We start from the raw sequence: 55,814 nt of genomic DNA, 5'->3' as shown, positions 1-55,814 counted from the left end.
CGTCGGCGAGGGCGGTCGAGCCGCCGCCCATGCCGAACACGTAGATCATCGATGCCGCGGCGAGCGCGTCCGCGGCTTCGGCGATCGGCGCGGCGGCGAGCGCGCCCTGATTCTGCGCGAGCGTCGCCTGCACTTCCTCGAAAATGCGCGCGGCGAGCGAATCGGGCACCGCATCAGGCTCGCGCTTCAGAAAGCGCTGACCCACGGCCGCCGCCTGCGCGAGCCGAAGCTTCAATTCGCGCACGTCCACGCAGCCGACCGCCTTCGCGAAACGCGTCACGGTCGCGATGCTCACGTCCGCCTTGTCGGCGAGCGCACCGATGCTCGCGCGCGATGCGCCCGTCAGGTCGTCGAGAATCAGCGCGGCGACCTTGCGCTCGGCGCTGCGCAACTCGGGCGCGCGCTCCGCGATGCGTGCGACGATGTCGAAACTGAGCATGTCGGCGTGGCCGTTCATATCGGGTTGCGGGTTTACGTGAAGCTCGTGTTACTAAATAACATTTCCATCGCGGATGCTACTTTGGTTAACATAGCACCGTCAACTCTGATGCGCATCGAGTCGTGCGCAAGGTTTATTTAAACGGACGATGGAGTAGCAGCACATGAAAGTTACAAACTATCAGAACGCGACGATCGACCCGTTCGGCAAGGGTCTCGGCATGGTGCCGGGCACGGGCATCCAGTTGAACGACGCGTCGCGCCTGCAATGGAATCTGCTCGAAGAGGACGTGAGCCTGCCCGCCGCCGTGCTCTATTCCGATCGCATCGAGCACAACCTGAAGTGGATGCAGGCGTTCGTCGGCGAATACGGCGTGAAGCTCGCGCCGCACGGCAAGACGACGATGGCGCCGCAACTCTTTCGCCGTCAGCTCGACGCCGGCGCGTGGGGCATCACGCTCGCGACCGCGCATCAGGTGCGCGCGGCGTATCGCGGCGGCGTGCATCGCATCCTGATGGCCAATCAGCTCGTCGGCAAACGCAACATGGGCATGATCGCCGAGTTGCTCACCGATCCGAATTTCGAGTTCTTCTGTCTGGTCGATTCAGCCGACGGCGTCGATCAGCTCGGAGAATTCTTCAGTTCCGTCCGCAAAAAGCTGAACGTCCTGATCGAGCTCGGCGTGCCGGGCGGACGCACCGGCGTGCGCGACGACGCGCAGCGCGATGCGGTGCTCGCTGCGATCGCGCGCTGGCAAGGCACGATCGAACTTGCGGGCATCGAGTTGTATGAGGGCGTGCTGCAGGACGAAACGAAAGTTCGCGCGTTCCTGCAAAGCGCGGTGGACGTCACGCGCAAGCTGATCGCGGACGGCAAGATCGCGCGCAAGCCCGCGATTCTCTCGGGCGCGGGATCGGCATGGTATGACGTCGTCGCTGACGAATTCGCGAAGGCCAACAGCGACGCGATCGAAGTCGTGCTGCGCCCGGGCTGCTATCTGACGCACGATGTCGGCATCTACAAGAAAGCGCAGAACGAGATCTTCGCGCGCAATCCGATCGCGAAGAAGATGGGGCAAGGTTTGAAGCCGGCGCTGCAGTTGTGGGCGTATGTGCAGTCGATTCCCGAACCGGATCGCGCGATCATCGGGCTCGGCAAGCGCGATTCCGCATTCGATGCGGGTATGCCCGAGCCGGCGAAGCATTATCGTCCGGGCAATGAAGCGCCGCGCGATGTTTCGCGCGACGAAGGCTGGGAGATTTTCGGCCTGATGGACCAGCACGCGTACTTGCGCATCAAGCCGGGCGACGACGTGAAAGTCGGCGACATGATCGCGTTCGACATCTCGCACCCGTGCCTGACCTTCGACAAGTGGCGTCAGATTCTCGTCCTGGATCCGAAATACCGCGTCACCGAGGTGATCGAAACGTTCTTTTAAGCTTTCACTTCGACGGCGGCCGCTTGCGACGCGTTCGCGGCCGCCACTTCCTGAATGCGTCCCTCGAACATGTGAAGCGCGCTCGACAACGCTTCGATCGCTTCATCGGGCAACGAAGCCATCGTGTCGTGCAGAAACGCGTTGCGACGCGGCAGGCTTTCTTCGGCCATCGCGCGCCCTTGCGCCGTCAGCGCGACATTCGACACGCGATTGTCGCGTGCATCGACGCTGCGCACGATCCAGCCGAGCCCTTCCAGCGTCTTCAACTGCCGCGTCAGCGCGCCCGGGTCCACCTTCAAACGTTCGACGAGCCTCTTCTGCGACAGCACGCCCGCGTGTTCATGCAACGCGAGCAGGATGCGCCAGCGCGGCATCGGCTGGCCGACGGCCGCCTCGAACGCCGACATGAACGCGCGATACGTGCGCCCGAACTGCTGCACCACGGCGATACGGTCCTGTTCATTCATGCTTTCGATTTCCGTAGTCATTCGGCGAGGATGACCGGTTCCTGCGGCCCTTTCAGGCGCACCGGCGGCACACGGCGCGACTGCCACAGCGACACCACCGCGACCACCGCCGCCACTGCGAGGCCGATGTGAATCGCGGCGACGAGCGCCTCGCGCGCGGCTTCGAGCAGCATCGCCCCGCTATGGCCAGCCGCCGTCAGTTGCGAGAGCAACGCCTGCTGTCCTTCGCGGTTGATGAGAATCTGCGGATCGGAGAGATCGCCGACCCAGCGCATCGCGTGATCCTTTTCGAGCGCGAGACTCACGCCGCTCGCGTACAGATGGCTCACGAGCGTACCGGTGAGCGCGGTGCCAATCATCCCGCCGATCATGCGCAGCGATTGCAACAGCGCCGTCGCGATACCCAGATGCGCGCGCCCTGCGGTCTGCTGCGCGAACACGGTGAGATTCGGCATCACGAAGCCGAGACCGAGGCCACCGAGCAGCATGATCACGAGCAGCAGCGAGCGCGGCATGTTGTGCGTGGCGACGACGATGCCCAGACACGAGACGGCGAGCAACGCGAAGCCGACATACAGCATCAGATTGGCGTTCTTCAGGCGCGTGACGATGCGCCCGTTTACGATACTGCCGATCGTGATGAACACGACGAGCGGCGTGATCATCATGCCTGCGTCTTTCGGCGACATGCCGAAGCCGCCCTGAAACAGCAACGGCGCGTAAAACAGCAACGAAAACATGGTGAAGCCGCCGAGAATGGCGAGCGTGAAGAGCGCGGCGAGCGCCTTGTTGCGGAACATGTCGACGGGCAGAATCGCGTAGTCGCAGCGCATTTCCCATTTCCACAGCGCGACGCCGGCGGCGACGCTCAGCGCGAGCAACGCGGCGGTCTCGGCGCCGAGACCATGCTTCGGCAGCATTTCGACGAACAATTGCAATGCGCCGAGCGCCACCGCGATGAGCGCGGCGCCGGGCCAGTCGAGGCGCATTTTGCCTTCATGCGCGACGTGGCGCAGATGCGGCAGAAAACGCCATACGAAATAAAGCGAGACGATGCCCACCGGCAGGTTCACATAGAACACCGAGCGCCAGCCGTAATATTGCGTGAGAAAACCGCCGAGCGACGGCCCGACCGCGTTCGCGATGCCGAACGCCGAGCTCATCAGCACTTGCCAGCGCAGGCGCACGACGTTGTCCGGAAAGAGATCGGCGATGCACGCGAACGCAGTGCCGACGAGCATACCGCCGCCGATGCCTTGCAACCCGCGCGCCAGCACGAGGAACATCATGCTGTTGGCGAGTCCGCAGAGCACCGAGGCGACGGTAAACACGACGATTGACGCGATCACGAACGGCTTGCGTCCGTAGTAGTCGCCGAGCCGGCCGAAAATCGGCACGGTGATGACGGAAGTCAGAAGATACGACGTGGCGACCCACGCGTAGAGATCGAAGCCTTTAAGCTCGGCGACGATCGTCGGCAGCGCGGTGCCCACCACCGTTTGGTCGAGCGCGACGAGCATCGTGACGAACGAGACGCCCAGCATCGCCATGAGGGATTCGCGGAAAGGCAGGACCTGTCCGCTGGAATGGTGCGCGGCTGTGTGAACGGCCATTTTTTGTAGACGCAATGATTGACTAGTCAATTGAAATGGAATCATAGCACGGCGCCGCGCTCTAATTTGCGTGGCAACTCACCATTTACCGGACAGAAGACATCGCATGGAACCGACGCCGATCATCACCTCGCCGCTCACAACCGAAGATTTTGCGGCGCTCACACGCGCGAAGGAAGCGCTGGAAAGCCCGTCGCTGACGATGAAGCTGGCGAGCGTCGTCGGGGCGCCCATCGAAAAACTGATGGGCCGCTTGCCTGCCGCCGCGCAAGAGAAGGTCGACGACGCGACGCAACTGGCGCTGAGAAAGTGCCTCCAGCTCGCATTGCGCACGCTCGGCAAGAGCGCGCCGTCCAGTTCGCTGCTCGCGCCGCCTCCCGACAAACCGCACAATCTGATGCACAAGCTGGCCGTCGCGACGACCGGCGCGGCAGGCGGCGCTTTCGGACTGTTCGCATTGCCTGTCGAATTGCCGGTGACAACCACGCTGATGTTCCGCTCGATTTGCGATATCGCGCGTAGCGAGGGCGAGGACGTGCATCGCGTCGAAACCCAGCTGCAATGCATGATGGTGCTCGGCATGGGCGGCACGAAAGCCAGCGACGACAACGCCGATCTCGGCTATTTCATTGTGCGCGGCGCGCTCGCGCAGTCCGTGTCGCGCGCGACGAACGAGATCGCGGCGAAGGGACTCGGCAGTCATGGATCGACGGCGTTGCTCAAGTTTTTGCAGACGATCGCATCGAGGTTTTCGGTGCAGGTCAGCGAGCAAGTGGCCGCGAAGTCCATTCCGGCGATCGGCGCAGTGCTCGGCGCGATGGTCAACACGGTGTTCATCGACCACTTCCAGCAGATGGCGCATGGCCACTTCACCGTGCGCAGGCTCGAGCGGCGCTATGGCGCGCCGGCCGTCGAACGTGCCTATCAGACGATCGAGGTCATGGGCGGCAGATGAGTCCGGGGCGCGGAGGTCGCGGCGTCGATAAACGCGGCGGCGCGCGCGAGCGCGTCGCTTGCTTCGGGCATGAACGGCGCCCAGATCTGGAAGATGTGCGGAACGTTGCGCCAGATCTCCAGTTCGACGCGCACGCCGGCCGCGCGCGCTTTGGTCGCGACGCGAGTCGAATCGTCGAGCAACAGTTCGGTGTCGCCGACCTGAATCAGCAGCGGCGGCATGCTTTCGAACTGGCCGAATACCGGCGAGGCGTAAGGATGTCGCGCGTCGGCTGCGCCGAGATACTGCGCGGCCACGCGAGGAAAGATGGCCGCGTGATACATCGGATCGCGGCCGTCGTTGGTTCGCATCGACGAGCCGCTGCAGGTCAGATCCGTCCACGGCGAAAACAGCACCGCAGCCGCGGGAAGCGGATCTCCCGCGTCGCGCAGCGCGAGGAGCGTCGCGAGCGCGAGGCCGCCGCCGGCCGAGTCCCCTGCAATCGCGATCCATTGTGCCGGAATGCCGTCTCCGAGCAAGCGACGGTATGCGGCAACGCTATCGTCGAGCGCTGCGGGAAAGCGATGTTCCGGCGCAAGGCGGTAATCGAGCGAGAAGACGCGCGCATTTGCCTGCGTGGCCAACCCGAACGTAATCGCCCGATGACTGCGCGGCGAGCAGAAGTAATAGCCTCCACCGTGCAGATAGAGAATGGTTGCACGTGGATTGGTCGGCGGTGTGAGCCATTCGCCGCTCGGGTCGCGCGTATCGAGCCGCCAGCCTTTCGGCACGCGCGGCGACCAGATTCGACGCGAGGCGTAGCTTCGCGCCAACTCGACGTCGAGTTCGGGCTTCGCGCTGTGCGGGCGCATGCGCGTGCGTACGGCCCAGCAAGCCAGGGTGCTCTGCCAGCTCATCGTTGATTGATCCGGCCGGTGCGTTTCAATTCGCCGGCATCACCTGACCGCGGATCTCGCCAGTCGGATTTTCCTGCGTGTGGATGTTGAAGTACCACTGCCCGGTCATCAGGTCGTTTACTTGTTGTTCCGATAGCGTCGCCTGTCCTTTCATGGGACTCGCGAGGGCTTTCTTGTCGATGGGCACTTGCACTTTCGCGTTCTGACCGACCGGCGCGGGGCCGTGGAAATGAGCCATCGTCACGGGGCCCGATAACTCCGCGTAGGTTGCGGTCCAGGTGAATACTTTGGTGTCGGTATCGAACGTCGCGTCCACTGTGCCGTGACCTTTGCTCACGCGCGGCGGGACTTCACTCGAGGGCTGGAGATTGGCTTTCAGGGCGACGGTGTCCGCACGAGCCGCGCCTGACGCGAGAATGGCGAACATCAGAACGGTCGTCCAGCGTACATGTGGTCTGCATGTCGAGGTCATGGCTCTTCTCCTGTTTGGCGGACAGCGCGTTTTCGATGCGATGACCACATCGCCATGGTAGAGCATCCGAATGCGGGATGCGCTTCGCCTCAGTGGCAACAGGCAAACATGCGAAAAGGGCGCCTTGCGGCGCCCTTTTCTAACTAGCTAAAGCTCGGTATTGCTCCGATGGCTTTAGAAGCGGTGACGGATACCCGTCGAGAGAACGACTTGACGGCTGCTCGTCGAAGTCGGAACGCCATTGATGCCGGCAGCCGGATACACGCCTTCGTCACCGCCGCTGGCGATCTGCACTACGCCTTCAGCATAGATGTCAGTGCGCTTGGACAACGCGTAGTCCGTCTGCAGGCCGAACTGGTGCGCATGGACCGCGGCGTCGCTCAAGAAGCTGTCGCGGTAGCGGCTGTACGTGTACGCAGCGCCCAGCGACAATGCCGGGGTGAGCGCGTAACGACCGTTGACTTCGTAGTTGTTGGTGATAACCGAACCGTCGGACGAGTTACGATCCAGACGGGTCTGCGTCCACAACGCGCCGAACGTCGCAGCGCCAATCGAATAGCTCGCGCCCGCGCCGAACGTGCGCTGACGAACGTCGGTGGCGACTTGGTTGTCGTCGTTGTTCAGGAACACGAAGTCCGTAATCGCACCCCGAGCATTGCCGCCGACACCGTTCCCTTGCATGTATGCGAGGCCGAGCTTCAGACCAGCGTTCGCGTAGCCCGCGCCGATGCTGTATGCACGGTTCGCTGCGAAGTTACCCACGTTCGAAAAGCCATACAGGCCGCTGAACGAGAAGCCGGCGTAGTTCGCGCTTTGGAACTTGATCGAGTTGTTCTCGCGGAAGTCGTCGCCGTTCAGGTTATCCAGATTGCCCGGGTGCGCGAAGTACGTACCGCCCCACGTGCCAGTCGCGCTAAGCGGGCCGAGGTAGTCGGTCACGGAGTCGGTCTGGCGACCCAGCGTTACCGTACCTGCATTGGTCGACAGGCCGACGAAAGCCTGACGGCCGAAGCCGCTGCCGCCAATCGAGGTGCCGTTGGTCACGTCGAAGCCGTTCTCCAACGTGAAGATCGCCTTCATGCCGCCGCCCAGATCTTCGGTGCCGCGCAGGCCCCAACGGCTCATCTGCACGTTGCCGCCCTTCATTTGGAACGAGCTGCCCTTGATGCTATCGGAGCCATCCGTAGCCGGCACGTTATTCACGTACGTGAAGCCTGCGTCGATCAAACCATACAGCGTGACGCTGCTTTGCGCGTTCGCAGCGCCTGCGAACGATGCGGCCAGAGCTGCGATGGCCGTGACGATCAAATTCTTTTTCATGCGAGTTCCTTTGCTGAGTCGTGAGACTCGATGGGTTGCTTCAGGCCGAACGCCTGTCGAGCTTGGATTGCCTCTTTGCTCGTTTAGCTCAGCACCGATATTCGGCACGACAAAGTTTATTGCCCGGTCTTTTTGAGAAACGGCCAAACGAAACACAAAAGCCTTTTCGAATAATTCGAAAAATGTAATTTCGATATGGATAAATACTTACGGCGCCTGAACTTACAGATCGCATCACACGGTCGTCGCCGGTGCGTTGTGAGGGTTTAGTTGCACACATACGACAGTGGTTACATTGAGACACCTGATCGAGATCAGAAGCCTCCGATTTCCGAACATCCCTTTGCGCTATAACATCGCGCACGCGAGGCTGCGCTCCAACCGCTTGCCTCCTTCGCATACTCGAAGCGTCTAAAAGCGTTTCTCAAATCGCTCGCCCAATGAATCAACTTCAAGCGATGCGCGTCTTTCTTAAGGTGTCGGAAACAGAGTCATTCGGCCGCGCCGCTGCCGCGCTCGATCTCTCCAACGCCGTGATAACGCGCTACGTCTCACTGCTCGAAGCGCATCTCAACACGCGCTTGCTGAACCGAACCACGCGCAGCGTCTCTCTCACGGAGGCTGGGCGCGCTTATGCCGAAGGCTGCCGTGTGGTGATCGATCAGATCGAGACGATCGAGGCATCGGTGGGAACCAGCTCCGTCGATCCCTCGGGCACGCTCAAGCTGGTGGCATCGGCATCTTTTTCATTGCTCGGGCTCACGCCGATGCTGCGCGGATTCATGGAGCGATATTCGAATGTGAAGCTCCGTGTGACGCTGTTGCATCGTCCGGTCGATCTCGTCGCGGAAGGCTTCGACGTCGGCATCGTCGTGCCGCATCTCGTCAACAGCGGCATGCTGATCAACCGCCCGCTGGTGAAAGTGGCGGCCGTGCTCGTCGCATCGCCGGCCTATCTTTCGCGGCGCCGTGCGCCCGACCGTCCGGCGTTGCTGGCGGCACACGCGTTTCTCGCGCCAACCGCGGATATTCATGGATCGACGTGGTCCTTTGTCGGACCTTCGGGCGTGGAGGAAAGCGTCGCCCTCGATCCGGCATACACCGTGAACAGCTCGCACATGTTGCGGCAAGCGGCGCTTTCAGGAATGGGAATCGCGGTGCTGCCGGAGAGCTATGTGGCGCAGGACATCGAAACGGGTTCGCTCGTGCGCCTGCTGCCGGGCTATTCGCTCAAGGATGCGGACAAGGAAGTGTCGATTGTCTACCCGGGACGCCGACACGTGCCGGCCAAGACGCGCACATTCGTGGACTTCGCGCTGGCCCACTTCCGCGACCGCGAACCGGTCGATGCGAGTCCCGAGACATTTCTGGATTAAGAAGTAGGCGGACGCGGCGCCGTTGCGCCACGTCGCCCCATCAGGCAAGTGCGGCACCTTTCGCCTGGATGCGCTCGACGAGTTGTTCGCATCGCGCGATCAAGGCAAAGCCTTCGCGCCGGCGTGCGTCGCGGGTCTTCACATGCAGATCCCGACGAAAATCCTTCAGCGCACCAAGCAGCGGCCGATACTGCAAAACGCTGGCCGCCCCGACGACACGATGATGCCAATCCCGTAGATCGTCCACCGTGCCGCGATCGAGCAACTGCCGAAGCGTCACGAGATCCTCGCGGAACGACGATACGAACGCGTCCAGCAATGCCTTCACGGTCGTTTCACTCCCCCATAGCTGAGCCATCGCGCTCAGGTCGAGATCATCGTCGTCGCGCGCCGGCACGTCGGTAGCTTGCGGTGAATGCGCGCCGGTCTCGGGCGCGGCAGCCTCGGTCACCCACCAGCGGTTCAGATGTTCGCGCAACGTCGCGAGCCGGGTCGGCTTGACGAGCCGGTCATCCATGCCCGCGTCGCGGCACCGCTGCAGTTCGTCGGGCGCGGTGCTCGCCGTTATGCCGAGAATCGGCAGGCGACGCGTCGTGCCGGCTTCATCGGCCCGGATCCGACGCGCCAGTTCGTACCCCGTCATGTTCGGCATGTGGCAGTCCGTGATCAGAAAGCCATAGCGCGTATCCGCCAGCGCGGCGTACGCCTCGGCACCATCGTGCACGACATCGCAGGCGAAACCGAGCAGCGAGAGCTGATGACGGATCAGTTCCTGGTTCACCGGATGATCCTCGGCCACGAGCACGAGTTTGCCGCTGCGCAGTGCGTCTTCCCGGTCCGGCGCCGCCATCTTTGCTTCGTGGCGGAGCGTGAGTCCCGATGCGATCTGCGTCATGCCTGTCAATGCTGCGACGCAAGCCGCGCCAAGCCCGTGCCATGAAATCGGATTGACGCTCACGCGGATGTCATCTTCGAGAATCCGGTATCCGGTGGGCTTTGGCTTTTCGGTCATGTGAATCACGCGCGAACCGAGCGGAAGCGCGAGCGTGTGCGTATCGCTCAGAAAGACGATCTCGATGTCGTCGAGCGACCCCGGCTGCGACCGCGCGAGTTCGTTGGGCGTGTAGCGCTGCAACGCGAGACCGAGCGCCTCGCCATAGTGCATGAGCGCTGCCGCTACTCGGTCGTCGTCGATCGCGACGATGCCCCGCTTTCCGCGCAACCCGTCGATCTGATATCGCAACGTTTCGATGGGCATTGCGAGACGAACGGTCATCGCCGTTCCGACGCCGATCGCGCTTTCGAGACTCATCGCGCCGCCCATCAATTCGACGAGACGATTGCAGATCGTCAGCCCGAGCCCGGTGCCGCCGAAGCGGCGCGTCGTGGAAGTCTCCGCTTGCACGAACGGCTCGAACAGGCTTTGCTGAGCCTCCGCGGCAATCCCGATGCCGGTGTCCTTCACACATAGTTCGATCACCTGTTCCGATGCGCCCTGCTCGATCGCGCGTACGTGGAGCGCGACATCGCCCTTGATCGTGAACTTGATCGCGTTACTCATCAGGTTGAAGAGAACCTGCCTCAGGCGCACGCTTCGCCCCTTACCGTCGCAGCCACTTCCGGCGCCACGTCGACACGCACGCGAAGACCCTTTTCGTGCGCCCTTCCGGCGAGCAGGCCGACCGCACTATCGACGAGTTCGCGCAAATCGATCGGAGTCGACTCGATCGTCAACCGGTTGGCCTCGATCTTCGAATAGTCGAGGAGATCGTCCAGGATCTGCAGGAGCGCACTCGCGGAATCCTGAATCATGCCGAGCATCTGCGACTGATCGGAATTCATCGGCGTGTTCTGGAGCACTTCGACGAGCCCCAAAACGCCGTTCATCGGCGTGCGGATCTCGTGACTCATCATCGCCAGGAAGTCGTCCTTCGCGCGCGACGCGGCTTCGGCGATATCCCGTGCTCGGGCGAGTTCGTCCGCGCGGGCGCGCTCCACGCTGGCATCGGCCCAATAGCCGCTCCAGACCACGGCCCCGTCGTCCTCACGCTGCGCGACGAGGTCGGCGCGAATCCAGCGGGTAACGCCTTCCACCGTTGAGCGAAACTCGGTATGCAGCGGCTCGAGTGTGCGCGCCGACGCTTCGATTTCTTCGAGCAGACGCGCGCTGTCGTCGGCGTGAATGCGCGTCAACGCGTGAATCGGATCGTCAGCCAGTGCGACGACGTCCAGTGCGAGCAACTGCCGGGTATCGCCGTCGATATAGGGAAGGCTGTATGTGCCGTCGCTTGCGCGCCGCAACTGGAACACGACTGCCGGCAGCGATCGCGTCACGTCGCGAAGCCGCCGCTCGGTTTGCCGCGCGCGGGTTTCGGCGTCGCGGATATCGGTGATGTCGATCATCGTGCCGACGACGCCCGCTCGCTCCCCGTTCAATGCCGTGAATGCGCCGGTCCAGAAAAGGCCGCACCGCGGGTGATTCTGATTGTCGAGGAACTCAGCTTCGACTTCCTGTCGCTGACCGGTGGCCAGCGTCGTACCTGTCAGTTCATTCAGCACGCGGCTATGCGCTTCACCCCACGCCGTCACCTCGAGGCTCGTGCGCCCGATAATGTCTTCGCGCTGCACCCCGAGCACTTCCTCGAAGGCGCGATTCACCATGATGTAGCGGTTCTGCATGTCCTTCGCGACGAGCGGGTACGGAACCACCTCCATCATGGTTTGCTGAAAACTGAGTTGCGTCCCGAGACGCTGCTCCGTTTCGATGCGCCGGTTCATTTCCTGTTGCAGTCGAATGAAGGCGCGCAGCGTGACTAACAGCACAGCGGCAATGCCGATGAGCGCCGGCAGCAGACGCAACGCCGTGACGTTCCAGCCGGCGGATGCAGCCGTCTGCGGGCCTCCGGATTGCGACGCCCCCGATTGCGCGAATGCGCGCCCGATGAGCAGATCGAGCGGATGCAACTCGGAGTGCATGGCGTAGTTAAGCCTTTCCGGCGGGCTCGGCGCGACGATCATGTCGATCTCGCCCCGCTGAAAGGCCGACGCGGCCCTTGCCCAATCGCTGAAGTGCTTCGGTTGGAACGTGACGCCGAGCGATTTCTCGATGTCTTCCAGTGCGACTTCTGGCCGCTGGAGCGACTCATCGGCAGAGTCGCCCGTTGCCTCGATCAATCCGACGGCGACGGGCTTCAACGTGCGCAGATAACTGCGCTCGGGTTCGTCGAGATTCAGCGTGGCTGCTGCGCTCTTCGGTTCGGCCCGGACGCCAACTGTTGGCTGTGAGGCCCTCGTGTGAACATGCGCCTCGGCTGCCTGGCTGGATAGCGGGACAGTCACGCTGATCAGGGCGAGTAGAAGCAGACAACGTGCGAACAGGAATCTCAATTCGAACCCCTCGGATACGAGGCCGACGCGTGCAACGAAAGCTGCGTGGCCGGCCGGGCAAGCCCACGATGTCAGTCCGCCGCTTTTGACGGACGAATGCCAACGCGCTTCATGCTTGCCTGTCGAAGCAAATGAGTTGAGTCTGATCCGCAATGCATCGGAATCGAATAAGAACCGTCCCAATTTGCTTTAGAATCGGGCGTTGCTGACGGCCACGCCGACTCAGATCAATCCGACCTGCTGCAGATATGCAACCATTTCCTCTTCGCTTTCGAGGCCCAGCTTGCGCATGCCGCTTCGCTTCTGCGTCGCGATTGTCTTGCGGCTTCGCCCGAAGTGATCCGCGATTTCGTGAATGAGAAGGCCGCGTGCATAGAGCTGAAATACTTCCCACTCTCGCCGGCTCAATACGCCTGCGCGCGCCGGCGATGTCGCCGGCAGATGACTCACCGCCGCCTCCACGCGCGGCGAAAGGAAGCAGCCGCCCGCCTCAGCCACCGATATCGCGTCGCGCAAGTATTCGAGTCCGTCGCGCTTGTCGATCAGGCCATCCACGCCGAGTTGAACCAGGCCCGCCAGCATTCGCGTCTGTGAAATCATCGTCAGGACGATGACCTTCGGGCGTCGTTCCTGCCACGCCAAACGCCGAAGAAAAGCGATCGAACTGCTTTCGCCGTCGATACCGCGCATGCCGATATCCGAGAAAACGAAGTCGCACGGCGTCGTATCGACCGCCTCCGCAAGCTCCAGCGTGTCCCGCGCGGTGGCGACCACTCGTATCGCGCCGTCTTGCTCCAGGAAGCTTTGGATTCCTTTGATGACAACCGGATGGTCGTCCGCAACAATCGCTCGTTTCAGCGTTTTTGTTGTCATTGTTTGTGCGTTCTGTTGAAGTTGTCCGGCGCGCCACAGTCGTCGACCGACTGAGCGCTGTCTCCTTGCCGGCCTTTACTGCTAACCGCCCCCGCGCTGCCCAGTCCGCCTTAGATCAAGCCGCTATCTGCGATGAATCGATACAAATCAGCGTCGGTCGACAGATCGAGCTTTCGCATGGCCGCACACTTCTGCGCGCTGATTGTCTTCACACTACGGTCGAGTTCCTTCGCGATCTCGGTGACGTTCGCGCCGCGGGCATAGCGCTCGATCACATCCAGCTCACGACTCGTGAGTCTCTGACGAATGAAGCGTGCATGACTTTCAGAGTCCGCGAGTGCCAGCATTCGGCGAATGCCTGGTCCGAGGTAGGTCTCATTGGCGATGGCCGAAACAATGGCCACGTAGATCAGGTCGAGCCGGTCCTCCTTGCTCAGGAACGCATGCGCCCCTGCCTCCAGTGCTTGTTTCACGATCGAGGCGTCGTCGTTGCGTGACAGGACGACGATGCGAACTTCGGGATACCGGTTCGCTATATGCTGAATCAGCTCGATGCCGTCACCGTAGCGCCCGCCCGGCATGAAGAAGTCGATGATCGCTACGTCGCATTCGCCGCGAGCCAGCGACTCTTCGAGCTGTGTCGAATTCGTGCTACGACTCACCACTTCCACACTGGGAAAATTCCCGGCAAAACGCTCGACTGCAAGGATGACGAGAGGATGGTCATCCGCTATCGCCAGTCTTATCCGTTTAGCGTGCGAGAACACTTGGCTCCCGTTCCCGAACTCCATTGACTCCAACCCCTTATCGAACTGCGGACCCGATTCTGAATCCGGAAATGAAACATAAGCATCGGATACCGAATTATTTAGATACATAAGACGCATCTGAAATGAAAAACGCACAACAAAATTCATCCGAGTCCGCGCGCGCGAACGAATGCGAACAATCCGGGATCGTTTCGTACGCCGAGCTTATTCATCGCGTCGCGCTTCTGGCGACTGATGGTGCGGACGTCGCGCTCGAGCTCTCTCGCGATCTCTGTAATTGAATGACCTTTGGCAAACAGGCGGACGACTTCGATCTCTCTCGGCGAAAGGCGCGGCTCCTCGGCCGAAAAGTCCGTCTCCGTGCCCGCCTCCGCGAGCGCGGCGAGAAACGACGCGCTCACGAAGCGACGTCCGACGCTCGCATGCCGCACGGCCGTCCCAACGAGTTCGATCGGCTCGGCCTTGCTGACGAGGCTCATCGCGCCGGCGTTCAAGATGGAGCGCAGAATCGCGACATTGCTGACGCTAGTGAGCACGACGATGCTGACGTTTTCGAAATCCTGACGCACTTTGCGGATGAGACGAAGGCCGTCATTCGCATCTCCACCCGGCTCGGGCATGGCGAAGTCCGTGACCAAAACGTCGCATGACTTGACGGCAAGCTCGGCCAGCAAAGTGCTCGCGTTATTTGCCTCGCCGACGACCTCAATTCCACGGTCTGCGGCAAAGAGCGCTTTCATCCCAAGGAGTACGAAAGGATGATCGTCAGCCAATATTATTCGAAGCTTCAAGAGGCCCCCATTGAAGTTGCTGGTCTTGGTGAGTTTGCTTGGGTCGACCTGCTCAGCGGATTAATCCGAGACGGTAATCGATAGGCGCGCTTTTACCCGAATCTGTGCTCGACAAAATCGATGATCAAATACGGTGAAAATGCCTAAATCAATGACATCAAGCAAAATTATGTTCTTTATTCTCTTGAACAATTACTTCAAAAATAGGACGCGAATAAATCACAGGCCATAGGAGAAGTCCGATTAGACATCGCCGCTCGCCCCACGCATATCGAGAGATTAATATGTCCGGCGAGAAAAGGGGGAGCGCACGCGATAATTCGGAAAGCGCCTTGCCGGAGCGAAAAAATGGGCCTCGGGCTAATTCAGCCGGAGGCCCATCCTTTCGATGCGCAAATCGTTTCCTGTTCGTCAGAACGGGATATCGTCGTCCATGTCGTCGAAGCCGCCGCCCGCCGGCGCGCTCGGGCGGCTCGAACCGGCGCCTGCGCCTCCCGCTCCGCCACCGCTCGGGCGTCCGCTCGCAGGCGCGCGCCCGCCGCCGGAACGCTCCATCGGCGCGCTTCGGCTGTAGCTGCCTTCATCGCCGCCGCCAACCGCGCCGCCGCGGCCGCCGAGCATCTGCATCTGGTCCGCGACGATTTCCGTCGAATAGCGCTCCTGGCCCGATTGGTCGGTCCATTTGCGCGTGCGGATACGGCCTTCGATATACACCGACGAGCCCTTCTTCAGATATTCGTTCACGATCTCCGCGAGCCGGCCGAAGAACGCCACGCGATGCCACTCCGTGAGTTCCTTGAATTCGCCGGAGCTCTTGTCCTTGTAGCGGTCCGTCGTCGCGAGACGGATGTTGGCCACGGCGTCGCCGCTCGGGAGGTAGCGGGTTTCCGGGTCCGCGCCCAGATTGCCCACGAGAATGACCTTGTTGACTGATGCCATGATTTCTCCGGTAGATTCCTTGCTAACTGTCAGCCGAATGCTGGGATTGGAACGATCCGGTCTTCAGACGTGGATTCGCCCATACCAGCCGGCTTTGATTCGATGGTTCAACTATCTGTCAGGCCACGCGCTCGGCCCTGCGCGGCGGCGGTTTCATCCATGCTGCGACAACGAGCCATGCGAGCACCAGCCCCGAACAGGCGAAGAAGACCGCACTCGGCCCGTCGAGCTTGAGCAGCCAGCCGCCGATCACCCCGCCAAGCGCAAGGCCGATCGACTGTGTCGTGTTGTACACGCCCGCCGCCGCGCCCTTTCTCGTGCCCGGTGCGAGCTTCGACACCAGAGACGGCTGCGACGCCTCGAGCACGTTGAAGCCGAGAAAGTACACGAACAGAATGGCGGCCACGGACCACAGCGTATGGGGAGCGGCGCCCAATAACAACTGGCCGATCAGGATAAGCCCGATCGCGCCCAGCATGACGCTCTTCATTCTTCCACGTTTCTCTGCGGCGATGATCGCCGGAACCATCATCACGAAAGCGAGCGCCATCACAGGGAGGTAAATCTTCCAGTGCGACGCGACCGGCAGCCCGCCTTCCTCCAGAATGCGCGGCACGACGAGAAAGAGCGCCGTCTGGGTGGCGTGCAGCACGAGCACACCGAAGTTCAAACGCAGCAGCTCGACGTTGTGCAGGACTTCCGCGAACGGCGCCTTGACGTGGACTGGATGCGCCGGCGGATCCGGCACGATCCAGAACACGACGCCGATCGCGAGGATCGACAGCACGCCGATCACCGTAAACAGTCCGCTCATGCCGACCCAGTGGAAAACGATCGGCGCGCCGACGATCGCCACCGCGAACGACACGCCGATACTGCCGCCGACCATCGCCATCGCCTTGGTGCGGTTTTCCTCGTGAGTCAGATCGGCGATGAACGCGATCACCGCCGACGACACCGCGCCCATCCCCTGAATCACGCGCCCGGCGATGATCCACGCCATCGAATGCCCGATGGCCGCGACGAAGCTCCCGAGCGCGAACACGAGCAAGCCGAACGCGATGACCGGCTTGCGCCCGAACTTGTCAGAAATCCAGCCGTAGAAGATATAGAGCATCGACTGCGTGACGCCGTAGGCGCCCAGCGCGATGCCGACGAGCAGCACGTTGTCGCCGCCGGGGATGGTTTTCGCGTAGACGGAAAACACCGGCATGATCATGAACAGACCGAGCATGCGCAGTGCGAAGATGGCGGCGAGCGACACGGTCGCGCGCAGCTCCGGCGCGGAGAGACGTGTAGACGTGGCAGACGGATTGGACATCAGAAACGGGAAAAGGATGAGGGTCGCGTCGGGCCTGGCCTGCGGCGCAGGCAGGCGCGGTCGCCTTGTTCTTGCTCGTAACGGCACTATATGGAACGAATCGCCTGGGCGTACGGCTCGTTGCGCCAGCGCTCGCTCCGCACATGGCCTGCAAGTCCCCGCGCCGGCCGATTGACGTGCATCCGGCCCTCGGGCCCGGGAGCTGCGCCCTTCAAAAGTCGTTATAGTAGCAGGTTTGGTTCCCTCTCTTTCCGCCCGGCAATGGCTGTATGGCCCGTCCGGGCCGATGAAAGCGCCGCTGAAATCATCCGAAAGCATCCGAAAAAACGCCGGAACGAACTCGTGGAAGAAATTCGCATTCGTGGGGCTCGTACCCACAATCTGAAGAACGTCAATCTCGACTTGCCGCGCCACAAGCTGATCGTGATCACGGGTCTGTCCGGGTCGGGCAAGTCGTCGCTCGCGTTCGACACCCTTTATGCGGAAGGCCAGCGCCGTTACGTGGAAAGCCTCTCGGCGTATGCGCGGCAATTTTTGCAGTTGATGGAAAAGCCGGACGTCGATTTGATCGAAGGTTTGTCGCCTGCCATTTCCATCGAGCAAAAGGCCACGTCGCACAATCCTCGCTCCACCGTCGGCACCGTGACGGAAATCCACGACTATCTGCGTCTTTTGTACGCGCGCGTCGGTACGCCGTATTGCCCGGATCATCTGATTCCGCTGGAGGCGCAAAGCGTCTCGCAAATGGTCGATGCCGCGCTCGCCCTGCCTGAAGAAACCAAGCTGATGATCCTCGCGCCGGTGGTGGCGGATCGCAAGGGCGAGCATGTCGAACTGTTCGAGGAAATGCAGGCGCAGGGTTTCATCCGTTTTCGCATCCGCTCGGGCGGCGGCACGGCAAACGAGGGCGTCGCGAAAATCTACGAAGTCGATTCCCTGCCGAAGCTCAAGAAGAACGACAAGCACACGATCGACGTCGTGATCGACCGCCTGAAAGTGCGCCCGGACATGAAGCAGCGCCTCGCGGAATCGTTCGAGACCGCGCTGCGTCTCGCCGATGGCCGCGCGATCGCGCTCGAAATGGACACGGACAAGGAAAAGCTCTTCAGCTCGAAGTTCGCGTGCCCGATTTGCTCGTACTCGCTGCCGGAACTGGAGCCGCGTCTTTTCTCGTTCAATAATCCGATGGGCGCGTGCCCCGAGTGCGACGGGCTCGGCCAGATCACGTTCTTCGATCCGAAGCGTGTGGTCGCGCATCCGTCGCTGTCGCTCGCGGCGGGGGCGGTGAAGGGCTGGGACCGGCGCAACCAGTTCTACTTTCAGATGCTGCAGAGTCTCGCGGCATTCTATGAATTCGAGATCGACGCGCCATTCGAAGACTTGCCCGAGAAAGTGCGCAAGATCCTCTTGTACGGCTCGGGCAAACAGGCAATTCCCTTTTCGTACATCAATGAGCGCGGGCGCGCGTCGGTTCGCGAGCATGCGTTCGAAGGCATCATCCCGAATCTGGAGCGACGCTATCGCGAGACGGATTCTGCCGCCGTGCGCGAGGAACTCGCGAAATACCAGAACAATCAGCCCTGCCCGGCTTGCGAAGGCACGCGCCTGCGGCGCGAAGCGCGCTTCGTCAAAGTCGGCGCCAATGACCAGGCGCGCGGCATCTACGAAATCAGCGGCTGGCCGCTGCGCGATGCGCTCGGCTATTTCCAGACGCTGCGCCTAGAGGGCGCGAAGGGCGAGATCGCCGACAAAGTGATCAAGGAAATCGTCGCGCGGCTCTCGTTTCTGAACAACGTCGGGCTGGATTATCTGTCGCTGGAACGCAGCGCCGAAACGCTTTCCGGCGGCGAGGCGCAGCGCATCCGGCTCGCGTCGCAGATCGGCTCCGGGCTCACCGGCGTGATGTACGTGCTCGACGAGCCTTCCATCGGCCTGCATCAGCGCGACAACGACCGGCTCATCAGCACGCTCAAGCATCTGCGGGATATCGGCAACTCGGTGATCGTGGTCGAGCACGACGAGGACATGATCCGCATGGCGGATTACGTCGTCGATATGGGACCGGGCGCGGGCGAACATGGCGGCGTGATCGTCGCGCAGGGCACGCCGGTTCAGGTGCAGAAAGACGCGAACTCGATCACCGGGCAGTATCTGTCCGGTAAGCGCACCATCGGCTATCCCGCCGAGCGCACCAAACCGGACGATCGCATGCTGCGCATCGTCGAGGCGCACGGGAACAATCTGAAGCGCGTGACGCTCGATCTGCCTGTCGGACTTTTGACCTGCGTGACGGGCGTCTCCGGCTCGGGCAAGTCGACGCTCATCAACGACACGCTGCAGCACGCGGTCGCGCAGCATCTGTACGGCTCGGCGACGGAGCCCGCGCCGTACGAGTCGATCGAAGGTCTCGAGCATTTCGACAAGGTGATCGCCGTCGATCAGTCGCCGATCGGCCGCACGCCCCGCTCGAATCCGGCCACCTACACGGGGCTCTTCACGCCCATCCGTGAACTCTTCGCCGGCGTGCCGGCAGCCAAGGAGCGCGGGTACGATCCGGGCCGCTTCTCGTTCAACGTGAAGGGCGGGCGCTGCGAAGCCTGTCAGGGCGACGGCGTGCTGAAGGTGGAAATGCACTTTCTGCCGGACGTCTACGTGCCCTGCGACGTGTGCCACGGCAAGCGCTACAACCGCGAGACGCTGGAAGTCCAGTACAAGGGCAAGAACATCAGCGAAGTGCTGGATCTGACGGTCGAGGCGGCGCACGAGTTCTTCAAGGCGGTGCCGGTGGTCGCGCGCAAGCTGAGAACGCTGCTCGATGTCGGTCTCGGCTATATCCGGCTCGGCCAGTCCGCGACGACGCTGTCGGGCGGCGAAGCCCAGCGCGTCAAGCTTTCGCTGGAACTGAGCAAGCGCGATACCGGTCGGACGCTATATATCCTCGATGAGCCGACGACCGGATTGCACTTCCACGATATCGCGTTGCTGCTCGAAGTGATCCATCGGCTGCGAGATCAGGGCAACACGGTCGTCATCATCGAGCATAATCTCGACGTGATCAAAACCGCTGACTGGGTGATCGACCTCGGTCCGGAAGGCGGCGCGGGCGGCGGGCAGATCATCGCTCAGGGGACGCCGGAACAGGTCGCGAAATCGAAGTCGAGTTTTACCGGCAGATATCTGGCACCCTTGCTGCAACGGGCCAAATCGGCGGCCTGAACCACGGGCCGGGCCTCGCGGCCGGGCGCGCCAGCCGGGACCGCTGGAATGCGCCGCGCGCGCCGCGGCAAGAATAACCGTCTTACGCAGCAGGGGAAAGGAACGCAGTCATGCCGAAGCGCAACGAAGCTGCCAACGAAGAAGCGCGTGTACGGGACCTGCCCACCCGGCACGTCAGGCTGACGAGCGACATGAGCTTGCCGAAGCTGTCCGCGGTGGAGATCGGTAGTTATGCCCTCGCGCTCTTCGCAATGTGGCTGGTGCTCGATCTGAAACTGCTCGGCGGCCTTCTCGCCGGCATGCTTGTGTTCCAGCTCGTACACATGATTTCGCCGGTGATCGAGCGCCATGTGGTGAGCAAGGGCGCGCGGCTCATCGCGGTCGGGCTGATTTCCGCCATCATCGTCGGCGGGCTGACGGGCGCCACCGTCGCCACCATCGAACATTTCGAACACGACGTGCCGAGCCTGCAAAAGCTGCTCGATCAGTTGATGACCATCACGTCGAGCGCGCGCCTGCGCGTACCGGACTGGATCGCGAACTATCTCCCGGTCGATGCCGGCCAGATGAAGGACAAAGCCACCGAGTTGATGCACAGGCACGCCGAAATGCTCCAGCAAGGCGGCAAGGAAATGGCGCGCGGTTTCGGGCACATCGTGATCGGTATGATCATCGGCGCGATCATCGCGGTGAGCGCGCCGCGGCCCTCGCATCACCGCTTGCCGCTGTCCACGGCGCTCATCGCACGCGTGTCGCGCTTCGCAGACGCGTTTCGCCGCATCGTGTTCGCGCAGATCAAGATTTCCGCGATCAACGCCGTCTTCACCGCGCTGTATCTCCTCGTCGCGCTGCCGATCTTTCACGAAAGGCTGCCGCTTTCCAAGACGCTCGTGCTGGTCACGTTCATCGTCGGGCTGCTGCCGGTGATCGGCAATCTGATCTCCAATACGATCATCGTCGGGATTTCGCTGTCGGTGTCGTTCGGCACGGCGGTCGCGTCGCTCGCGTTTCTGATCGTCATTCACAAGCTCGAATACTTCCTGAATGCGCGCATCATCGGCGGCCAGATCGAGGCGCGCGCGTGGGAACTGCTTCTCGCAATGCTCGCGATGGAAGCCGCGTTCGGCATTCCGGGCGTGATCGCCGCGCCGATTTTCTATGCGTATATCAAGCGTGAGCTGATTTATCTGCGGCTCGTCTGATCCGGCCGCCACAAATGAAAACGCCCGCGAATTCATCGCGGGCGTTTTTGCGTCTGAAGAACGATTAGCGGAACACGACCGTCTTGTGCCCGTTCAGCAGAATGCGATGCTCCGCGTGCCACTTCACCGCGCGCGCGAGCGTCACGCATTCGACGTCGCGGCCGATCGCCGTCAGTTGATCCGGCGTCATGTTGTGATCGACGCGCTCCACTTCCTGCTCGATGATCGGGCCTTCGTCGAGATCGGACGTGACATAGTGCGCGGTCGCGCCGATCAGCTTCACGCCGCGATCGAACGCCTGATAGTAGGGCTTCGCGCCCTTGAAGCTCGGCAGGAACGAGTGATGGATGTTGATCGCGCGGCCCGCGAGCTTCTCGCACATGTTCGCCGACAGAATCTGCATGTAACGCGCGAGCACGACGAGATCCGTGTCGTGCTGATCGACGATTTCCAGCACGCGCGCTTCCTGCGCGGCCTTCGCATCGGGTGTCGCCTTCAGCAGCGGCAGATGATGGAACGGAATGTCGTAGCTCGCGGCGAGCTGATAAAAATCCTTGTGATTCGAGATGATCGCCGGAATCTCGATCTGCAACTGGCCGGTGCGATAGCGGAACAGGAGATCGTTCAGGCAGTGGCCGATCTTCGACACCATGATGACGACGCGCGGCTTCACCGAAGCGTCATGCAGTTCCCAGCGCATGCCGAATTCGTCGGCGAGATCGGCGAACGACTTGCGCAGCGCGTCGAGACCAGGATCGCCGCCGACCTCCTGAAAATGCACGCGCATGAAAAACTCGCCGGTGCGGCTGTCGCCGAACTGCGCGGAGTCGAGGATATTGGCGCCGAGATTGAACAGAAATCCCGACACGGCATGCACGATTCCCGGCCGGTCGGGGCACGACAACTTCAGGTAGAAACTATGTTCGGTCGACATGACCTTTCCTCGTTCGTTTGATTCTTGATATTCAGAGCGGCGGCGGATGGAACAGCGCGTCGATGCCTTCGCAGGCGTCCTCCCCGATCCACTGGCGGCGCAGCATGCAATCGAGCGTCGCGAGACTGGCGTCGACAGTGAGCTCGCCCTCCTCGATCCAGCGCGCGACGTCTTCGATGCGCGCAAGTCGATGCTCGCCGACCTCGCCGTCCTGGTTGCGCGGCGCGAAATCGGGCGAAAGGAAAACGTCGTAGACGAAGATCTGCTCGGCCTGCGTGCCTTCGGGCAAGGATTGCAGCACATGGAACGTGCGGCCGCGCTCGGCGGTTTGCGCGAGCCCGGCGCTCATGCCTGCTTCTTCCCAGCATTCCTTTACGAGCGTCGGCATCAGTTCGAACCCCCAGCCGATGCCGCCCGCCACGATGTTGTCGAGCATGCCGGGATCGGTCGCCTTCGTCTCGCTGCGGCGCGCGATCCACAACTGCGGCGCCTTATCTCGATATTTTACGATGCCGTTCAGATGCACCGCGTAGGTCATCGTGCCGAAGAAGCGCGACGCCGCACGCTCGATGAACGCGAGCGGCGGCGCGTCGAAGTCGTTGCGGACCGCGTAGGTTTCGTCGCGCCAGCCGGGGATTCTGCCTTCCGCGTATAACGCGCCGATGACCGCGCCTAGCGCGGCGCTGCGCGCGTTCACATCGGCGAGCGATGGGTTCAGCCGAACCGCTGCTTCGTCGATCTCGAAAACGTCCGGCCAGCTGCGCAGCGCGTCGACGTCGGTGCGGCGAATCCAGCCGACACGCTCGTCGCCGATGAAAAAGGGCGCGTGCGCGGCAGCATCGAAACGGCGCGCGGAAATGATGGCAGGCAGCGTCATGCGGGCACTCCGGTCAACGCAAGGCGACGCGAATGCCCAGCAGGATGAACGTCGCGCCCGCGAGCCGGTCGAGCCACACGCCGACGCGCGGACGGCGCTTCAGCCACGCGCCGATCATCCCCGCGCCGATGCCGAAGAGCGAAAACACGACGACCGTCTGCAGCATGAACAGCCCGCCGAGCTCGAACATCTGGAGCATCACGCTTTGCGCGCCGTGCGGATCGACGAATTGCGGCAGGAACACGATGAAGAACAGCGTGACTTTCGGGTTCAGCATGTTGCCGATCACGCTTTGGCGGAACACGGTCGAAAGCGGCTGGCTCGGGCGCGTGTGCGCGGTCGCGAGACCGTGACTGCGCAATGCCTTGATGCCGATCCAGACGAGATACGCCGCGCCGGCGAGCTTCACCGCCTGAAACGCGACGGGCGACGAACGCAGCAGCGCCGCGATGCCGAGCGCGGCGAGCGTCGTATGAAAGATCACGCCGAATGCGAAGCCGAGCGCGGCGACGACGCCCGCGAGGCGCCCTTGGGAAATGCCTCGCGCGAGTACCTGAAGATTGTCCGGGCCGGGCGCAACCGTAATCGCGACCGATGCGGCAAGAAAGAGCAGAAAGTTGGGCATCTCAATGTCCACCGAATTCGCATACGGTATAGAGCGGCACGCCGTTCTCGCGCAGCAGCTTCGAGCCGCCGAGATCCGGCAGGTCGATGATCGCCGCCGCTTCCACCACTTGCGCGCCGAGCCGCTCGAGCAGAATCTTGCCGGCCATCATCGTGCCGCCTGTCGCGACGAGATCGTCGACGATCACCACTCGATCGCCCGGCTTGCACGCATCCTCGTGAATCTCGACCGTCGCGCTGCCGTATTCCAGGTCGTACGACTGCGACAGCGTCTTGTACGGCAGCTTGCCCTTCTTGCGGATCGGCACGAAGCCCAGGCTCAGCTCGTACGCGAGAATCGGGCCGATGATGAAACCGCGCGCATCCATGCCGGCGATCACGTTGACGTTCTCGTCGATATAGCGCTGCACGAACAGGTCGATCAGCATGCGCAGCGCCTTGCGGTCTTGCAGGATCGTTGTGATGTCGCGGAACTGCACGCCGGGCTGCGGCCAGTTTTCGACGGTGCGCACGCGCTCCTTGATGAAACGCGCGGCGTCGAGCTGAGCGCTCGAAGGGGTAATGGACATGACTTCTCCGGAGTCCGCGCCGTGAGGCCGCGCGTTCGCCTTGGTGACAAAAGAGATTACGCCGCCCGGCGGTTGCGCGAGAGCCGTTCCTCGGCTTGCGCGAGCACTTCGGGCAGGCCGCGCAGCACGACGATATCGTTCGCGCGCAGCCGGGTTTCGGGGTCCGGTTCGACGCCCCGGATGCCGTGGCGCCGGATCGCGGTCACCTCGACACCATTGCCGACGAGGCCGAGATCGTCGAGCGAGTGCCCGACGGCCTCGGAATTCGCGTCGATCGGTACGGATTGTAGCCGGACCTGCTCGTGGCCATCGTCGTCATCGACATCGTCGGCGCCGTGGAAGTAGCCGCGCAGGAGGCTGTAGCGCGCATCGCGCATTTCCTCCACGCGCCGCACGACGCGACGCATCGGCACACCCATCAGCACGAGCGTGTGCGACGCGAGCATCAGACTGCCTTCGACGATCTCCGGAATCACTTCCGTCGCGCCCGCGGCGGTGAGCTTATCGAGATCGGCGTCGTCGACTGTGCGCACGATCACGGGCAAGGTCGGCGCGAGCTCGTGGATGTTGTGCAGCACGCGCAGCGCGGAAGGCGTGTTCGCATACGTGATCGCGACGGTCGCCGCGCGATGCAGACCCGCCGCGAGTAGCGACTCGCGCCGCCCGGCGTCGCCGAACACCACCGATTCGCCGGCCGCCGCGGCCGCCGCGACGCGGTCCGGGTCCAGATCGAGCGCAACGTAGGAAATCCCTTCCTGCTCCAGCATGCGCGCGAGGTTTTGCCCCGCGCGGCCGTAGCCGCAGATGATCACGTGACCGCTCTGCTTGAGGCTCTGTGTTGCGATCTTCGTCATCTGCAGCGATTGCAGCATCCATTCCGTCGACGACAGCCGCAGCACGATCCGGTCCGCGTTCTGGATGATGAACGGCGCGGCGAGCATCGAGAGCAGCATCGCGGAGAGAATCGCTTGCAGGATGATCGGGTTGACCAGATGCGAATCCAGGATCAGGTTGAGCAGCACGAAACCGAATTCGCCCGCCTGCGCGAGGCCGAGACCCGTGCGCATCGCGACGCCCGGCGTTGCGCCGAACGCGCGCGCGAGCCCGGTGATCATCACGGCCTTGAGCAGGATCGGCACGACGAAAAAGCCGAGCACGAGAAACGGATGCTCCCAGATCACACGTGGATTCAGCAGCATGCCGGTAGTCACGAAGAAGAGACCGAGCAGCACGTCGCGAAACGGCTTGATGTCCTCTTCCACCTGATGCCGATACGGCGTCTCGGCGATCAACATCCCCGCGATGAACGCGCCGAGCGCGAGCGACAGCCCGAACTTGTCGGTGATGAACGCCGCGCCCAGCGTCACCAGCAGCAGGTTCAGCATGAACAGCTCTTGCGAGCGGCGCCGCGCGACGAGATCGAACCAGCGCGTCATGAACTTCTGGCCGATGAAGAGCAGGACCGTCAATGCGACAACGATCTTCACTGCCGCGATGCCGAGCCACATCGCGAGCTGCGACGATTTGCCGTTGCCGAACGCCGCGATGATGATGAGCAGCGGCACGACCGCGAGATCCTGGAACAGCAGCACGCCGAAGATGTTGCGGCCGTGCTCCGATTCGAGTTCGAGCCGCTCCGCGAGCAGCTTGCTGACGATAGCTGTAGAGGACATGGACATCGCGCCGCCGAGCGCGAAGCTCGCCTGCCATGACATCTCGGTCCAGAAATTCGCGATCCAGCCGAAGATCAGCGCGAGCGCGATCGTCGCCGCGACCTGACTCGCGCCGAGTCCGAACACGATGCGCCGCATCGAGCGCAGCTTGGAAAGGGAGAATTCGAGCCCGATGGAAAACATCAGGAAGACAACGCCGAATTCGGCGAGATGCTGCGCGCGGTCCGAATCCGGCGCGATGCCCGCCGCGTGCGGTCCCACGATGATGCCGACCGTCAGATAGCCGAGCATCGGCGGCAAGTTGAAATAGCGAAATACGACGACGCCTGCCACGGAGCAGAGCAGCAGCAACAGCGTCATTTCGAGCGGAGAGGTCATCCGTCTAGCGTCCTCGTTCGTCAGCGTTCCGAGGCGCGTGTCTTCGGCGCTCCGGCATCTTAAAAAGGCCCCTGACGACAGGGCTTGCGGGGGCGGATAGGCGGCGGCGCGGCGCGCTCCCGGCGGGGCGGCTGAAAAACGCCTTTGCTATACTCCGCGCATGATAGCGAAAATCAATGGCGACCGGGCACTGGCGCTGGCTCGCAACGTAATCCAGATCGAAGCAGAGGCCGTTCGCGGGCTTTCCGAACTTCTCGACGAAAACTTCACGAACGCGGTCGAAACGCTGCTCGGCTGTCGCGGTCGCGTGGTCGTATCGGGCATCGGCAAGTCGGGCCATGTCGCGCGCAAATTCGCCGCGACGCTCGCGAGCACCGGCACGCCGGCGTTCTTCGTGCATCCGGCCGAAGCGAGCCACGGCGACCTCGGCATGGTCACCGCCGACGACATCTTCATCGCGCTGTCCAACTCGGGCGAAACCGAGGAACTTGTTGCCATTCTGCCGCTCATCAAGCGCCTCGGGGCGAAGCTGATCGCGATTACCGGTCGGCCCGAATCCAGTCTCGCCCAATTGGCGGACATGCATCTCAACGCGCGCGTCGAAAAGGAAGCGTGCCCGATGAATCTCGCGCCCACGGCCAGCACGACCGCCGCGATGGCGCTCGGCGACGCGCTCGCCGTCGCCGTGCTCGATGCGCGCGGCTTCGGTCCCGACGACTTCGCGCGCTCGCATCCGGGCGGCGCGCTCGGGCGGCGCCTGCTCACCTACGTCCGCGACGTCATGCGCATCGGCGACCAGGTGCCGGTGGTCTCGCTCGACGCGACCGTTTCGGACGCGCTCTTTCAGATCACCGACAAGCGCATGGGCATGACGGCCGTCATCGACGCAAACCGTCATGTCCACGGCATTTTCACGGACGGCGATCTGCGCCGCATCCTGCAGCGCGACGGCGATTTCCGCGCACTGAAGATCGTCGATGTCATGACGCGTAATCCGCGCACGATCGCGCCGGATCATCTCGCGGTCGAAGCCGTGGAACTGATGGAGCGCCATCGCATCAATCAGATGCTGGTCGTGGATGCCGATGCGACGCTGATCGGCGCACTGAACATGCACGACCTCTTCTCCAAGAAGGTAATCTGATGGCGCAGAAGCCCCCCACCGCCGCCGAACGCGCGAACCGCCTCAAGCTGATGGTGTTCGACGTCGACGGCGTTTTCACCGACGGCAGCCTCTACTTCACCGGCGACGGCGACGCGATGAAATCGTTCAATTCGCTCGACGGCCACGGCGTGAAGATGCTGCAGTCCGTCGGCGTGCAGACGGCGATCATCACGGGCCGGCAATCCGGCATCGTCGCGGCGCGTGCGCGCGAACTGGGCATCACGCATCTCTATCAGGGCGTCGCCGATAAAACCGTCGCGCTCGCCGAGTTGCTCGCCGCGACCGGCATCGCGGCCGACGAATGCGGCTATATGGGCGACGACTGGCCCGACCTCGCGGTGATGCGCCGCTGTGGCTTCGCGGCCGCGCCCGCGAACGCGCATCCGGAAGTGATCCAGCGCGTGCACTGGGTCGCGGAAGCGCGCGGCGGCCACGGCGCGGTGCGCGAAGTCTGCGACGCGATCCTGCGCGCGCAACATCGCTACGACGAACTGCTCGCCGCGGCGCTCGGAGGCTGAAGCATGCAGCGCCCGGGAAAGCTCGCCTCGCTCCTGCCGCTCCTCGCGATGGCGGCGCTCGCCGGCATCACTTACTGGCTGCTGCAAGCCACGCTGCCTCCTGCACAGCAGGCGCCTGCGCCGGAGAAGCGCCACACGCCCGACTACTTCGCCAACGACTTTTCCGTTTCCGAACTCGATGCCACCGGCACGACGCAATATCGTCTGACGGCGAAGTCGATGGTGCATTACGAAGACAACGAAATCAGCGACCTGACGCTGCCCGCGATGCGCATGTTCCAGCCGATGAAGCCGACCGTCACGGCGACGGCCATGCGCGGCACGGTGAATGGCGATGTCTCGATCGTCGATCTCTATGACGACGCGCGCATCCTGCGCGCGGCCGGCTACGGCGATCCGCAGATGCAGGCTGATTCCCAGCATTTTCGCGTGCTGGTGAACGACGATGTCATCGAAACGGAAAAACCGGTTAGACTTCAGCGCGGCCCGTCCGTGATGACGGCCTCTGGCATGAACTACAACAACGTGACCCGGGTAATGAAGCTCTTCGGTAACGTGCGCGGCGCAATCGCCGCCACGGATATCAACGGCGGCTCGTCCAAGTAACCCCGGCACTCCCATCCGAATTGTGACTGCATGAACGAAAGGTTCCCTCGTCCCGATGGCGGCCATGCGCGCGCAACGCTCGCGTGCCGCACCGCGCACGCCGCGCGGGCCGGGCTCGCCGCCGCGCTGGCCATCGCCGTTGCGCTGGCCGCGCTGCCCGCGCACGCCGAAAAGGCCGACCGCGACAAGCCGCTCAACATCGAAGCGGACAACATGTCCTACGACGACCTCAACCAGAAGAACGTCTTCACTGGCCACGTGGTCGCGACCAAAGGCTCGATCATCATCAAGGCCGACCGCGTGGACGTCACGCAGGACCCGCAGGGTTATCAGTACGCGACCGGCACGTCGACCGGCAACAATCTCGCCTATTTCCGCCAGAAGCGTGACGGCCTCGACGAGTACATCGACGGCAACGCGGTGCGCATCGACTACGACGGCAAGAACGACTTCACGAAGCTCACGACACGCGCTGTCGTGCGCCGCCTGCAAGGCCTGACGAAAGTGCAGGACGAAGTGCGCGGCAGCGTGATCACCTATGACGGCCAGAAGGACTTCTACACGGCGAGTGCGGGCAAGGACCAGGCAGGTCCCGGCAATCCGAGCGGCCGGGTGCGTGCGATGCTCGCGCCCCGCTCGGGCGGCGCCGCGCCGCTGAACGGATCGCCCGCCACGCTTTCGCCGTCGAACAGCATTCAGGGAGAGCCGCAGCAGTGAATTCGACCTCCATGCCCCACCGCAAGCCGGAAGGCCAGTCGAGTTCGCTCGTCGTGCGCAATCTGAAGAAGCGTTACGGGTCGCGCACTGTGGTGAAGGACGTGTCACTCGACGTCAAGAGCGGCGAAGTGGTCGGCCTGCTCGGTCCGAACGGCGCGGGAAAGACGACGTCGTTCTATATGATCGTCGGCCTCGTGCCGCTCGATGCCGGCGAGATCGACCTCGACGGCAATTCGATCAGCCTCTTGCCTATCCACCAACGCGCGCACCTGGGCTTGTCATATCTGCCGCAGGAAGCCTCGGTGTTTCGCAAGCTCACCGTCGAGCAGAACATTCGCGCGGTGCTGGAGTTGCAAACCGATGAGCGCGGCAAACGCCTGTCAAATGACGCCATAACCCAGCGCGCGGAAGCCTTGCTCGACGAGTTGCAGATCGCGCACCTGCGCGAGAATCCTGCGCTGTCGCTGTCGGGCGGCGAGCGCCGTCGTGTCGAGATTGCGCGCGCGCTCGCAACCAATCCCAGCTTCATTCTGCTCGACGAACCGTTCGCGGGCGTCGATCCGATCGCCGTGCTCGAAATTCAGAAGATCGTGAAGTTTTTGAAGCAGCGCAACATCGGCGTCCTGATCACGGACCACAATGTGCGCGAGACGCTCGGCATCTGCGATCATGCGTACATCATCAGCGACGGCAGCGTACTCGCGGCAGGCGCGCCCAGCGAGATCATCGAAAATGAAAACGTGCGCCGCGTCTATCTCGGCGAGCATTTCCGCATGTGACGCAACGTTGGAAAAGCGGCGCGCATCATGCGCCGCACCATGCGAAAGCAGCAAAACTTACGTGCCGCCCTCTTGGGCGGCATGCGCTTTTTTGGAATCCCCGCGAGGTTTCGCGCGCGTGGCAAACTCTCTACAATGAATAAAACTTTGCCATGAAAGCCAGCCTCCAACTCCGCCTCTCGCAGCATCTTGCGCTGACCCCGCAACTTCAGCAGTCGATCCGGCTGCTGCAGTTGTCGACGCTCGAACTGCAGCAGGAAGTCGCGATGGCCGTCGCTCAGAATCCGCTGCTCGAGAATGACGACGACTGGATCACGAGCCCGCTTCGCGTCGCCGCGGACGGCTCGCTGATCGCGGCTGCGTCGGCGCCGAGCACGCCGTCCGACTCGATGATGAGCAACGGCTCATCATCCGGCACCTCAAATTCCGAACGTTCGGAGAACAATGAGCCGCAAGGGGTCGACGAGTACAACGGCCTGGGCTCGGACAGCAGTCAGGATTCCAGTTCGTGGAACCTCGAGGACTACGGCCGCTCGAACAACGCCTCCGACGACGACGATCTCCCGCCGCTGCAAATCCACGAATCGACCACGACACTACGCGACCACCTGAGCGCGCAGTTGCGCATGACCGCGGCGAATCAGCGCGATCGTGCGCTCGTCACGTTTCTGATTGAGTCACTGGACGAAGACGGTTACCTGACCTCATCGCTCGATGAAGTGCAGACCGATCTTCCCGAAGAACTCGAAGTCGACCTCGACGAGTTGAGCGCGGCGCTCGCCTTGCTGCAAAGCTTCGATCCGCCGGGCGTAGGCGGACGCTCGGCATCGGAATGTCTGAAACTGCAGTTGCTGCGGCTCGACGGGTCGCCCACGCGCACGCTGGCGCTCGATATCGTCACGAATCATCTCGAACTGCTTGCCGCGCGCGACTTCACGCGTCTGCGCAAGCAACTGAAAGCCAGCGATGACGCCCTTCGCGACGCGCATCTGCTGATCAAATCGCTCGAGCCTTTCCCAGGCGCGGCGTACGGCAAAAGCGAAGCGGACTATGTCGTGCCGGACATCCTCGTGCGAAAAACCGCGAGCGGATGGACGGCAGAGCTGAATCCGGAGATCGTGCCGAAGCTGCGGATCAACCATTTGTACGCGAACATCCTGCGCAACAATCGCGGCGATCCGGGAAGCGGCTCGCTGCGCCAGCAGTTGCAGGAAGCGCGCTGGCTCATCAAGAATATTCAGCAGAGGTTTGAGACGATTCTGCGCGTCGCGCAGGCGATAGTGGAGCGTCAGAAGAACTTTTTTGCACATGGCGAAATCGCCATGCGGCCCTTGGTTTTGCGGGAGATTGCTGATACGCTGGGATTACACGAATCGACGGTTTCTCGTGTGACCACAGGCAAGTACATGCTCACCCCATTCGGGACGCTTGAATTTAAGTACTTCTTTGGATCGCACGTCTCGACCGACACAGGAGGCGCGGCATCGTCAACGGCGATCCGGGCCCTCATCAAGCAACTGATAGGAGCGGAAGACCCTAAAACTCCTCTTTCAGACAGCCGCATCGCCGAACTGCTGGCGGAACAAGGATTCGTGGTCGCGCGGCGTACCGTAGCCAAGTACCGCGAAGCCCTCAGGATCCCGGCAGTGAATCTGCGCAAGTCTCTATGACCCGTCTCTGTAGTCCATCGCGTGTTGTGATGGGCGTTTACCGGCCGCATCGCGAGAGCGCGGACGTGCCGGCCAATGCGGCCCGTATTTCAGTCGCGCCAGAATGACGCGCTGACGGGACGCATTGCCGACCGGTATCGGACGAGCCGACGTGATCTCACGGCCTTTAGCTTGGAGAGCAACTATGAATCTGAAGATCAGTGGACACCACCTCGAATTGACGCCTGCGTTGCGCGAGTATGTGATCACGAAACTGGACAGGGTGCTCCGTCATTTCGATCAAGTGATCGACGGCAACGTTGTCCTCTCGGTCGACAATCATAGGGAAAAGGAAAAGAGGCAGAAGGCGGAAATCAACCTGCATCTGAAGGGCAAGGACATTTTTATCGAGAGTTGTGACGCTGATATGTACGCCGCCATCGATCTGATGGTGGACAAGCTGGACCGGCAGGTCATCAGGCACAAGGACAAGATTCAGGGCCACGCCCATGAATCGGTGAAGTACCGTGGCGAGCCGCACGAAGTGGAAGCGCCGTCGCCCTGAACGCACCGTACGCACGCTCGCCGATTGATCGACGGATGACAGCGAGCCCCGCCACCACAGGATGGCGGGCGAGATTCGAGGAAAACCTCAAGTATCCGAACCAGATCGATGCGCGCATGCATCCGAACCGAAGCCGCCTCCGACTGGCGGCTTTTTTGTTGGATTTTCGCCCTGTAGTGCGACAAGCCATTGATTTTCAGGGCTTTGTGCTGCACATTGGATCGCAAAACGGTGCCATTGCGCGGCGCACCATCGGGCTGTGCCCTGTTCTATAATGATCCGGTAATTTTCGGGGTCGCACGACAGGCACGCTGCAGGGAACGCCGCCAGCGCACTTTCCGTATCACCATCGCCGTGAGCGCTTTCAGACAGCGGCCACGATGAGGAGCTATCAGGCCACGCATCAGCCTGCCAACATGAATCGTTTAGCCAAATTTCTTCCCATCGAGAACGTGGTTCTCGGACTGTCCGTTACCAGCAAGAAACGCGTATTCGAGCAAGCGGGCCTGATTTTCGAGAACCAGAACGGCATCGCCCGCAGCACCGTCACCGACAATCTCTTCGCGCGTGAGCGTCTCGGCTCGACTGGCCTGGGCGAAGGTGTCGCCATTCCGCACGGCCGCATCAAGGGGCTGAAGCAGCCGCTTGCCGCCTTCGTGCGCCTCGCCGAACCTGTCGCGTTCGAATCGCCTGACGGCCAGCCGGTCTCGCTGCTCATCTTCCTGCTCGTGCCCGAGCAGGCAACGCAGCAGCATCTTGAAATTCTCTCGGAGATCGCCCAACTGCTCTCTGACAGCGAGGCGCGCGAGCGCCTGCACAAGGAAGAAAATCGTGAGGCGCTTTATCAAGTGCTCACGCAATGGCAACCGTAACAGCCACACGAACCTAGCGATACGCGCCGAGGCGCGTCCGTGCTGCTTTCGCGCCGGGCGCGCCTCGCTTACGTGAAGCTTCTGCGGCACAATCGGTCAAACGCAGCGCCATGCGACGTACCGAAGCGACCCGCTTCGTCGTGACGCGAAGGCTGCTTCCGGCTTCCAACGGAGTTCCGGTCTCATGGATACGTCCAGCATCAACGCCCAAAGCATTTTCGACGACAACGCCGCCGCTCTGAAGCTCAGTTGGCTCACCGGGCACGAAGGCTGGGAACGCGGCTTTTCGAGCGAGACGGTCGCAAACGCGACGTCGAGCGCCGACCTCGTCGGCCACCTGAACCTGATTCACCCGAACCGTATCCAGGTGCTCGGCGACGCCGAGATCAACTACTACCAGCGTCAGTCGGACGAGGACCGTTCCCGTCACATGGCGGAACTCATCGCGCTCGAGCCGCCGTTTCTGGTCGTTGCAGGCGAAGTGGGCGCGCCGCCGGAACTCGTTCTGCGCTGTACGCGCTCGTCGACGCCGCTTTTCACGACGCGCATGTCCGCGGCGGCCGTGATCGACAGCCTGCGCGCGTACATGTCGCGCATCCTCGCGCCGCGCGCGACGCTCCACGGCGTGTTCATCGACATCCTGGGCATGGGCGTGCTGCTCACCGGCGACTCCGGTCTCGGCAAGAGCGAGCTCGGGCTGGAACTCATCAGCCGCGGCCATGGCCTCGTGGCGGATGACGCCGTCGATTTCGTGCGTCTCGGCCCGGATTTTGTCGAAGGCCGGTGCCCGCCTTTGCTGCAAAATTTGCTCGAAGTGCGCGGGTTGGGCCTTCTCGACATCAAGACGATTTTCGGTGAAACCGCCGTGCGCCGGAAGATGAAACTCAAGTTGATCGTGCAGCTCGTGCGCCGGCCGGATGGCGAATTCCAGCGCCTGCCGCTCGAAAGCCAGACCGTCGATGTGCTCGGCCTGCCAATCAGCAAGGTGACGATTCAGGTCGCGGCGGGCCGCAACCTCGCCGTGCTGGTCGAAGCGGCGGTGCGCAATACGATCCTGCAACTGCGCGGCATCGATACCTTGCGCGACTTCATGGACCGCCAGCGCCTTGCGATGCAGGATCCCGACAGCCAGTTTCCCGGCAAGCTGATCTGAGCGCGTCAGGGAACGTCGCGCGTGCCGAAACGAATCGGGCACAGGTGCTAAGCTAAGAGAAAGCGAACCCCTCGAGACCCATGCGTATCATCCTGATCACCGGCATCTCCGGTTCCGGCAAGTCCGTCGCGCTGAACGCCCTGGAAGATGGCGGCTACTATTGCGTCGACAATCTGCCGCCGCGCTTTCTGCCCGAACTCGCCGACTATCTGGCGAAGGAAGGCCAGACACGTCTCGCCGTCGCGATCGACGCCCGCTCGAGCCACTCGCTCGACGACGTGCCGGCCTTCATCCGTAAGCTCTCGGACGATTACGACCTGCGCGTGCTGTTCCTCAACGCGAGCACACAATCGCTCATTCAGCGCTTCTCCGAAACGCGCCGGCGTCACCCGCTGTCCGGCCCGCCGATGCGCGAGGCCGATGTCGGCGTGCTGAACTCGCTCGCCGAAGCGATCGAGCGTGAGCGCGAACTGGTCGCGGGCCTCGCGGAGTACGGGCATCAGATCGACACCAGCAATCTGCGCGCGAACGTGCTGCGCGCGTGGGTGAAGCGCTTCGTCGAAACGGACGCCGCCGATCTCACGCTGATGTTCGAATCGTTCGGTTTCAAGCGCGGCGTGCCGCTCGACGCCGATCTCGTGTTCGACGTGCGTACGTTGCCCAACCCGTATTACGACCGCGAGTTGCGCCCGTTCACGGGCCTCGATAAACCCATCATCGATTTCCTCTCCGCTCAGCCGCTGGTGGGCGAGATGATCGACGACATCGGCGGGTTCGTCGGCAAATGGCTGCCGCGTTTTCGCGACGACAACCGCAGCTACCTCACCGTCGCGATCGGCTGCACGGGCGGGCAGCATCGCTCGGTGTTCATCGCGGAGGCGCTTGCCGCGCGCTTTTGCGAGACGGCAAACGTGATCGTGCGGCATCGTGACGCGCCCATCCCGGCTGGGTGACAGCGCGCCTCACACGCGAATCCGATCGCCGCGCTGGCGGTCCACCCTGGAGGGGCGCGATGTCTTCGAATCCCGTTCTGGCTGACTTGCCGCTGTTTCCGCTTCATACCGTGCTGTTTCCCGGCGGCCTGCTGCCGCTCAAGATTTTCGAAGCGCGCTATCTGGACATGGCGCGCGAGTGTCTGCGCGAGAAAACGCCGTTCGGCGTCTGCCTGCTGAAGAGCGGGCACGAGGTCGCGTCACCGGGCGATCCGTCGGTGCCGGAAACCATCGGTTGCCTTGCCGAGATCTCGGAATGCGATGTCGATACCTTCGGCCTGCTGCTCGTTCAGGCCCGGGGCACCGAGCGCTTCAGGCTGACGGATCATCGCGTGGAGCCGAGCAATCTGCTCGTCGGCACGGCCGAGTTACTTGGCGACGATCAGCCGCTGCAAGGCGTGGAAGCGCTCGCAAAGTTCGGCGCGTGCGCGGAAGTGCTGGAGCGCATCATCGATACGATCCGGGAGCGCGAGCCGCAGAACCTGCCGTTTGTCGAGCCGTTTCTATTCGACGATCCCACCTGGGTATCGAACCGCCTCGCCGAAATCCTGCCGATCCCGATGCGCGCCCGGCAGAAGCTCATGGAACTGATGGACGCCGGCGCGCGTATCGACGTGGTGCATCACTACATGCAGCACCATCAACTGCTTTAGATGAGCGGACCGCTCAGCGCGTCGATAAGTTTGCGCACCGGTGCTGGAACGCCGTAGGCGTCGATCTTCGCGAGCGGCGCCCAGACCGTTTCCGTGTTCATCAATTCGCGCGGCGCGTTACGCGCTTCGCCGAGCCGCGGCTCGATATCCAGCTTGAAGTGTGTGAAGGCATGAGAGAGCGGCGCGAGTCGCTGAAGTGGCTCGTCGGCGCCGAGATCGCGCGCGACTTGCGCCAACGCGGCTTCGTCCGCGGCCTCCGGCAAGCTCCACAGTCCGCCCCAGATGCCGATCGACGGACGCTTTTGCAACAGAACGGATCCGCCGTCCTGCAGGATCAGCATCCACGTCTTGCGCGTCGGCACGGCTTTCTTCGGGCGTGCCGCAGGCAGTTCCCGCTGGCGTCCTTCGACCTTCGCCACGCAGTCCGATGCGAACGGACAGCGCGCGCAGTCCGGCTTGCCGCGCACGCACAACGTCGCACCGAGGTCCATCAGGCCTTGCGTGTAGGCGGTCACTTCGTCCTTGTTCACGGCGTCCGGGAGCAGCGATTCGGCAAGCGCCCACATCGCATTCTCGACACGTTTTTCGCCTGGAAACCCCTCGACGCCGAACACGCGCGCGAGCACGCGCTTCACGTTGCCGTCGAGAATCGTCGCGCGCGCGCCGAACGCGAACGACGCGATCGCCGCCGCCGTCGAGCGTCCGATGCCCGGCAGCATCGCGAGTGCGTCGACCGTCTGCGGAAACGCGCCGCCGTGCTCGTGCGCGACGACCTGCGCGCAGCGATGCAGATTGCGCGCGCGCGAGTAGTAGCCGAGCCCGGCCCAGAGCGCCATGACATCGTCGATGGGCGCGTCGGCGAGCACCGTCACCGTCGGAAAGCGTTCGAGGAACCGCGCGTAGTACGGGATGACGGTCGAAACCTGCGTCTGCTGCAGCATGATCTCCGAGAGCCAGACGCGATACGCATCGCGCGTGTTTTGCCACGGCAGGTCGTGGCGGCCATGAATGCGTTGCCACGCGATGAGGCGCGAAGAAAAATCGGTGAGAGCGAGCATCGGAAATTAGCGTTGGCAGCGCGGGCAGAAGTAAGTGGAGCGCTGTCCCTGGACGATTTGTCTGATCGCCGTGCCGCAAACGTGGCACGGCAAACCCGCGCGATCATAGACGAAATAGTCGAGCTGAAAGTAGCCGGATTCGCCGTTGCTGCCGACGAAATCGCGCAACGTGCTGCCGCCCTTTTCGATCGCGGCGGCGAGCGTCACGCGCACCGCATCCGCCAGCAGATCGTAACGGACGAGCGAGATGCGGCCGGCCGCGGTCGTCGGCCGAATGCCGGCGCGAAAGAGGCTCTCGGAGGCATAAATGTTCCCCACGCCGACGACGATCCCGCCCGCAAGCAGCGCCTGCTTCACCGACACCTTGCGCCCGCGCGTCTCGCGAAACAGCAGCGTGCCGGAGAATTCCGGCGAGAACGGCTCCACGCCGAGCGTCGCGAGCAGCGGATGATCGAGCACGTCGCCGTCCGCGCGCGGATGCCAGAGGATCGCGCCGAAGCGGCGCGGATCGCGGAAACGGAGAATGAAATCGTCGAACACGATATCGACGTGATCGTGCTTCGCCGCTTCAGGCGGCTTCGGCACGTGACGCAATACGCGCAACGTGCCCGTCATGCCGAGATGGACGATCAGCCATCCTTCGGCCGTTTCGAACAACAGATACTTGCCGCGCCGCTCGACCTTCTCGATCTTCAGATGATCGAGCGTCTTCGGAAGATGCTGCGGGATGGGCCAGCGCAGCGCGGGCGTGCGGACATCGACGTGCTCGACGCGACGACCGGCGACGTAGGGTTCGATTCCCCGGCGGGTGACTTCGACTTCCGGCAGTTCGGGCATTTTTCTGGAGAGAGACTTGCTGGGGCGAGTGTGCCGGTATTTTAGCCACCGCGTTACAATCGACTGAAACATCGTCTGGATTTCCATGAACTCGTTCGTCATGAAGCTGTTTGCGAAGCGTCAGGCCAGCTCGGCGCATTCGTTCGCCATGCCAATGTCGCGAATCGCCGGCGCCATTGCGCTTGCGATGGCCGCGCTCGCATGCGTTCCCGCGCATGCTCAGGAGCCGAACGCCACGCCCGTTCCGAGCGCCGATGATCAATCCGATGCGCAAAACGCCGCGGACCTTCTGACCGCGCCGGTCAGCGGCGCGGAGACACAGGATTTGCCGAACGTGGCAATGTCCAGCCAGATCGTGTTTCAGGTGCTGGCGGCTGAAGTGGCGTTGCAGCGCGGCCAGCCCGCGCCCGCATTCCAGACTTATCTCTCGCTCGCCCGCGACACGCACGATCCGCGTTTCGCGCAGCGTGCGACCGAAATCGCGATCGCGGCGCAAAGCCCGAACGACGCGCTGACGTCGGCGCAACTCTGGCAGCAGTTCGCGCCGCATTCGGATCGCGCGGCGCAGTTGAGCGCATCGCTTCTGATCGTGAGCGGCAAGCCGGAAGACGCGAAGCCGACGCTCGAACGCGAACTCGCGAAGGTTTCGCCGGAGCAGCGCGGCGAAGCCATCCTTTCATTGCAGAGCTTGCTCGCGCGCGGGCCGAATCGCATCGGCGGGCTGAACGTGCTCAAAGATCTGACGCAAAACGATCAGGGCCGGCCTGAAGCGCAACTTGCGCTCGCGCGCCAGCAATTGGTCGCCAACGATCAACCCGGCGCGAAGGCATCGCTCGAAAAAGCCTTGCAACTCAAGCCGGACTATCTGCCCGCCGCGCTGACGCTCGCGCGCATGGGTCCGGAAGAACGCAAGGAAGGCATCGCTTCGTTCGAGAAGTATCTCGACAAGAATCCGAAATCGCATGATGCACGGCTCGCGCTTGCGCAGTTATACCTGTCGTCCGACAGGCTCGACGACGCGCAGAAGCAGTTCGAGATCATGCGCAAGAACGACTCGAAGGACCTGACGCCGCTGATGGCGCTTGCGCTCATCAACATTCAGAAGAAACAGTTCGACAAGGCGCAGGACTTCCTGAACCTCTACGCGAAGACGGCGGAAAGCACGCCGGGCGCGGACCCCGGCCAGGCGTACATCTATCTCGCGCAACTGGCCCTCGAGCAGAAGGACGACGCCGCCGCGAGCCAGTGGCTCGACAAGATCCCGCGCACCAGCCAGCAATATTTGCCCGCGCAGATCACGCGCGCGCAACTGCTCGCGAAGCAAGGCAAGGTAGACGACGCGCGTGCGCTGCTCGGCAGCCTGCAAAGCTCCGATCCGCGCGATCTCGCGCTGCTCGCGCGCACCGACTCGGCCATTCTTTTCGAGGCGCATCGCTACAAGGAAGCAGAGGAAAGTCTCGCGAAGGCAGTGGCCGCGTTCCCCGACGATCCCGACCTCGTTTACGACTACGCGATGGCCGCCGAAAAGAACGGCCATTACGACGTCATGGAAACGCAGTTGCGCACGCTGATGCGCACGCAGCCGAATAATCCGCAGGCGTACAACGCGCTCGGCTATTCGCTCGTCGATCGCAATCAGCGGCTCGACGAAGCGGTGAAGCTGATCGAGAAGGCGGTTTCGCTGGCACCGAACGATGCGTTCATCATGGACAGCCTCGGCTGGGCGCGTTTCCGCCAGGGCAACGCGGCCGAAGCGGAGAAGATTCTCAAGAACGCCTACAACCTGCAGCCGAACGCCGAAATCGGCGCGCATCTCGGCGAAGTACAGTGGAAATCCGGGCAGCAGGATCAGGCGCGTGCGACATGGCGGCAGGCGCAAAAGCTCGAACCTGACAACGATACGCTCGTCAAAACGCTAAAACGACTCCAGGTAAACGACCTTTGATGGCATTCGATTTTCTCGCCGGCGCTTCGCTTCGACGCGGAGGCCTCGGCATCGCGGCAGCCGCCGCACTGGTGCTGTCCGGTTGCGCTCTCCAGCCGCGCGTTCCTACGACAACGAACGCATCCACTTCGCTCGCGACGCAGACGAGCCGTGAATATCACGGACGCTTCGCCGTGCAGTACAACGATCAGAACGGCACCCAGCGCAACGCATACGGCAATTTCGACTGGCAGGAAACGGGCGATACGGTCACGCTGCAGTTGCGCAATCCGCTCGGCCAGACGATGGCGATCGTGACGTCCTCGCCTTCGCTCGCCACGCTCGAATTGCCCAATCGGCAGCCGGTGAGCGCCGACAACGTGTCGCTGCTGATGCAGAACACGCTTGGTTTCGCGCTGCCGGTCGAAGGTCTGCGCTACTGGCTGCAGCCGTCGGCCGCGCCAACCTCGCGCGCGCAGACGACGCTCGATCCGGAAGCGAACAACGGTCGTCCGAAGGAAATCAAGCAGGACGGATGGACGATCGACTATCTGGCCTACGCCGATGCGCCCGCGGCAGGCGTGAAGCGCGTGAATCTCTCACGCAATGAACCGCCGCTCGACATCAAGCTCGTGCTCGATCAATAACTTCGTCGTTGCAACACGCATGTCCTCATCGAACGATTCGCTCCGTGACTGCCTCGCGCCCGCGAAGCTGAACCTTTTCCTGCACATCACGGGCCGCCGACCGGATGGCTATCACTTGCTGCAAACCGTCTTCCAGTTACTCGACTGGGGCGACCGCCTGCATTTCAAGCGACGCGACGACGGCGCGATCACGCGCAAGACCGATGTGCCCGGCGTGCCCGAGGCCGACGATCTCGTCGTGCGGGCGGCGCGCCTGCTTCAGCAGCACACGGGCACGAAGTTCGGCGTGGAGATCGAGATCGACAAGCGTCTGCCGATGGGCGCGGGCCTCGGTGGAGGCAGTTCCGACGCGGCGACCACTCTTTTTGCGTTGAATCGTCTCTGGGGTGTTGATCTTTCGCGTGAGATTCTGCAGAATCTCGGCCTGCAACTCGGCGCGGACGTGCCGTTTTTTGTCTTCGGGCAGAATGCGTTTGCGGAAGGTGTAGGTGAGGCGCTCCAGGCAGTCGATCTGCCGAAACGCTTCTTCCTGGTAGTCACACCCGATGTTCACGTCCCGACCGCGGCGATTTTTTCGGAAAAGGCCTTGACAAGGGATACGAAAGTCGCCAAAATGATGGACTTTCTTGCAGAGCAAAGGTCAGACACAAACTGGCCCGACAGCTTCGGTCGAAATGACATGCAAGCTGTAGTTGCGGGAAAGTACGCGGAAGTTGCGCAGGTGCTCGAGTGGTTTGCCAATCTCGCACCGGCGCGAATGACTGGATCCGGAGCAAGCGTGTTTGCCGCTTTCCGAAGCCGAGCCGAAGCAGAAATGGCGCAAGCCAAACTGCCGGCGAGCTGGAGGAGCGTGGTAACAGCGAGTCTGGATTCTCATCCTCTCTTCGCTTTCGCGTCATAGGTTTTGTTTTGTCGGGTATGTCCTACACTTTCCGGCAAGACTCAAAGTTAGTGTAGGGGAGTCGCCAAGTTGGTCAAGGCACCGGATTTTGATTCCGGCATGCGAGGGTTCGAGTCCTTCCTCCCCTGCCATTCTTTTTCTCGCGTTTTTCCTCTCGCCTCCAGCCGCAGACAGGTGCACGATGAGCAGTGACGGCCTGATGGTTTTTACTGGCAACGCAAATCCCGCGCTTGCTCAGGAAGTCGTCAAAATTCTTGGAATTCCTCTCGGCAAAGCGATGGTCAGCCGCTTCTCGGACGGCGAGATCATGGTCGAGATTCAGGAAAACGTTCGGGGCAAAGACGTATTCGTTCTGCAGTCCACCTGCGCTCCCACGAACGACAATCTGATGGAACTGATGATCATGGTCGATGCGCTCAAACGCGCGTCCGCTGGCCGGATCACCGCAGCCATCCCCTACTTCGGCTATGCGCGCCAGGACCGCCGTCCGCGTTCCGCGCGAGTGGCCATCTCGGCGAAGGTCGTCGCGAACATGCTGGAAATTGCCGGCGTCGATCGCGTGATCACCATGGACCTTCACGCCGACCAGATTCAAGGCTTCTTCGACATCCCCGTCGACAACATTTACGCGACTCCCGTCCTTCTTGGCGATCTGCGCAAGCAGAACCATGATCATCTGCTGGTCGTGTCGCCGGACGTCGGCGGTGTGGTGCGCGCGCGTGCGCTCGCCAAGCAGTTGAACACCGACCTCGCCATCATCGACAAGCGCCGTCCCAAGGCGAATGTCGCCGAGGTGATGAACATCATCGGTGAAGTGGAAGGACGCACCTGCGTGATCATGGACGACATGGTCGATACCGCCGGCACGCTGTGCAAGGCCGCGCAAGTGCTGAAGGACCGCGGCGCGAAGCAGGTCTTCGCGTATGCCACGCACCCGGTGCTGTCGGGTGGCGCGGGCGAACGCATCGCGGCGTCGCAGCTGGACGAACTGGTCGTCACGGACACCATTCCGTTGTCGTCCGAGTCGCTCGCGTGCCAGAAGATCCGTCTGCTGTCGAGCGCGGGTCTGCTCGCGGAGACGTTCTCCCGAATCCGGCGCGGCGACTCGGTGATGTCGCTTTTCGCCGAAGGTTAATCAGAATTGAGCAAGAAACGCGAGGCACACGCTTCGCGTTTTTGCATGATCGGCGCGAACGAACGAAGGTTCGCGTCGCTTGTTTTGGGATCACACCTTTTCGATGATCCCGGTTTCCCTGCCTGGTCGCGGGCAGATATAGGAGTGAAACATGAAAGTCGTCGCTTTCGAGCGTAGCAAGCAAGGTACGGGTGCGAGCCGCCGCCTGCGCAACTCGGGCAAGACCCCGGGTATCGTGTACGGTGGTGAAACGGACGTTCAACTGGTCGAACTCGATCACAACGCCCTGTGGCACGCCCTGAAGAAAGAAGTTTTCCATTCGTCGATTCTCGACCTGGAAGTGGCCGGCAAGTCGCAACAGGTTCTGCTGCGCGACGTGCAATACCACCCGTTCAAGCAGCTCGTGCTGCACGTGGACTTCCAGCGCGTCGACGCGAAGAAGAAGCTGCACACCAAGGTGCCGCTGCACTTCATGAACCAGGAAACCAACCCGGCCGTGAAGCTGGCGGGCGCGGTGATTTCGCACGTCGTGACGGAACTGGAAGTGGAATGCCTGCCGGCAGACCTGCCTGAGTTCCTGGAAATCGATCTGGCAAAGATCGAAGCCGGTCAGACGATGCACGCGAAGGACATTCCGCTGCCGAAGGGCGTGAGCCTGACGGTTTCCGTCGAAGCGGAAAACCCGGTGGTGGCCTCGGCTACCGTTCCGGCCGCTGTCGTGTCGGAAGGGACTAGCGAAGCTGCTGAAGGCGAAAAGCCGGCGGCCGAGTAAGCACGCGGAACACCGCTATCCTCTCGATCCGTTCGCAAGAACGGTCGACGTGACCCGCCGGCGCGCAAGCCCCGGCGGGTTTTTTTTCGTTCTACATGATTCGACATGATCAAGCTGATCGTCGGCCTGGGTAATCCGGGCGCCGAATACACCGCGACGCGGCATAACGCGGGCTTCTGGTTCGTCGACCAGTTCGCACGCGATGCCGGCGCGACGCTGCGCGACGAACGCCGCTTTCACGGTTTCTACGGCAAGGGACGTCTGCACGGCCATGAAGTGCATTTGCTCGAACCGCAGACCTTCATGAACCGCTCGGGGCAATCGGTCGTCGCGGTGGCGCAGTTCTTCAAAATTCTTCCCGATGAGATTCTCGTCGCGCACGACGAACTCGATCTTCCGCCCGGCACCGTCAAGATGAAACTCGGCGGCGGCAGCGGCGGACATAACGGACTCAAGGATATTTCCGCGCATCTGTCGTCGCAGCAATACTGGCGGCTGCGCATCGGTATCGGACATCCGCGCGATCTGATTCCCGAAGGCGCGCGCGCGGGCGCGAAACCCGATGTCGCGAACTTCGTGCTCAAGCCGCCGCGCCGTGAAGAACAGGACGTGATCGATCAGTCGATCGAGCGCGCACTCGCCGTGATGCCCTTCATCGTCGCCGGCGAAACCGAGCGTGCGATGATGAACCTCCACCGCAACTCTTGATTGGAGCCGACCTTGAGCCGTTTCTGGAGCGATATCGTCCATCGTCTGACGCCGTATGTGCCGGGCGAGCAACCTGCGCTGGCCCATCCCGTCAAGCTCAACACGAACGAAAACCCGTACCCGCCTTCGCCGCGTGTCATCGAAGCGATTCGTCGCGAGCTCGGCGAGGATGGCGCGTCGCTGCGCAAGTATCCCGATCCGACCGCGCGTGCGCTGCGTGAAGCCGTCGCGAAGCATCATGGGCTGCGCGTCGAGCAGGTGTTCGCCGGCAACGGTTCCGATGAAGTGCTCGCGCACGCGTTCCAGGCGCTGCTGAAGCACGACAAGCCGATCGCCTTCCCGGACATCACGTACAGCTTCTATCCCGTCTACGCGCAGCTTTACGGCGTCGCGTACGAGACCGTGCCCTTGAACGCGGATTTCGCAATCGATGTCGATGATTACCGCGCGCCGCGCGGCGGCGTGCTGCTACCGAATCCGAATGCGCCGACGGGTCGCGCGCTGCCGCTTTCGGAAATCGAAGTCTTGCTGAAGGCGAACCCGGACGCGCCCGTCATCATCGACGAAGCGTATGTCGATTTCGGCGCGGAATCGGCGGTAAATCTGATCGACGCCTATCCGAACCTGCTCGTCGTGCAGACGACGTCGAAGGCGCGTTCGCTGGCGGGCATGCGCGTCGGTTTCGCGTTCGGCGATCCGGCGCTCATAGAAGCGCTCACGCGCGTGAAGGACAGCTTCAACTCATATCCGCTCGATCGCCTCGCGCAGGTCGCAGCGCTCGCATCGTACGAGGATCAGGCGTGGTTCGAAGAAAGCTGCGCGAAGATCATTGCGAGCCGTGAGACGTTGACCGCGCAACTGCGGACGCTCGGCTTCGACGTGGTGCCGTCCGCCGCCAACTTCCTGTTCGCGAAACATCCCGCGCACGATGCCGCGGCGCTCGCCGCCGCGCTCAAGGCGAAAGAGATTTTCGTGCGCCACTTCAAGCTGCCGCGTATCGATCAGCATCTTCGCATCTCGATCGGCACGCCCGCCGAATGCGATGCGCTCATCGCCGCGCTGAGCGGGCTGATCGGGTAAGACGCGAAGGGCTTATCGGCCCTTCGCCGCCATGAGCGCGTGGTACTTGGCCATCAACTGCTCAGGCGTCTCGACGTGCGCCGGGTCGCGCGGAATGCATTCCACGGGGCACACCTGCTGGCATTGCGGCTCGTCGAAATGGCCGACGCATTCCGTGCATTTGTTCGGGTCGATCACGTAGATGTCGGGACCCATCGAAATGGCGTCGTTCGGGCACTCGGGCTCGCAAACGTCGCAGTTGATGCACTCGTCGGTAATGATCAAAGACATGCTTCACTCTCTTGCGCCGGTTTCGAATCCGGCATGACGCCCGCGCGCAGTGTCCGCCAATAGTGACGAAACGCGCGGGCCCGGCGCTCACGGCGCCGCGGGATCCTTCTGCGACAGAATACCGACTTTGTCGATCAGCCGCTTTTCCACCGACGGGAACACGAACTTGCTCACGTCGCCGCCGAGTTGCGCAATCTCGCGCACGATGGTGCCGGAGATGAACTGATACTGATCCGATGGCGTCATGAACATTGTCTCGACATCGGGCAGCAGATAGCGATTCATACCGGCCATCTGGAACTCGTACTCGAAATCGGACACGGCGCGCAGTCCGCGCACGATCACGCGCGCGTTGTTCTTGCGCACGAAATCTTTCAGCAGCCCGGTGAAACTGCTCACCTGCACGTTCGGGTAATGCCCGAGGACCTCGTGCGCGATATCCAGCCTTTCCTGCAGCGAGAAAAACGGCTTCTTCGCCTGGCTGTGCGCGACGCCTACGACGAGCTGATCAAAAATGCTCGATGCGCGCCGGACGATGTCTTCATGCCCGCGAGTGAGCGGGTCGAACGTACCCGGATACACGGCCACAACCATGAGCTTCTCCTCTTCTATTTACATTGGGCCGCGTGGCTGCGACGACCAACTCTCCCTGATTTCCCGAGACTTTGGATGGCCCAAAATCGGGAACGCGCATTATTCCTCATTTTCGCGGCGCAGCAAATGATAGCGGACCGCGCCCGCCTTGCCTTCACGTACGATGTTCCAGCCGGCGAGCGCATCGATGCCGGTCAGGTCCAGCGGATCGCCGCATTCGACGTAGATCGCCCCATCCGGCGCGACGAGCGGCGCCGCCAGTTCCAGCGCGCGCAAGAGCATCGCCTGATCGCCGAACGGCGGGTCTAGAAAGATCACGTCGAACGAGCCGTGCGCGAGGCTGGCGGCGAGCCGCAAAGCATCCGCTTCCGCAATCTCGATATTGCGCGCGCCGAGCTTCGCCTGATTCGCCCGGATCTGCGCGGCCGCTTTCCCGCTTCTTTCGACCATCAGCACGCGCGCCGCGCCGCGCGACGCCGCCTCGAAACCGAGCGCGCCGCTGCCCGCGAACATATCGAGACAATTCTGCCCGTTCAGATCCTGGCCGAGCCAGTTGAAAAGCGTCTCGCGCACGCGATCCGGCGTGGGCCTGAGGCCGTCGAGATCGAGGACGGGCAGCGGCGTGCGCTTCCAGTCACCGCCGATGATGCGGATCGTGTGCGGTTTGCCTCCGCGCGACGGCGTATGGCTGGGCAAGGCGGATCGGGTAGCGGACAAGCGGGGCATAAAAGAGTTGTCGGAGTCGTGCTCGCCGGGCATTTTTTGCCTGAAGATCAGCCGGCGCGGGCAATGAAAGCCAACGTTACCACACGCGCACGCCATGCCGGGAGCCGCACGGGCGCGCACCGCGGCGCCTGATAAAATACGCGGCTACTATCCCATCGCGCGGGCCTCGCGCGCAGCGACTCGAAAGCGCGCACGAGGCCATCGGTTCACGCGCGCATCATCGCCAAAATCCATGTTCAGCTTCTTCAAGAAATTCAAAAAGTCGGCTGACGCGCCGCTCGACGGTCCTCAGGAAGAATCCGTCGAGGCGGCCGAGGACGAAGAAATATCCGACGCCGAGCTCGAGCGGCAGGCGCTTCCGGCCGAAGCGCCGTCGTCGGAAGTAGCGCAGCCTGAAGCGCCCGCGGAACCGTCGGCTCCCGTCGTTCCCGCATCGCCCGTCGAGCCTGAGACGGACCACTCAAAGGAATACTGGCAAGGCCGCACCGAGTCGCAATGGGCGCGCGTTCCGGAAACGGATCAGGCGAGCGAGGAAATCGTGCCGCCGCCCGAGCCCGATCCGGTCGCTAAAAAATCGTGGATCTCGCGTCTGCGTCACGGTCTTTCCAAGACGAGCTCGAACCTCACCGGCATTTTCGTCAGCGCGAAGATCGACGAAGACCTGTACGAAGAACTCGAAACCGCTCTGCTGATGTCCGACGCCGGCGTCGACGCGACCGAGTTCCTGCTCGAATCGCTGCGTGAGAAAGTGCGCGCGGAGCGTCTGACCGACGCGTCGCAAGTGAAGGCTGCGCTGCGCGAATTGCTGATCGACCTGCTGCGCCCGCTCGAAAAATCGTTGATGCTCGGACGCGCGCAACCGCTCGTGATGATGATCGCGGGCGTGAACGGCGTCGGCAAGACAACCAGCATCGGCAAGCTGGCGAAGCATCTGCAGCGCTTCAATCAGTCGGTGCTGCTCGCCGCGGGCGATACGTTCCGCGCCGCCGCGCGCGAGCAACTGACGGTCTGGGGCGAACGCAACAACGTGACGGTGATCGCGCAGGAAAGCGGCGACGCGGCCGCCGTCATTTATGACGCAGTCGGCGCGGCGCGTGCGCGCAAGATCGACGTGATGATGGCCGACACCGCCGGCCGTCTGCCGACGCAACTGCATCTGATGGAAGAACTGCGCAAGGTGCGACGTGTGATCGCGAAGGCGATGCCGGACGCGCCGCACGAAGTGCTGCTCGTGATCGACGCGAACACGGGCCAGAACGCACTCGCGCAGGTGAAGGCGTTCGACGATGCGCTGGGTCTGACCGGCCTCGTCGTGACGAAGCTCGACGGCACCGCGAAAGGCGGCATTCTCGCCGCGATCGCGCGTCAGCGGCCTGTTCCGGTGTACTTCATCGGCGTGGGCGAGAAAGTCGAGGATTTGCAGCCGTTCAGCGCGGAAGAATTCGCCGACGCCTTGCTCGGTTGAACCTGGAAAGGGCGTCCACGTGGGCGCCCTTTTTTCATCGCGCAAGTATCAGGGAAGCCGCGATCCACCACATCACGCAGCCGACGATCACATCGAGCACGCGCCACGATACGTCCTTCTCGAACCACGGCTCCAGCAGACGCGCGCCGTAGCCGAGCGCCGTGAACCAGATCACCGACGCGCACATTGCGCCCGCCGCGAACCACGCGTTGCCCGGCCAGCCACGCTGCGCCCCGATGCCGCCGAGCAGCACGACGGTATCGAGATAGACGTGCGGATTGAGCAGCGACAGCGCGAGCACCGTGGACGCCGCGCCGATCGCCGTCTGCGAGTCGCCGTCTGACGCGTTCAGATGCCCCGGTCCCCGCCACGCCGCGAGAAACGCGCGCAAGCCATACAGAAACACGAAGATCGCGCCTGCCCAGCGAATCACGTCGAGCAGAAAGGGCGCACGCGCGATGAGCGCGCCCATTCCGCCAACGCCGAGGGCAATCAACAGCACGTCGATGAACGCGCAGATCGACACGACGATACTCACGTGGCGGCGCTTCAACCCTTGCCGCAACACGAACGCATTCTGCGCCCCGATCGCGACGATCAGGCTCGCCCCCAACCCGGCACCCGACAAATAGCTCGACAGCGCTCCTGTGGGAACAGCCGCCGTCATTCGGCGTCCGGCTGCTGCGCCGGAGCGGCCCGTGCAAAGGCGTCGAGCGTGCAGGCGTGATCCGCGATACGCGCGATCGTCGGATACGGCGTCACGTCGATGCCGAAGCGCCGCGCGTTGAACACCTGCGGCACGATGCACAGATCGGCGACCGTCGGTGTGTCGCCGAAGGTCAGCGCACCGACGCGCCTGTCCGTGGCAAGCCGTTTTTCGAGCGATTCGAACCCGGCCTCGACCCAATGCCGATACCACGCGTCTTTTGCTTCGTCCGGCACCTTGACCTGATGCTTCAGGTACTTGAGCACGCGCAGGTTGTCGAGCGGATGGATTTCGCATGCGACCTGCAGCGCGACGGAGCGCACGAACGCGCGATCGGACGGGCTTTTCGGCAGAAGCGGCGGCTCGGGATGCGTTTCGTCGAGATACTCGATGATCGCGAGGGACTGCGTCAGCACGTCGTCGCCATCGACGAGAGCCGGCACGATGCCGTCCGGATTCACCGCCCGATACTCGGGCTTGAGTTGCTGCCCGCCGTCGCGCAGCAGATGCACGCCGACGTAGTCGTAATCGAGCCCCTTCAGATTCAGCGCGATGCGCACGCGGTACGCCGCCGAGCTGCGGAAATAGCTATAGAGCTTCATGTTCATGAGCTCAGACCACGCGCACGGCGAATTCACCGATGCCGTCGACGCCGCCCTTCAGCAGATCGCCCTTCACGACCGCGCCGACGCCTTCGGGCGTGCCGGTGAAAATGAGATCACCGGGAAAGAGCTCGAAGAGCGTCGACAGATACGCGACGGTTTCACCCACCGACCAGATCAGTTGCGAGATGTCGGAACGCTGCTTTTCCTCGCCGTTGACGCTCAGCCAGATCGCGCTCTTTTGCAGATGCCCGACCTTCGACACCGGATGGATCGGGCCGATCGGCGCGGAACGGTCGAATCCTTTCGCCGTGTCCCACGGGCGGCCGAGCTTCTTCGCTTCGGCTTGCAGGTCGCGGCGCGTCATGTCGAGGCCGAGCGCGTACCCGTAGACGTAATCGAGCGCCTTATCGGCGGGAATGTTCTTGCCCTGCTTGCCGATCGCCGCGACGAGCTCCATCTCGAAGTGCAGGTTCTTCGTCTGCGACGGATATGGGAATTCGCCCGTGGAACCCGGCGCGACGTACAGCACGGCATCCGCGGGCTTGCTGAAGAAAAACGGCGGCTCGCGATCCGGATCGTGGCCCATTTCGCGCGCGTGGGCTTCGTAGTTGCGGCCGACGCAGTAGATCCGGCGCACCGGAAACTGCTCATTCGAACCATCGACGGGGACCGCTGCGGCCGGCGCCGGAGGAAACACGTAACTCATCCCGCTCTCCTGTTGCTGTTTTGATGTGCAGATTCATGGGCGAACGCGCCAGCGCGGACGGCCGGCGAGAAAAGGAAGTTTAACGTGCGCGCGCAAAGCGTGGCGGAGCTTGTCGGGCGCGGCTTTGCGAGCTTTCGACGAGCCATCGGCGGGTCGACGAAAGCGCCGTCATTCGTAAGCATCGGACACACCTGGCGGGAGACGCTCGCTCGGTGCAGCTTGCCAGCGCTCGTCAAATACGGTACTCAATAACCTTCTTGCACCTTAAAACGCGCGACGGCATCGCTCGCAGTACGAAATCGAGCACCCGATCCGCCCCAACTTTCCGATGACCGACTCCGCTCCCCCCGCTTTCAACTGCGCGCGTTATATCAAGGAAATCGGCCGCGGGCCGAACGGCGCGCGCGCCCTCTCGCACGACGACACCTACGCGCTCTACGAAGCGATACTCGAGGATCGCGTCTCTGAACTCGAACTCGGCGCGGTACTGCTCGCCTATCGCGTCAAGGGCGAAACCGCCGCCGAGCTCGCCGCCATGCTATCCGCCGCGCATCGCTCGTTCGAGCCGCTGCATGTCCAGGATGGACGAGAGCACGCGCGGCCCGTGTCGATTCCGAGCTACAACGGCGCACGCAAGACGCCGAATCTCGTGCCGCTGTTGTCGCTCTTGCTTGCGCGCGAAGGCGTGCCGGTGCTGGTGCACGGTGTCACCGACGATCCGGGCCGCGTCACGAGCGCCGCGATTTTCGCCGAACTGGGTATCGCGCACGCGGCTTCACACGATGAAATCGAAGACAGCCTCGCGTCGCGCCGTCTCGCATTCGCGCCGATCGCCGTGCTCGCGCCCAAGCTCGCACGGTTGCTGGCGCTGAGACGCCGCATGGGCGTGCGCAATTCGACGCACACGCTCGTGAAGATCCTTCAGCCCTTCGCCGAGCCGGGCCTGAGGCTCGTCAACTACACCCATCCCGAGTATCGCGAGAGCCTTACCGGACTTTTCACCGAGCACCCGGACGCGGCGGCGGGCGGCGCACTGCTCGCGCGCGGCACCGAAGGCGAAGCCGTCGCGGACACGCGCCGCCAGGTGCAGGTCGACTGGTTCCACGACGGCCACGTCGAGACGCTGATCACGCCCGAGCACTCTCAGCCGCACACGCCTCCGGTCGACCTGCCCGACACCCTCGACGCAGCGACCACCGCGCGGTGGATCGAATGCGTGCTGCGCGGCGACGTGCCGGTGCCGCCCGCGGTCACGCGCCAGGTCGAAGTGATTGCCAATGTGGTGCGTAAACCAGCTGTCGGTCAGGCAAATCCCATTTGACACGCTATTCAACGGTGGTTTAAAGTCGATTACATGAGTTTCACCCAGCCCGCCTCCCTCCGAATTATTCCGGGCCGCCTAGCGCGGCCCCTATCGCTACGTCTAGCGTAAGTCGCCAGATGTAGCGCCGCGCGTCGCAAGGCGCCCGGTCCTGCCAGAAGTCCCAGTAGTTCCTTTTCTTACCACCTGTAGTCGTCAGCTTTTCGTTCGCGCATCCCGCGAAACGGAAACGCGAGGGTCAAATGCACGTTGCTCCGCGCACGTTCACGTTGGTCACAGGCGTCACCGTCGCTGGTGATCCCGGGACACGCGCGCGCCGCTCCGTCTCACGTGCATCCCGCCACGCCCGGCCAGCCGCCGGACACGGCCTCTCTCGCAGGCGCTACGCAAACTGTCCGAAGAGAGATCGACGATCATGATGCCGAACCCCGCCGAGAAATACCGCCCGTTTCCGCAAGTCCGTCTGAATGGCCGTCGCTGGCCGACCCGCACGATCGAGAAGGCGCCCATCTGGATGAGCACCGATCTGCGCGATGGCAACCAGTCGCTCATCGAACCGATGAGCATTGCCGCGAAGCTCGAGTTCTTCGAGATGCTGGTGAAAATCGGGTTCAAGGAAATCGAGGTGGGATTCCCGTCGGCGTCGCAGACCGATTTCGATTTCGTGCGCATGTTGATCGACGAAAAGCGCATTCCGGACGACGTGACCATCGAAGTGCTCGTGCAGTCGCGCCGCGAGCTGATCGAGCGCACGTTCGAAGCGGTCGAGGGCGCGAGCAAGGTGATCGTGCATCTCTATAACGCGATCGCGCCGTCGTTCCGCAAGATCGTGTTCAATCAGTCGAAGGACGAAGTGAAGGCGCTCGCCGTCGAAGGCACGCGCCTCATCAAGGAATGCGCGGCCGCGCGGCCTCAAACGCACTGGATCTATCAATACTCGCCCGAGACCTTCAGCATGACGGAGTTGCCGTTCGCGCGGGAAGTGTGCGACGCGGTCGCGCAAATGTGGCGTCCGACGCCCGATCACAAGATGATCGTGAACCTGCCCGCGACGGTCGAAGCGGCGATGCCCAACGTGTTCGCCGATCAGGTCGAGTGGATGGACCGCAACATGGGCTTTCGCGACAGCATCGTGCTGTCAGTGCATCCCCATAACGATCGCGGCACGGCGGTCGCCGCGGCGGAAATGGCGGTGCTCGCGGGCGCGGACCGCATCGAAGGATGCCTTTTCGGCAATGGCGAGCGCACCGGCAATGTCGATCTCGTCACGCTCGCGATGAATCTCTACACGCAGGGCATCGACCCGGGGCTCGATTTCTCCGATATCGACGCCGTGCGCCGCGTCGTCGAGCGCTGCAACCAGATTCCGGTGCATCCGCGTCATCCGTATGCGGGCGACCTCGTGTTCACCGCATTTTCGGGTTCGCATCAGGACGCGATCCGCAAGGGTCTCGCGCAGCGCGTACCGGGCACGATGTGGGAAGTGCCCTATTTGCCGATCGATCCCGCCGATCTCGGCCGCAGCTACGATGCCGTGATTCGCGTGAACAGCCAGTCCGGCAAGGGCGGCTCGACTTTTCTGCTCGAACGCGGGCTCGGCTTCACGCCGCCGCGCCGCGTGCAGATCGAGTTCAGCCACGCCGTGCAGCAGATCACCGATGCATCCGGCGCCGAAATCGGCGGCGACGCGATCTGCGAGCTCTTCAAGCGCGAATATTTCGATGCCGGCGGGCCGGTTTCGCGGGTCGATGTATCGACGTTGTCGGTGTTCGGAAAGCGCGTCACGGTTGCACCGCCGGCGAGCACGACGAGCGGCGATGCCTACGCGCAGACGGTCGCCGCAGCGCTCGGCGTGGACGCGAACGTGAACTGGTTCGAGACGGCCGTGACGGCGAGCGGCGACACGGCGGCGTTCGTCGGCTGCCGCGTCGGCGAGGGCCAGACGCGCTTCGGCGTCGCCGTACATGCGAATCCGGCGCTCGCAGTCGCCGATGCGGTCGTGAGCGCAGTGAACCGCTCCGGGCGCGTCGCAGAGAATGTGCGGCAGGACGAAGCCGTAGAAGCCTGACGAACGGCGCGCGTGGCTATTCGAGTGCCACGCGCGTCGCCTGCAGCGCGAGCAGTTGCCATTGGCCCTCGGTCTGCACGTGGACGGCGGTATAGGCGATCGGAAATAGCAGCGCGCCGTTCTTCGATTCCATCTCGACCAGCGCGCGGCCCGAGACGAGGCACGTATCGCGGCCGGCGGGCAGCACGTCCTGCGACTGAATCTCGATCTGCCGGTAACGGCGGCGACCTGCGGTGATCGCGTCGATGAACTGGCGCTTCGTCTCCCGCTTGCCGTTCGTATGGACGTAGCTGACGTTTTCGGCCAGCAGCGCGTCCAGCGCCGGGCCGTCGCCGTCGACCATCGCACGGAAGCGGTCGCGCTCGAGGCCGCGAATGGCCTCAATGGTTTTTGCCGGCATCTGTCGAGTCCCCTTGTGTCGAGGAACCGATGCACCGGCGCCTCGTCAGAAGTTGTATTGCAGATATAGCTGGCTGAAATTTATACCAGGATTCGGCTCTTTGATACCGCCGTTCGACAGATGCTGGAAGCGAAAGCCCGCCTGATAGTTCTGCTTCGCGCCGAAGATCATGCCGACGCCCACCATGTCGGCGAACTGGAACGCCGTCGCGACGGAGAAATCCTCCGTGATGCGCGTATGCGAAAGCAGCCGCACGCCGACGCCCGCCTCGATGAACGGCCGGAAATAGCCGGAGCTTTTTACGAAGCGCACGACCGGCGTAATGCCGAATTCCCAGATGTTCGGGTGGACGGCATTGTCCTCGGTCGTGTGCCAGTAGGACACGTGACCTTCGCCGATGAGCGTGAAGTGGAACCCGCCGATCTCCCACCACGTGAGGCCAGGATCCCAGGCCACGCCGAGGTCGGCTTTCTTGATGTCGCGATCGGCGACGCCGCCTGCAATCTGAAGGCCGAATCGATCAGCATGCGCTGCCGCCGACGCCAGGCCGAACGCCGTGCAGATCGCCACGCGGGAAAGCGTGCGATGCCACGAACTCTTGTGTTTATGCATGAGCACCCCATGTTCTCGGATGACGGGCGTGTTTCACGAAGAGCATTGTCTCGCCGAATTCTAGTGACCTTTTTCAGTACTTGCAGGAAACGCAGCCGGCCACCCGGTTTGTTGAATTTTCTTTCGCCCGAGCGCGTAAGAGCGGTAAAGAATTCGACGCATGCCCTGTACCGGTAGATTCTTCCGTTTATGATGCAACGGACTGTCCTATTGATCCCGCAAATTCGATAGTATTTGTGGGAACTCTCACATTCCCCTCTCCTCTAACACTTAGCACTCGTTGAACCGGAGTGCTAATATCATGTCTGACTTCCGCTGCTGTTAAGCGGCGAATGAATTGTTGATAAGGAGCTTATGAGCGTGACCAATGCGATGACCCTACCGAATGTTGTGAACTCGGCACCTGCCAAGGCATCTTCGGCAGGCGCGCTGACGTACGCACAGTCGTCGATGCTGACCGGCCAGATCGGCAACATCGATTCATACATACAAGCAGTGAACCGTATTCCGATGCTTTCGCCGGCAGAGGAACGTCAGTACGCCACCGAGTTCCGCGAGCAGGGCAACCTGAACGCCGCGCGTCAGCTTGTGCTTTCGCACCTGCGCCTCGTCGTGTCGATCGCCCGTAACTATCTAGGTTACGGACTGCCGCACGCGGATCTGATCCAGGAAGGCAATATCGGTCTGATGAAAGCCGTGAAGCGCTTCGACCCCGAGCAAAACGTGCGCCTGGTGTCGTATGCAATGCACTGGATCAAGGCCGAGATTCACGAGTACATCCTGCGCAACTGGCGCATGGTGAAGGTCGCAACGACGAAGGCGCAGCGCAAGCTGTTCTTTAACCTGCGCAGTCACAAGACGAGCCATTCGGCGTTCACGCCGGACGAGATCGACGGTCTCGCCAACGAGTTGAAGGTGAAGCGCGAGGAAGTGGCGGAGATGGAAACCCGCTTGTCGGGCGGCGATATCGCCCTCGAAGGGCAGGTCGAGGACGGCGAGGAAGCGTTCGCGCCCATCGCCTATCTGGCGGACTCGCACAACGAGCCGACTAACGTCATTGCAGCGCGCCAGTTCGACAAG

The 55,814-nt window shown here is 62.6% G+C and carries 56 protein-coding genes and 1 tRNA gene (2 of these 57 running past the window's edge); 29 read left to right on the top strand and 28 right to left on the bottom strand.

Annotation, left to right across the window (positions count from 1 at the left end; all coding sequences use genetic code 11):
- Nucleotides 1–457, bottom strand: partial view of a MurR/RpiR family transcriptional regulator gene (locus NCR38_RS01565; protein ID WP_250476264.1) — the 5' portion only. 431 nt of this gene lie to the left of the window's left edge; the window shows 457 of its 888 coding nt (coding positions 1–457); the start codon lies at nt 455–457; its stop codon lies beyond the left edge, outside the window.
- A 145-nt stretch (nt 458–602) separates the two neighbouring features.
- Between NCR38_RS01565 and NCR38_RS01560 the strand changes: the two genes are divergently transcribed.
- A complete protein-coding gene (locus tag NCR38_RS01560) occupies nt 603–1,877 on the top strand; it encodes an amino acid deaminase (RefSeq protein WP_250476263.1) in 1,275 nt (424 codons plus the stop codon).
- Here NCR38_RS01560 and NCR38_RS01555 read toward each other — a convergent pair.
- Nucleotides 1,874–2,344 carry a MarR family winged helix-turn-helix transcriptional regulator gene (locus NCR38_RS01555; protein WP_250476262.1) on the bottom strand — a complete coding sequence of 157 codons (471 nt, stop codon included), beginning with the start codon at nt 2,342–2,344 and terminating at the stop codon, nt 1,874–1,876. The genes NCR38_RS01560 and NCR38_RS01555 overlap by 4 nt on opposite strands.
- A gap of 17 nt (nt 2,345–2,361) precedes the next feature.
- On the bottom strand, nt 2,362–3,957 hold the full coding sequence (locus tag NCR38_RS01550; protein WP_061117856.1) for an MFS transporter: 1,596 nt from the start codon (nt 3,955–3,957) through the stop codon (nt 2,362–2,364).
- Nucleotides 3,958–4,063: 106 nt separating this feature from the next.
- Between NCR38_RS01550 and NCR38_RS01545 the strand changes: the two genes are divergently transcribed.
- Nucleotides 4,064–4,912: an EcsC family protein gene (locus NCR38_RS01545; protein ID WP_061117857.1), complete on the top strand. Its 849-nt coding sequence runs from the start codon at nt 4,064–4,066 to the stop codon at nt 4,910–4,912.
- On the opposite strand, the gene NCR38_RS01540 is transcribed toward NCR38_RS01545, so the two are convergent.
- The 3 genes from NCR38_RS01540 to NCR38_RS01530 form a co-directional block, all read right to left on the bottom strand.
- Nucleotides 4,882–5,808 (bottom strand): alpha/beta hydrolase, encoded by a 927-nt coding sequence (locus NCR38_RS01540; protein WP_250476261.1) that lies wholly within the window; start codon nt 5,806–5,808, stop codon nt 4,882–4,884. The two genes, NCR38_RS01545 and NCR38_RS01540, sit on opposite strands and share 31 nt — an antisense overlap.
- A gap of 25 nt (nt 5,809–5,833) precedes the next feature.
- Nucleotides 5,834–6,235 carry a CHRD domain-containing protein gene (locus NCR38_RS01535; RefSeq protein WP_409219250.1) on the bottom strand — a complete coding sequence of 134 codons (402 nt, stop codon included), beginning with the start codon at nt 6,233–6,235 and terminating at the stop codon, nt 5,834–5,836.
- 219 nt (nt 6,236–6,454) lie between these two features.
- On the bottom strand, nt 6,455–7,600 hold the full coding sequence (locus tag NCR38_RS01530) for a porin (RefSeq protein ID WP_250476347.1): 1,146 nt from the start codon (nt 7,598–7,600) through the stop codon (nt 6,455–6,457).
- 440 nt (nt 7,601–8,040) lie between these two features.
- On the opposite strand from NCR38_RS01530, the gene NCR38_RS01525 reads away from it, so the two are divergent.
- A complete protein-coding gene (locus NCR38_RS01525) occupies nt 8,041–8,976 on the top strand; it encodes a LysR family transcriptional regulator (RefSeq protein ID WP_250476259.1) in 936 nt (311 codons plus the stop codon).
- Nucleotides 8,977–9,016: 40 nt separating this feature from the next.
- On the opposite strand, the gene NCR38_RS01520 is transcribed toward NCR38_RS01525, so the two are convergent.
- From NCR38_RS01520 to NCR38_RS01490, 7 genes are all read right to left on the bottom strand, one after another.
- Nucleotides 9,017–10,567: an ATP-binding protein gene (locus tag NCR38_RS01520; RefSeq protein WP_250476258.1), complete on the bottom strand. Its 1,551-nt coding sequence runs from the start codon at nt 10,565–10,567 to the stop codon at nt 9,017–9,019.
- Complete coding sequence (locus NCR38_RS34310) at nt 10,558–12,315, bottom strand: histidine kinase dimerization/phospho-acceptor domain-containing protein (protein ID WP_250476257.1); 1,758 nt, start codon at nt 12,313–12,315, stop codon at nt 10,558–10,560. Before NCR38_RS34310 ends, NCR38_RS01520 begins: the two co-directional genes overlap by 10 nt.
- A gap of 270 nt (nt 12,316–12,585) precedes the next feature.
- A complete protein-coding gene (locus tag NCR38_RS01510; RefSeq protein WP_250476256.1) occupies nt 12,586–13,236 on the bottom strand; it encodes a response regulator transcription factor in 651 nt (216 codons plus the stop codon).
- Between the two features lie 110 nt (nt 13,237–13,346).
- The gene (locus tag NCR38_RS01505; protein ID WP_250476255.1) at nt 13,347–14,153 is read right to left on the bottom strand and encodes a response regulator transcription factor; all 807 of its coding nucleotides are present in this window, start codon (nt 14,151–14,153) and stop codon (nt 13,347–13,349) included.
- A complete protein-coding gene (locus tag NCR38_RS01500) occupies nt 14,150–14,779 on the bottom strand; it encodes a response regulator transcription factor (RefSeq protein ID WP_284502105.1) in 630 nt (209 codons plus the stop codon). The genes NCR38_RS01505 and NCR38_RS01500 overlap by 4 nt, the downstream gene beginning before the upstream one ends.
- A 429-nt stretch (nt 14,780–15,208) precedes the next feature.
- The gene (locus NCR38_RS01495) at nt 15,209–15,736 is read right to left on the bottom strand and encodes a single-stranded DNA-binding protein (RefSeq protein ID WP_250476253.1); all 528 of its coding nucleotides are present in this window, start codon (nt 15,734–15,736) and stop codon (nt 15,209–15,211) included.
- Between the two features lie 118 nt (nt 15,737–15,854).
- Nucleotides 15,855–17,057 carry an MFS transporter gene (locus NCR38_RS01490; RefSeq protein ID WP_250476252.1) on the bottom strand — a complete coding sequence of 401 codons (1,203 nt, stop codon included), beginning with the start codon at nt 17,055–17,057 and terminating at the stop codon, nt 15,855–15,857.
- Nucleotides 17,058–17,399: 342 nt separating this feature from the next.
- Here NCR38_RS01490 and uvrA point away from each other — a divergent pair, with 342 nt between their 5' ends.
- Together uvrA and NCR38_RS01480 are read left to right on the top strand one after the other, a co-directional pair.
- Nucleotides 17,400–20,273: an excinuclease ABC subunit UvrA gene (gene uvrA, locus NCR38_RS01485; protein WP_250476251.1), complete on the top strand. Its 2,874-nt coding sequence runs from the start codon at nt 17,400–17,402 to the stop codon at nt 20,271–20,273.
- A gap of 110 nt (nt 20,274–20,383) precedes the next feature.
- Nucleotides 20,384–21,475 (top strand): AI-2E family transporter, encoded by a 1,092-nt coding sequence (locus tag NCR38_RS01480; RefSeq protein WP_061117865.1) that lies wholly within the window; start codon nt 20,384–20,386, stop codon nt 21,473–21,475.
- Nucleotides 21,476–21,539: 64 nt separating this feature from the next.
- Here NCR38_RS01480 and purU read toward each other — a convergent pair whose 3' ends face one another.
- The 5 genes from purU to NCR38_RS01455 are packed head-to-tail and all read right to left on the bottom strand — an operon-like array spanning nt 21,540 to nt 26,530.
- A complete protein-coding gene (purU, locus tag NCR38_RS01475) occupies nt 21,540–22,409 on the bottom strand; it encodes a formyltetrahydrofolate deformylase (protein ID WP_061116906.1) in 870 nt (289 codons plus the stop codon).
- 31 nt (nt 22,410–22,440) lie between these two features.
- The gene (locus NCR38_RS01470; RefSeq protein WP_250476250.1) at nt 22,441–23,286 is read right to left on the bottom strand and encodes a DUF4743 domain-containing protein; all 846 of its coding nucleotides are present in this window, start codon (nt 23,284–23,286) and stop codon (nt 22,441–22,443) included.
- 13 nt (nt 23,287–23,299) lie between these two features.
- Nucleotides 23,300–23,911 carry a LysE family translocator gene (locus NCR38_RS01465; RefSeq protein WP_061116904.1) on the bottom strand — a complete coding sequence of 204 codons (612 nt, stop codon included), beginning with the start codon at nt 23,909–23,911 and terminating at the stop codon, nt 23,300–23,302.
- Nucleotide 23,912: 1 nt separating this feature from the next.
- Complete coding sequence (locus tag NCR38_RS01460; RefSeq protein WP_061116903.1) at nt 23,913–24,479, bottom strand: adenine phosphoribosyltransferase; 567 nt, start codon at nt 24,477–24,479, stop codon at nt 23,913–23,915.
- Nucleotides 24,480–24,535: 56 nt separating this feature from the next.
- On the bottom strand, nt 24,536–26,530 hold the full coding sequence (locus NCR38_RS01455) for a monovalent cation:proton antiporter family protein (protein ID WP_061116902.1): 1,995 nt from the start codon (nt 26,528–26,530) through the stop codon (nt 24,536–24,538).
- 160 nt (nt 26,531–26,690) lie between these two features.
- On the opposite strand from NCR38_RS01455, the gene kdsD reads away from it, so the two are divergent.
- The 12 genes from kdsD (at nt 26,691) to NCR38_RS01395 (ending at nt 36,199) form a co-directional block, all read left to right on the top strand.
- Complete coding sequence (gene kdsD / locus NCR38_RS01450) at nt 26,691–27,674, top strand: arabinose 5-phosphate isomerase KdsD (RefSeq protein ID WP_250476249.1); 984 nt, start codon at nt 26,691–26,693, stop codon at nt 27,672–27,674.
- On the top strand, nt 27,674–28,213 hold the full coding sequence (locus NCR38_RS01445) for an HAD family hydrolase (protein ID WP_061116900.1): 540 nt from the start codon (nt 27,674–27,676) through the stop codon (nt 28,211–28,213). Before kdsD ends, NCR38_RS01445 begins: the two co-directional genes overlap by 1 nt.
- Before the next feature lie 3 nt (nt 28,214–28,216).
- Nucleotides 28,217–28,819 (top strand): LPS export ABC transporter periplasmic protein LptC, encoded by a 603-nt coding sequence (lptC, locus tag NCR38_RS01440; RefSeq protein ID WP_061116899.1) that lies wholly within the window; start codon nt 28,217–28,219, stop codon nt 28,817–28,819.
- A 30-nt stretch (nt 28,820–28,849) separates the two neighbouring features.
- A complete protein-coding gene (gene lptA / locus NCR38_RS01435) occupies nt 28,850–29,536 on the top strand; it encodes a lipopolysaccharide transport periplasmic protein LptA (protein ID WP_061116898.1) in 687 nt (228 codons plus the stop codon).
- Between the two features lie 11 nt (nt 29,537–29,547).
- Nucleotides 29,548–30,315 (top strand): LPS export ABC transporter ATP-binding protein, encoded by a 768-nt coding sequence (lptB, locus tag NCR38_RS01430; RefSeq protein WP_086960797.1) that lies wholly within the window; start codon nt 29,548–29,550, stop codon nt 30,313–30,315.
- A gap of 152 nt (nt 30,316–30,467) precedes the next feature.
- Nucleotides 30,468–31,985, top strand: coding sequence for an RNA polymerase factor sigma-54 (locus NCR38_RS01425; protein WP_061116896.1), 1,518 nt, complete (start codon nt 30,468–30,470; stop codon nt 31,983–31,985).
- A gap of 184 nt (nt 31,986–32,169) precedes the next feature.
- Nucleotides 32,170–32,529: a ribosome hibernation-promoting factor, HPF/YfiA family gene (gene hpf / locus NCR38_RS01420; RefSeq protein ID WP_061116895.1), complete on the top strand. Its 360-nt coding sequence runs from the start codon at nt 32,170–32,172 to the stop codon at nt 32,527–32,529.
- Between the two features lie 35 nt (nt 32,530–32,564).
- Nucleotides 32,565–32,804, top strand: coding sequence for a hypothetical protein (locus tag NCR38_RS01415; RefSeq protein WP_250476248.1), 240 nt, complete (start codon nt 32,565–32,567; stop codon nt 32,802–32,804).
- Nucleotides 32,805–32,945: 141 nt separating this feature from the next.
- Nucleotides 32,946–33,401 carry a PTS IIA-like nitrogen regulatory protein PtsN gene (gene ptsN, locus NCR38_RS01410; RefSeq protein WP_035497938.1) on the top strand — a complete coding sequence of 152 codons (456 nt, stop codon included), beginning with the start codon at nt 32,946–32,948 and terminating at the stop codon, nt 33,399–33,401.
- 184 nt (nt 33,402–33,585) lie between these two features.
- On the top strand, nt 33,586–34,554 hold the full coding sequence (hprK, locus tag NCR38_RS01405; protein WP_008351692.1) for an HPr(Ser) kinase/phosphatase: 969 nt from the start codon (nt 33,586–33,588) through the stop codon (nt 34,552–34,554).
- 80 nt (nt 34,555–34,634) lie between these two features.
- Complete coding sequence (gene rapZ / locus NCR38_RS01400) at nt 34,635–35,507, top strand: RNase adapter RapZ (RefSeq protein ID WP_061116894.1); 873 nt, start codon at nt 34,635–34,637, stop codon at nt 35,505–35,507.
- A gap of 59 nt (nt 35,508–35,566) precedes the next feature.
- Entirely contained in the window at nt 35,567–36,199 is a 633-nt protein-coding gene (locus NCR38_RS01395) for an LON peptidase substrate-binding domain-containing protein (RefSeq protein WP_061116893.1), read from the top strand.
- Here the strand turns inward: NCR38_RS01395 and mutY are convergent.
- The gene (mutY, locus tag NCR38_RS01390) at nt 36,196–37,257 is read right to left on the bottom strand and encodes an A/G-specific adenine glycosylase (RefSeq protein WP_250476247.1); all 1,062 of its coding nucleotides are present in this window, start codon (nt 37,255–37,257) and stop codon (nt 36,196–36,198) included. The two genes, NCR38_RS01395 and mutY, sit on opposite strands and share 4 nt — an antisense overlap.
- Before the next feature lie 6 nt (nt 37,258–37,263).
- On the bottom strand, nt 37,264–38,094 hold the full coding sequence (gene mutM / locus NCR38_RS01385) for a bifunctional DNA-formamidopyrimidine glycosylase/DNA-(apurinic or apyrimidinic site) lyase (protein WP_061116891.1): 831 nt from the start codon (nt 38,092–38,094) through the stop codon (nt 37,264–37,266).
- 85 nt (nt 38,095–38,179) lie between these two features.
- Between mutM and NCR38_RS01380 the strand changes: the two genes are divergently transcribed.
- The 8 genes from NCR38_RS01380 to hisC all read left to right on the top strand — a co-directional run bounded on the left by NCR38_RS01380 (nt 38,180) and on the right by hisC (nt 45,261).
- Entirely contained in the window at nt 38,180–40,039 is a 1,860-nt protein-coding gene (locus NCR38_RS01380; RefSeq protein ID WP_061116890.1) for a tetratricopeptide repeat protein, read from the top strand.
- Nucleotides 40,039–40,665: a lipoprotein insertase outer membrane protein LolB gene (gene lolB / locus NCR38_RS01375; RefSeq protein WP_250476246.1), complete on the top strand. Its 627-nt coding sequence runs from the start codon at nt 40,039–40,041 to the stop codon at nt 40,663–40,665. Before NCR38_RS01380 ends, lolB begins: the two co-directional genes overlap by 1 nt.
- Nucleotides 40,666–40,684: 19 nt before the next feature.
- The gene (gene ispE, locus NCR38_RS01370; protein WP_250476245.1) at nt 40,685–41,566 is read left to right on the top strand and encodes a 4-(cytidine 5'-diphospho)-2-C-methyl-D-erythritol kinase; all 882 of its coding nucleotides are present in this window, start codon (nt 40,685–40,687) and stop codon (nt 41,564–41,566) included.
- A gap of 54 nt (nt 41,567–41,620) precedes the next feature.
- Nucleotides 41,621–41,697: transfer RNA gene (locus NCR38_RS01365), tRNA-Gln, on the top strand.
- A gap of 50 nt (nt 41,698–41,747) precedes the next feature.
- Nucleotides 41,748–42,701, top strand: a complete 954-nt coding sequence (locus tag NCR38_RS01360) for a ribose-phosphate pyrophosphokinase (RefSeq protein ID WP_250476244.1) — start codon at nt 41,748–41,750, stop codon at nt 42,699–42,701.
- A 151-nt stretch (nt 42,702–42,852) separates the two neighbouring features.
- Nucleotides 42,853–43,473 carry a 50S ribosomal protein L25/general stress protein Ctc gene (locus NCR38_RS01355; protein WP_061116887.1) on the top strand — a complete coding sequence of 207 codons (621 nt, stop codon included), beginning with the start codon at nt 42,853–42,855 and terminating at the stop codon, nt 43,471–43,473.
- A 105-nt stretch (nt 43,474–43,578) separates the two neighbouring features.
- Complete coding sequence (gene pth / locus NCR38_RS01350; RefSeq protein ID WP_250476243.1) at nt 43,579–44,181, top strand: aminoacyl-tRNA hydrolase; 603 nt, start codon at nt 43,579–43,581, stop codon at nt 44,179–44,181.
- Between the two features lie 12 nt (nt 44,182–44,193).
- Nucleotides 44,194–45,261 (top strand): histidinol-phosphate transaminase, encoded by a 1,068-nt coding sequence (gene hisC / locus NCR38_RS01345; RefSeq protein ID WP_250476242.1) that lies wholly within the window; start codon nt 44,194–44,196, stop codon nt 45,259–45,261.
- Between the two features lie 12 nt (nt 45,262–45,273).
- Here hisC and NCR38_RS01340 read toward each other — a convergent pair whose 3' ends face one another.
- The 3 genes from NCR38_RS01340 to rsmD form a co-directional block, all read right to left on the bottom strand.
- Nucleotides 45,274–45,531, bottom strand: a complete 258-nt coding sequence (locus NCR38_RS01340) for a YfhL family 4Fe-4S dicluster ferredoxin (RefSeq protein ID WP_061116885.1) — start codon at nt 45,529–45,531, stop codon at nt 45,274–45,276.
- Between the two features lie 87 nt (nt 45,532–45,618).
- Complete coding sequence (coaD, locus tag NCR38_RS01335; protein ID WP_061116884.1) at nt 45,619–46,125, bottom strand: pantetheine-phosphate adenylyltransferase; 507 nt, start codon at nt 46,123–46,125, stop codon at nt 45,619–45,621.
- Between the two features lie 99 nt (nt 46,126–46,224).
- On the bottom strand, nt 46,225–46,851 hold the full coding sequence (gene rsmD / locus NCR38_RS01330; protein ID WP_250476241.1) for a 16S rRNA (guanine(966)-N(2))-methyltransferase RsmD: 627 nt from the start codon (nt 46,849–46,851) through the stop codon (nt 46,225–46,227).
- A 232-nt stretch (nt 46,852–47,083) separates the two neighbouring features.
- Between rsmD and ftsY the strand changes: the two genes are divergently transcribed.
- Nucleotides 47,084–48,316 (top strand): signal recognition particle-docking protein FtsY, encoded by a 1,233-nt coding sequence (ftsY, locus tag NCR38_RS01325; RefSeq protein ID WP_250476240.1) that lies wholly within the window; start codon nt 47,084–47,086, stop codon nt 48,314–48,316.
- Nucleotides 48,317–48,350: 34 nt separating this feature from the next.
- On the opposite strand, the gene NCR38_RS01320 is transcribed toward ftsY, so the two are convergent.
- From NCR38_RS01320 to NCR38_RS01310, 3 genes are read right to left on the bottom strand one after another with little or no spacing between them, the layout of a single operon-like run.
- The gene (locus NCR38_RS01320) at nt 48,351–48,983 is read right to left on the bottom strand and encodes a LysE/ArgO family amino acid transporter (RefSeq protein WP_061116882.1); all 633 of its coding nucleotides are present in this window, start codon (nt 48,981–48,983) and stop codon (nt 48,351–48,353) included.
- Entirely contained in the window at nt 48,980–49,624 is a 645-nt protein-coding gene (gene maiA / locus NCR38_RS01315) for a maleylacetoacetate isomerase (RefSeq protein ID WP_061116955.1), read from the bottom strand. The genes NCR38_RS01320 and maiA overlap by 4 nt, the downstream gene beginning before the upstream one ends.
- A gap of 10 nt (nt 49,625–49,634) precedes the next feature.
- Entirely contained in the window at nt 49,635–50,333 is a 699-nt protein-coding gene (locus NCR38_RS01310; protein WP_061116881.1) for a fumarylacetoacetate hydrolase family protein, read from the bottom strand.
- A gap of 328 nt (nt 50,334–50,661) precedes the next feature.
- On the opposite strand from NCR38_RS01310, the gene ybiB reads away from it, so the two are divergent.
- Together ybiB and leuA are read left to right on the top strand one after the other, a co-directional pair.
- Nucleotides 50,662–51,654, top strand: a complete 993-nt coding sequence (gene ybiB, locus NCR38_RS01305) for a DNA-binding protein YbiB (RefSeq protein ID WP_061116880.1) — start codon at nt 50,662–50,664, stop codon at nt 51,652–51,654.
- A 415-nt stretch (nt 51,655–52,069) separates the two neighbouring features.
- On the top strand, nt 52,070–53,722 hold the full coding sequence (gene leuA, locus NCR38_RS01300; RefSeq protein WP_250476239.1) for a 2-isopropylmalate synthase: 1,653 nt from the start codon (nt 52,070–52,072) through the stop codon (nt 53,720–53,722).
- 16 nt (nt 53,723–53,738) lie between these two features.
- On the opposite strand, the gene NCR38_RS01295 is transcribed toward leuA, so the two are convergent.
- Both NCR38_RS01295 and NCR38_RS01290 read right to left on the bottom strand, forming a co-directional pair.
- Nucleotides 53,739–54,122, bottom strand: a complete 384-nt coding sequence (locus NCR38_RS01295; protein ID WP_061116878.1) for a nuclear transport factor 2 family protein — start codon at nt 54,120–54,122, stop codon at nt 53,739–53,741.
- Between the two features lie 45 nt (nt 54,123–54,167).
- The gene (locus tag NCR38_RS01290; protein WP_250476238.1) at nt 54,168–54,734 is read right to left on the bottom strand and encodes an acyloxyacyl hydrolase; all 567 of its coding nucleotides are present in this window, start codon (nt 54,732–54,734) and stop codon (nt 54,168–54,170) included.
- A gap of 360 nt (nt 54,735–55,094) precedes the next feature.
- On the opposite strand from NCR38_RS01290, the gene rpoH reads away from it, so the two are divergent.
- Nucleotides 55,095–55,814, top strand: partial view of an RNA polymerase sigma factor RpoH gene (gene rpoH / locus NCR38_RS01285; RefSeq protein ID WP_061116953.1) — the 5' portion only. It continues 216 nt past the right edge of the window; only the first 720 of its 936 coding nucleotides appear in the window; its start codon is at nt 55,095–55,097; its stop codon lies beyond the right edge, outside the window.

Source organism: Caballeronia sp. INML1, assembly GCF_023631085.1.
Classification (GTDB): Bacteria; Pseudomonadota; Gammaproteobacteria; order Burkholderiales; family Burkholderiaceae; genus Caballeronia; species Caballeronia turbans.
Note: the sequence above shows the minus strand (reverse complement) of the source record. Positions and strands in the feature narration are given on the sequence as shown.

What these genes read in the sequence shown, in the direction of transcription:
- NCR38_RS01560 (WP_250476263.1), top strand. Translation starts at nt 603, where the DNA reads ATGAAAGTTACAAACTATCAGAACGCGACGATCGACCCGTTCGGCAAG.
- NCR38_RS01555 (WP_250476262.1), bottom strand. Translation starts at nt 2,344, where the DNA reads ATGAATGAACAGGACCGTATCGCCGTGGTGCAGCAGTTCGGGCGCACG.
- NCR38_RS01550 (WP_061117856.1), bottom strand. Translation starts at nt 3,957, where the DNA reads ATGGCCGTTCACACAGCCGCGCACCATTCCAGCGGACAGGTCCTGCCT.
- NCR38_RS01545 (WP_061117857.1), top strand. Translation starts at nt 4,064, where the DNA reads ATGGAACCGACGCCGATCATCACCTCGCCGCTCACAACCGAAGATTTT.
- NCR38_RS01540 (WP_250476261.1), bottom strand. Translation starts at nt 5,808, where the DNA reads ATGAGCTGGCAGAGCACCCTGGCTTGCTGGGCCGTACGCACGCGCATG.
- NCR38_RS01535 (WP_409219250.1), bottom strand. Translation starts at nt 6,235, where the DNA reads ATGTTCGCCATTCTCGCGTCAGGCGCGGCTCGTGCGGACACCGTCGCC.
- NCR38_RS01530 (WP_250476347.1), bottom strand. Translation starts at nt 7,600, where the DNA reads ATGAAAAAGAATTTGATCGTCACGGCCATCGCAGCTCTGGCCGCATCG.
- NCR38_RS01525 (WP_250476259.1), top strand. Translation starts at nt 8,041, where the DNA reads ATGAATCAACTTCAAGCGATGCGCGTCTTTCTTAAGGTGTCGGAAACA.
- NCR38_RS01510 (WP_250476256.1), bottom strand. Translation starts at nt 13,236, where the DNA reads ATGACAACAAAAACGCTGAAACGAGCGATTGTTGCGGACGACCATCCG.
- NCR38_RS01505 (WP_250476255.1), bottom strand. Translation starts at nt 14,153, where the DNA reads ATGAATTTTGTTGTGCGTTTTTCATTTCAGATGCGTCTTATGTATCTA.
- NCR38_RS01495 (WP_250476253.1), bottom strand. Translation starts at nt 15,736, where the DNA reads ATGGCATCAGTCAACAAGGTCATTCTCGTGGGCAATCTGGGCGCGGAC.
- NCR38_RS01490 (WP_250476252.1), bottom strand. Translation starts at nt 17,057, where the DNA reads ATGTCCAATCCGTCTGCCACGTCTACACGTCTCTCCGCGCCGGAGCTG.
- NCR38_RS01480 (WP_061117865.1), top strand. Translation starts at nt 20,384, where the DNA reads ATGCCGAAGCGCAACGAAGCTGCCAACGAAGAAGCGCGTGTACGGGAC.
- purU (WP_061116906.1), bottom strand. Translation starts at nt 22,409, where the DNA reads ATGTCGACCGAACATAGTTTCTACCTGAAGTTGTCGTGCCCCGACCGG.
- NCR38_RS01470 (WP_250476250.1), bottom strand. Translation starts at nt 23,286, where the DNA reads ATGACGCTGCCTGCCATCATTTCCGCGCGCCGTTTCGATGCTGCCGCG.
- NCR38_RS01465 (WP_061116904.1), bottom strand. Translation starts at nt 23,911, where the DNA reads ATGCCCAACTTTCTGCTCTTTCTTGCCGCATCGGTCGCGATTACGGTT.
- NCR38_RS01460 (WP_061116903.1), bottom strand. Translation starts at nt 24,479, where the DNA reads ATGTCCATTACCCCTTCGAGCGCTCAGCTCGACGCCGCGCGTTTCATC.
- NCR38_RS01455 (WP_061116902.1), bottom strand. Translation starts at nt 26,530, where the DNA reads ATGACCTCTCCGCTCGAAATGACGCTGTTGCTGCTGCTCTGCTCCGTG.
- kdsD (WP_250476249.1), top strand. Translation starts at nt 26,691, where the DNA reads ATGATAGCGAAAATCAATGGCGACCGGGCACTGGCGCTGGCTCGCAAC.
- NCR38_RS01445 (WP_061116900.1), top strand. Translation starts at nt 27,674, where the DNA reads ATGGCGCAGAAGCCCCCCACCGCCGCCGAACGCGCGAACCGCCTCAAG.
- lptC (WP_061116899.1), top strand. Translation starts at nt 28,217, where the DNA reads ATGCAGCGCCCGGGAAAGCTCGCCTCGCTCCTGCCGCTCCTCGCGATG.
- lptA (WP_061116898.1), top strand. Translation starts at nt 28,850, where the DNA reads ATGAACGAAAGGTTCCCTCGTCCCGATGGCGGCCATGCGCGCGCAACG.
- lptB (WP_086960797.1), top strand. Translation starts at nt 29,548, where the DNA reads ATGCCCCACCGCAAGCCGGAAGGCCAGTCGAGTTCGCTCGTCGTGCGC.
- NCR38_RS01425 (WP_061116896.1), top strand. Translation starts at nt 30,468, where the DNA reads ATGAAAGCCAGCCTCCAACTCCGCCTCTCGCAGCATCTTGCGCTGACC.
- hpf (WP_061116895.1), top strand. Translation starts at nt 32,170, where the DNA reads ATGAATCTGAAGATCAGTGGACACCACCTCGAATTGACGCCTGCGTTG.
- NCR38_RS01415 (WP_250476248.1), top strand. Translation starts at nt 32,565, where the DNA reads ATGACAGCGAGCCCCGCCACCACAGGATGGCGGGCGAGATTCGAGGAA.
- ptsN (WP_035497938.1), top strand. Translation starts at nt 32,946, where the DNA reads ATGAATCGTTTAGCCAAATTTCTTCCCATCGAGAACGTGGTTCTCGGA.
- hprK (WP_008351692.1), top strand. Translation starts at nt 33,586, where the DNA reads ATGGATACGTCCAGCATCAACGCCCAAAGCATTTTCGACGACAACGCC.
- rapZ (WP_061116894.1), top strand. Translation starts at nt 34,635, where the DNA reads ATGCGTATCATCCTGATCACCGGCATCTCCGGTTCCGGCAAGTCCGTC.
- NCR38_RS01395 (WP_061116893.1), top strand. Translation starts at nt 35,567, where the DNA reads ATGTCTTCGAATCCCGTTCTGGCTGACTTGCCGCTGTTTCCGCTTCAT.
- mutY (WP_250476247.1), bottom strand. Translation starts at nt 37,257, where the DNA reads ATGCTCGCTCTCACCGATTTTTCTTCGCGCCTCATCGCGTGGCAACGC.
- mutM (WP_061116891.1), bottom strand. Translation starts at nt 38,094, where the DNA reads ATGCCCGAACTGCCGGAAGTCGAAGTCACCCGCCGGGGAATCGAACCC.
- NCR38_RS01380 (WP_061116890.1), top strand. Translation starts at nt 38,180, where the DNA reads ATGAACTCGTTCGTCATGAAGCTGTTTGCGAAGCGTCAGGCCAGCTCG.
- lolB (WP_250476246.1), top strand. Translation starts at nt 40,039, where the DNA reads ATGGCATTCGATTTTCTCGCCGGCGCTTCGCTTCGACGCGGAGGCCTC.
- ispE (WP_250476245.1), top strand. Translation starts at nt 40,685, where the DNA reads ATGTCCTCATCGAACGATTCGCTCCGTGACTGCCTCGCGCCCGCGAAG.
- NCR38_RS01360 (WP_250476244.1), top strand. Translation starts at nt 41,748, where the DNA reads ATGAGCAGTGACGGCCTGATGGTTTTTACTGGCAACGCAAATCCCGCG.
- NCR38_RS01355 (WP_061116887.1), top strand. Translation starts at nt 42,853, where the DNA reads ATGAAAGTCGTCGCTTTCGAGCGTAGCAAGCAAGGTACGGGTGCGAGC.
- pth (WP_250476243.1), top strand. Translation starts at nt 43,579, where the DNA reads ATGATCAAGCTGATCGTCGGCCTGGGTAATCCGGGCGCCGAATACACC.
- NCR38_RS01340 (WP_061116885.1), bottom strand. Translation starts at nt 45,531, where the DNA reads ATGTCTTTGATCATTACCGACGAGTGCATCAACTGCGACGTTTGCGAG.
- coaD (WP_061116884.1), bottom strand. Translation starts at nt 46,125, where the DNA reads ATGGTTGTGGCCGTGTATCCGGGTACGTTCGACCCGCTCACTCGCGGG.
- rsmD (WP_250476241.1), bottom strand. Translation starts at nt 46,851, where the DNA reads ATGCCCCGCTTGTCCGCTACCCGATCCGCCTTGCCCAGCCATACGCCG.
- ftsY (WP_250476240.1), top strand. Translation starts at nt 47,084, where the DNA reads ATGTTCAGCTTCTTCAAGAAATTCAAAAAGTCGGCTGACGCGCCGCTC.
- NCR38_RS01320 (WP_061116882.1), bottom strand. Translation starts at nt 48,983, where the DNA reads ATGACGGCGGCTGTTCCCACAGGAGCGCTGTCGAGCTATTTGTCGGGT.
- maiA (WP_061116955.1), bottom strand. Translation starts at nt 49,624, where the DNA reads ATGAAGCTCTATAGCTATTTCCGCAGCTCGGCGGCGTACCGCGTGCGC.
- NCR38_RS01310 (WP_061116881.1), bottom strand. Translation starts at nt 50,333, where the DNA reads ATGAGTTACGTGTTTCCTCCGGCGCCGGCCGCAGCGGTCCCCGTCGAT.
- ybiB (WP_061116880.1), top strand. Translation starts at nt 50,662, where the DNA reads ATGACCGACTCCGCTCCCCCCGCTTTCAACTGCGCGCGTTATATCAAG.
- leuA (WP_250476239.1), top strand. Translation starts at nt 52,070, where the DNA reads ATGATGCCGAACCCCGCCGAGAAATACCGCCCGTTTCCGCAAGTCCGT.
- NCR38_RS01295 (WP_061116878.1), bottom strand. Translation starts at nt 54,122, where the DNA reads ATGCCGGCAAAAACCATTGAGGCCATTCGCGGCCTCGAGCGCGACCGC.
- NCR38_RS01290 (WP_250476238.1), bottom strand. Translation starts at nt 54,734, where the DNA reads ATGCATAAACACAAGAGTTCGTGGCATCGCACGCTTTCCCGCGTGGCG.